Origin of the sequence: Celerinatantimonas yamalensis, assembly GCF_046054155.1 — a bacterium.
In the GTDB taxonomy this organism is placed as follows: domain Bacteria; phylum Pseudomonadota; class Gammaproteobacteria; order Enterobacterales; family Celerinatantimonadaceae; genus Celerinatantimonas; species Celerinatantimonas yamalensis.
Map to the genome: position 1 here is coordinate 692,057 of NZ_JBEQCT010000002.1, position 57,671 is coordinate 749,727.

General features: G+C 42.7%; 46 protein-coding genes and 3 pseudogenes (1 of these 49 cut by a window edge). 20 read left to right on the plus strand and 29 right to left on the minus strand.

Going from position 1 to position 57,671, the window contains the following annotated elements; all coding sequences use genetic code 11:
- Positions 1 to 50: 50 nt before the first annotated feature.
- The gene (locus ABUE30_RS07615) at positions 51 to 1,628 is read left to right on the plus strand and encodes a glucan biosynthesis protein G (RefSeq protein ID WP_408623206.1); all 1,578 of its coding nucleotides are present in this window, start codon (positions 51 to 53) and stop codon (positions 1,626 to 1,628) included.
- 63 nt (positions 1,629 to 1,691) lie between these two features.
- Here ABUE30_RS07615 and ABUE30_RS07620 read toward each other — a convergent pair whose 3' ends face one another.
- From ABUE30_RS07620 to ABUE30_RS07650, 7 genes are all read right to left on the minus strand, one after another.
- Positions 1,692 to 2,174 (minus strand): discoidin domain-containing protein, encoded by a 483-nt coding sequence (locus ABUE30_RS07620; protein ID WP_408623123.1) that lies wholly within the window; start codon positions 2,172 to 2,174, stop codon positions 1,692 to 1,694.
- A 54-nt stretch (positions 2,175 to 2,228) separates the two neighbouring features.
- On the minus strand, positions 2,229 to 3,857 hold the full coding sequence (locus ABUE30_RS07625) for a GDSL-type esterase/lipase family protein (protein WP_408623124.1): 1,629 nt from the start codon (positions 3,855 to 3,857) through the stop codon (positions 2,229 to 2,231).
- A gap of 27 nt (positions 3,858 to 3,884) precedes the next feature.
- Positions 3,885 to 5,000 carry a pectate lyase family protein gene (locus ABUE30_RS07630; RefSeq protein ID WP_408623125.1) on the minus strand — a complete coding sequence of 372 codons (1,116 nt, stop codon included), beginning with the start codon at positions 4,998 to 5,000 and terminating at the stop codon, positions 3,885 to 3,887.
- A 76-nt stretch (positions 5,001 to 5,076) separates the two neighbouring features.
- Positions 5,077 to 6,168, minus strand: a complete 1,092-nt coding sequence (locus ABUE30_RS07635) for a pectinesterase family protein (protein ID WP_408623126.1) — start codon at positions 6,166 to 6,168, stop codon at positions 5,077 to 5,079.
- 12 nt (positions 6,169 to 6,180) lie between these two features.
- Entirely contained in the window at positions 6,181 to 6,957 is a 777-nt protein-coding gene (locus ABUE30_RS07640; protein ID WP_408623127.1) for an oligogalacturonate-specific porin KdgM family protein, read from the minus strand.
- Positions 6,958 to 6,977: 20 nt separating this feature from the next.
- A complete protein-coding gene (locus ABUE30_RS07645) occupies positions 6,978 to 7,814 on the minus strand; it encodes a hypothetical protein (RefSeq protein ID WP_408623128.1) in 837 nt (278 codons plus the stop codon).
- A gap of 30 nt (positions 7,815 to 7,844) precedes the next feature.
- Positions 7,845 to 10,076: a right-handed parallel beta-helix repeat-containing protein gene (locus ABUE30_RS07650; protein WP_408623129.1), complete on the minus strand. Its 2,232-nt coding sequence runs from the start codon at positions 10,074 to 10,076 to the stop codon at positions 7,845 to 7,847.
- A gap of 280 nt (positions 10,077 to 10,356) precedes the next feature.
- Between ABUE30_RS07650 and ABUE30_RS07655 the strand changes: the two genes are divergently transcribed.
- Both ABUE30_RS07655 and ABUE30_RS07660 read left to right on the plus strand, forming a co-directional pair.
- Positions 10,357 to 12,219 carry a putative nucleotidyltransferase substrate binding domain-containing protein gene (locus tag ABUE30_RS07655; RefSeq protein ID WP_408623130.1) on the plus strand — a complete coding sequence of 621 codons (1,863 nt, stop codon included), beginning with the start codon at positions 10,357 to 10,359 and terminating at the stop codon, positions 12,217 to 12,219.
- Complete coding sequence (locus ABUE30_RS07660; protein ID WP_408623131.1) at positions 12,219 to 12,959, plus strand: 3'-5' exonuclease; 741 nt, start codon at positions 12,219 to 12,221, stop codon at positions 12,957 to 12,959. Before ABUE30_RS07655 ends, ABUE30_RS07660 begins: the two co-directional genes overlap by 1 nt.
- Before the next feature lie 242 nt (positions 12,960 to 13,201).
- Here ABUE30_RS07660 and ABUE30_RS07665 read toward each other — a convergent pair whose 3' ends face one another.
- Both ABUE30_RS07665 and ABUE30_RS07670 read right to left on the minus strand, forming a co-directional pair.
- Positions 13,202 to 14,365, minus strand: a complete 1,164-nt coding sequence (locus ABUE30_RS07665; RefSeq protein ID WP_408623132.1) for an oligogalacturonate lyase family protein — start codon at positions 14,363 to 14,365, stop codon at positions 13,202 to 13,204.
- Between the two features lie 82 nt (positions 14,366 to 14,447).
- Complete coding sequence (locus ABUE30_RS07670; protein ID WP_408623133.1) at positions 14,448 to 16,223, minus strand: sodium:solute symporter family protein; 1,776 nt, start codon at positions 16,221 to 16,223, stop codon at positions 14,448 to 14,450.
- Between the two features lie 492 nt (positions 16,224 to 16,715).
- Between ABUE30_RS07670 and ABUE30_RS07675 the strand changes: the two genes are divergently transcribed.
- Positions 16,716 to 17,417 (plus strand): dienelactone hydrolase family protein, encoded by a 702-nt coding sequence (locus ABUE30_RS07675; protein WP_408623134.1) that lies wholly within the window; start codon positions 16,716 to 16,718, stop codon positions 17,415 to 17,417.
- A gap of 32 nt (positions 17,418 to 17,449) precedes the next feature.
- Here ABUE30_RS07675 and ABUE30_RS07680 read toward each other — a convergent pair whose 3' ends face one another.
- Entirely contained in the window at positions 17,450 to 18,211 is a 762-nt protein-coding gene (locus tag ABUE30_RS07680; RefSeq protein ID WP_408623135.1) for a class I SAM-dependent methyltransferase, read from the minus strand.
- Positions 18,212 to 18,309: 98 nt separating this feature from the next.
- Between ABUE30_RS07680 and ABUE30_RS07685 the strand changes: the two genes are divergently transcribed.
- Together ABUE30_RS07685 and ABUE30_RS07690 are read left to right on the plus strand one after the other, a co-directional pair.
- Positions 18,310 to 19,098, plus strand: coding sequence for a helix-turn-helix transcriptional regulator (locus tag ABUE30_RS07685; RefSeq protein ID WP_408623136.1), 789 nt, complete (start codon positions 18,310 to 18,312; stop codon positions 19,096 to 19,098).
- Positions 19,099 to 19,304: 206 nt separating this feature from the next.
- Positions 19,305 to 20,480, plus strand: a complete 1,176-nt coding sequence (locus tag ABUE30_RS07690) for a 5-methyltetrahydropteroyltriglutamate--homocysteine S-methyltransferase (protein WP_408623137.1) — start codon at positions 19,305 to 19,307, stop codon at positions 20,478 to 20,480.
- 201 nt (positions 20,481 to 20,681) lie between these two features.
- Here ABUE30_RS07690 and yddG read toward each other — a convergent pair whose 3' ends face one another.
- From yddG to ABUE30_RS07715, 5 genes are all read right to left on the minus strand, one after another.
- Entirely contained in the window at positions 20,682 to 21,587 is a 906-nt protein-coding gene (gene yddG / locus ABUE30_RS07695; protein WP_408623138.1) for an aromatic amino acid DMT transporter YddG, read from the minus strand.
- Between the two features lie 62 nt (positions 21,588 to 21,649).
- Complete coding sequence (locus ABUE30_RS07700) at positions 21,650 to 22,078, minus strand: DoxX family protein (protein WP_408623139.1); 429 nt, start codon at positions 22,076 to 22,078, stop codon at positions 21,650 to 21,652.
- A 290-nt stretch (positions 22,079 to 22,368) separates the two neighbouring features.
- Positions 22,369 to 23,691, minus strand: a complete 1,323-nt coding sequence (locus tag ABUE30_RS07705) for a Na+/H+ antiporter family protein (RefSeq protein WP_408623140.1) — start codon at positions 23,689 to 23,691, stop codon at positions 22,369 to 22,371.
- Positions 23,692 to 23,891: 200 nt separating this feature from the next.
- Positions 23,892 to 24,689, minus strand: coding sequence for an SDR family NAD(P)-dependent oxidoreductase (locus tag ABUE30_RS07710; RefSeq protein ID WP_408623141.1), 798 nt, complete (start codon positions 24,687 to 24,689; stop codon positions 23,892 to 23,894).
- Between the two features lie 242 nt (positions 24,690 to 24,931).
- Positions 24,932 to 26,128 carry an MFS transporter gene (locus tag ABUE30_RS07715; protein ID WP_408623142.1) on the minus strand — a complete coding sequence of 399 codons (1,197 nt, stop codon included), beginning with the start codon at positions 26,126 to 26,128 and terminating at the stop codon, positions 24,932 to 24,934.
- A gap of 101 nt (positions 26,129 to 26,229) precedes the next feature.
- Here ABUE30_RS07715 and ABUE30_RS07720 point away from each other — a divergent pair, with 101 nt between their 5' ends.
- A complete protein-coding gene (locus ABUE30_RS07720) occupies positions 26,230 to 27,174 on the plus strand; it encodes a LysR family transcriptional regulator (protein WP_408623143.1) in 945 nt (314 codons plus the stop codon).
- Between the two features lie 13 nt (positions 27,175 to 27,187).
- Here ABUE30_RS07720 and ABUE30_RS07725 read toward each other — a convergent pair whose 3' ends face one another.
- The gene (locus ABUE30_RS07725; protein ID WP_408623144.1) at positions 27,188 to 27,664 is read right to left on the minus strand and encodes a YbaK/EbsC family protein; all 477 of its coding nucleotides are present in this window, start codon (positions 27,662 to 27,664) and stop codon (positions 27,188 to 27,190) included.
- A gap of 283 nt (positions 27,665 to 27,947) precedes the next feature.
- On the opposite strand from ABUE30_RS07725, the gene ABUE30_RS07730 reads away from it, so the two are divergent.
- A complete protein-coding gene (locus ABUE30_RS07730; RefSeq protein WP_408623145.1) occupies positions 27,948 to 29,636 on the plus strand; it encodes a putative bifunctional diguanylate cyclase/phosphodiesterase in 1,689 nt (562 codons plus the stop codon).
- Between the two features lie 350 nt (positions 29,637 to 29,986).
- On the opposite strand, the gene ABUE30_RS07735 is transcribed toward ABUE30_RS07730, so the two are convergent.
- Positions 29,987 to 31,225 (minus strand): putative acyl-CoA thioester hydrolase, encoded by a 1,239-nt coding sequence (locus ABUE30_RS07735; protein ID WP_408623146.1) that lies wholly within the window; start codon positions 31,223 to 31,225, stop codon positions 29,987 to 29,989.
- Between the two features lie 488 nt (positions 31,226 to 31,713).
- Here ABUE30_RS07735 and ABUE30_RS07740 point away from each other — a divergent pair.
- The 3 genes and pseudogenes from ABUE30_RS07740 to ABUE30_RS07750 form a co-directional block, all read left to right on the plus strand.
- Positions 31,714 to 32,589 (plus strand): annotated as a pseudogene (locus ABUE30_RS07740) (NAD(P)-dependent oxidoreductase); the annotation flags it as partial.
- Between the two features lie 283 nt (positions 32,590 to 32,872).
- Complete coding sequence (locus ABUE30_RS07745; protein ID WP_408623147.1) at positions 32,873 to 34,366, plus strand: ArnT family glycosyltransferase; 1,494 nt, start codon at positions 32,873 to 32,875, stop codon at positions 34,364 to 34,366.
- Entirely contained in the window at positions 34,350 to 35,069 is a 720-nt protein-coding gene (locus ABUE30_RS07750; RefSeq protein ID WP_408623148.1) for a phosphatase PAP2 family protein, read from the plus strand. The genes ABUE30_RS07745 and ABUE30_RS07750 overlap by 17 nt, the downstream gene beginning before the upstream one ends.
- Before the next feature lie 165 nt (positions 35,070 to 35,234).
- On the opposite strand, the gene ABUE30_RS07755 is transcribed toward ABUE30_RS07750, so the two are convergent.
- Positions 35,235 to 36,296, minus strand: a complete 1,062-nt coding sequence (locus tag ABUE30_RS07755; RefSeq protein WP_408623149.1) for an FAD:protein FMN transferase — start codon at positions 36,294 to 36,296, stop codon at positions 35,235 to 35,237.
- A 191-nt stretch (positions 36,297 to 36,487) separates the two neighbouring features.
- Positions 36,488 to 37,798: an MFS transporter gene (locus ABUE30_RS07760; RefSeq protein WP_408623207.1), complete on the minus strand. Its 1,311-nt coding sequence runs from the start codon at positions 37,796 to 37,798 to the stop codon at positions 36,488 to 36,490.
- A 742-nt stretch (positions 37,799 to 38,540) separates the two neighbouring features.
- Here ABUE30_RS07760 and ABUE30_RS07765 point away from each other — a divergent pair.
- On the plus strand, positions 38,541 to 38,768 hold the full coding sequence (locus ABUE30_RS07765; RefSeq protein WP_408623150.1) for a hypothetical protein: 228 nt from the start codon (positions 38,541 to 38,543) through the stop codon (positions 38,766 to 38,768).
- A gap of 3 nt (positions 38,769 to 38,771) precedes the next feature.
- Positions 38,772 to 39,497: an oxygen-insensitive NADPH nitroreductase gene (nfsA, locus tag ABUE30_RS07770; protein ID WP_408623151.1), complete on the plus strand. Its 726-nt coding sequence runs from the start codon at positions 38,772 to 38,774 to the stop codon at positions 39,495 to 39,497.
- A gap of 183 nt (positions 39,498 to 39,680) precedes the next feature.
- Here the strand turns inward: nfsA and ABUE30_RS07775 are convergent, their stop codons facing one another.
- The 4 genes from ABUE30_RS07775 to ABUE30_RS07790 are packed head-to-tail and all read right to left on the minus strand — an operon-like array spanning position 39,681 to position 43,392.
- Complete coding sequence (locus ABUE30_RS07775; RefSeq protein ID WP_408623152.1) at positions 39,681 to 40,904, minus strand: nucleotidyltransferase domain-containing protein; 1,224 nt, start codon at positions 40,902 to 40,904, stop codon at positions 39,681 to 39,683.
- Positions 40,901 to 42,637: an ABC transporter ATP-binding protein gene (locus ABUE30_RS07780; RefSeq protein WP_408623153.1), complete on the minus strand. Its 1,737-nt coding sequence runs from the start codon at positions 42,635 to 42,637 to the stop codon at positions 40,901 to 40,903. The genes ABUE30_RS07775 and ABUE30_RS07780 overlap by 4 nt, the downstream gene beginning before the upstream one ends.
- Before the next feature lie 4 nt (positions 42,638 to 42,641).
- Positions 42,642 to 43,109, minus strand: coding sequence for a lasso peptide biosynthesis B2 protein (locus tag ABUE30_RS07785; RefSeq protein ID WP_408623154.1), 468 nt, complete (start codon positions 43,107 to 43,109; stop codon positions 42,642 to 42,644).
- Positions 43,087 to 43,392, minus strand: a complete 306-nt coding sequence (locus ABUE30_RS07790; RefSeq protein WP_408623155.1) for a lasso peptide biosynthesis PqqD family chaperone — start codon at positions 43,390 to 43,392, stop codon at positions 43,087 to 43,089. The genes ABUE30_RS07785 and ABUE30_RS07790 overlap by 23 nt, the downstream gene beginning before the upstream one ends.
- Before the next feature lie 842 nt (positions 43,393 to 44,234).
- Between ABUE30_RS07790 and ABUE30_RS07795 the strand changes: the two genes are divergently transcribed.
- A complete protein-coding gene (locus ABUE30_RS07795) occupies positions 44,235 to 46,079 on the plus strand; it encodes an asparagine synthase-related protein (RefSeq protein ID WP_408623156.1) in 1,845 nt (614 codons plus the stop codon).
- A gap of 19 nt (positions 46,080 to 46,098) precedes the next feature.
- Here ABUE30_RS07795 and ABUE30_RS07800 read toward each other — a convergent pair whose 3' ends face one another.
- The 5 genes from ABUE30_RS07800 to ABUE30_RS07820 form a co-directional block, all read right to left on the minus strand.
- Positions 46,099 to 47,322, minus strand: a complete 1,224-nt coding sequence (locus ABUE30_RS07800) for a sugar-transfer associated ATP-grasp domain-containing protein (RefSeq protein WP_408623157.1) — start codon at positions 47,320 to 47,322, stop codon at positions 46,099 to 46,101.
- A gap of 7 nt (positions 47,323 to 47,329) precedes the next feature.
- The gene (locus tag ABUE30_RS07805; protein WP_408623158.1) at positions 47,330 to 48,769 is read right to left on the minus strand and encodes a GNAT family N-acetyltransferase; all 1,440 of its coding nucleotides are present in this window, start codon (positions 48,767 to 48,769) and stop codon (positions 47,330 to 47,332) included.
- Positions 48,766 to 49,668, minus strand: a complete 903-nt coding sequence (locus tag ABUE30_RS07810; protein WP_408623159.1) for a hypothetical protein — start codon at positions 49,666 to 49,668, stop codon at positions 48,766 to 48,768. The genes ABUE30_RS07805 and ABUE30_RS07810 overlap by 4 nt, the downstream gene beginning before the upstream one ends.
- Before the next feature lie 415 nt (positions 49,669 to 50,083).
- The gene (locus ABUE30_RS07815) at positions 50,084 to 50,812 is read right to left on the minus strand and encodes an AAA family ATPase (protein ID WP_408623160.1); all 729 of its coding nucleotides are present in this window, start codon (positions 50,810 to 50,812) and stop codon (positions 50,084 to 50,086) included.
- 202 nt (positions 50,813 to 51,014) lie between these two features.
- Positions 51,015 to 51,869: a GNAT family N-acetyltransferase gene (locus ABUE30_RS07820; RefSeq protein ID WP_408623161.1), complete on the minus strand. Its 855-nt coding sequence runs from the start codon at positions 51,867 to 51,869 to the stop codon at positions 51,015 to 51,017.
- A 494-nt stretch (positions 51,870 to 52,363) separates the two neighbouring features.
- Between ABUE30_RS07820 and ABUE30_RS07825 the strand changes: the two are divergent.
- Both ABUE30_RS07825 and ABUE30_RS07830 read left to right on the plus strand, forming a co-directional pair.
- Positions 52,364 to 52,642 (plus strand): annotated as a pseudogene (locus ABUE30_RS07825) (transposase); the annotation flags it as partial.
- 12 nt (positions 52,643 to 52,654) lie between these two features.
- Positions 52,655 to 52,843: pseudogene (locus ABUE30_RS07830) on the plus strand (IS3 family transposase); the annotation flags it as partial.
- Positions 52,844 to 53,408: 565 nt separating this feature from the next.
- Here the strand turns inward: ABUE30_RS07830 and ABUE30_RS07835 are convergent.
- Complete coding sequence (locus ABUE30_RS07835) at positions 53,409 to 53,945, minus strand: GNAT family N-acetyltransferase (RefSeq protein ID WP_408623162.1); 537 nt, start codon at positions 53,943 to 53,945, stop codon at positions 53,409 to 53,411.
- A gap of 735 nt (positions 53,946 to 54,680) precedes the next feature.
- On the opposite strand from ABUE30_RS07835, the gene ABUE30_RS07840 reads away from it, so the two are divergent.
- The 4 genes in view from ABUE30_RS07840 to ABUE30_RS07855 are tightly spaced (at most 34 nt apart) and all read left to right on the plus strand, a layout consistent with a single transcriptional unit that may run on beyond the window.
- A complete protein-coding gene (locus ABUE30_RS07840) occupies positions 54,681 to 56,189 on the plus strand; it encodes a BglG family transcription antiterminator (RefSeq protein ID WP_408623163.1) in 1,509 nt (502 codons plus the stop codon).
- A 34-nt stretch (positions 56,190 to 56,223) separates the two neighbouring features.
- Positions 56,224 to 56,685, plus strand: a complete 462-nt coding sequence (locus tag ABUE30_RS07845; RefSeq protein WP_408623164.1) for a PTS sugar transporter subunit IIA — start codon at positions 56,224 to 56,226, stop codon at positions 56,683 to 56,685.
- A gap of 4 nt (positions 56,686 to 56,689) precedes the next feature.
- Positions 56,690 to 57,007: a PTS fructose transporter subunit IIB gene (locus tag ABUE30_RS07850; RefSeq protein WP_408623165.1), complete on the plus strand. Its 318-nt coding sequence runs from the start codon at positions 56,690 to 56,692 to the stop codon at positions 57,005 to 57,007.
- 22 nt (positions 57,008 to 57,029) lie between these two features.
- Positions 57,030 to 57,671, plus strand: partial view of a PTS fructose transporter subunit IIC gene (locus ABUE30_RS07855; protein ID WP_408623166.1) — the 5' portion only. Its footprint extends 441 nt past the window's final position; only the first 642 of its 1,083 coding nucleotides appear in the window; the start codon lies at positions 57,030 to 57,032; its stop codon lies beyond the right edge, outside the window.

A 57,671-nucleotide genomic window follows, 5' to 3' on the forward strand; every position in this document is an offset into this window, starting at 1 on the left:
CTCGGATAATGGTGCAACCAGTAAAACTGACGATGAGGTTTATTGAATATATGTCTATCACATTTTTGCAATACCGACGTGGATGGATGACACTTGTATTACTCAGCTCACTCGCGCAACCGAGTTATGCATTTAATTTAAACGATGTAGACGCACAGGCCAAAGCCTTAGCGATGCATCCTTATCAACAACCTCAAAGTAATCTCTCGGCGACATTTAAGCAGTTACAATTTGCCCAATACCAACAGATCCACTTTAAAATCGACCACGCATATTGGCAAGATCAAGACTTGCCCTTCAAACTGGCTTTTTATCACCAAGGGATGCAGTTCGATACGCCCGTCAAAATCAATGAAATCACAGCAGACGGCGTACAACCAATTCGATATCATGCCGATGACTTCAGTTTTGGCAACATTCGTCATGACACCAAGGCCGTCAAAAATCTTGGATTTGCCGGTTTTAAGATTCTTTATCACCTTGATCCCCAACACAACTGGGACGATGAAGTAGCCAGTTTTTTAGGGGCAAGCTACTTTCGGGTGATTGGACCCCATCAAGTGTACGGGCTCTCTGCTCGAGGTTTAGCCATCAATACGGGAGAGGCGCAGCCCGAGGAATTTCCTCGCTTTAACACCTATTGGATTGAAAAACCCAAAAAAGGCGATACCTCGCTTAAGTTATATGCGTTACTCAACTCACCAAGTGCTTCTGGTGCCTATCAATTCACCATTACACCTAATGCGAACGGTGATGCACGAGTTGACGTAAAAAGCCGCATTTATTTGCGAAAGCCAGTTAAACGACTCGGCATTGCACCGCTGACCAGCATGTATCTCTATGGTGCTAACCAACCTTGGGCTAGCCACAGCTTTCGTCCAGCACTACATGACTCAAATGGATTAGCCATTCATACAGGCACAGGGGAATGGATTTGGCGACCACTGGAAAACCCGCTAAAAGATCCCCAATACATTTCATTTAGTTCATTTGCCATGACCAACCCAAAAGGGTTTGGTCTATTGCAACGAGGCCGTAACTTCAGCCAATATGAAGATCTAAAAGATCGCTATGATCGCCGCCCAAGCGGCTGGATTGTCCCTGATGGTGATTGGGGAAAAGGCCGCGTCGCATTAGTTGAGCTGGCAACCGATAATGAAACAAATGACAACATTGTGGCTTTTTGGGAACCCGATAAACTACCCAAACGAGGTCAGGCTTTACGCTTTGATTATCACATTGATTTTAGTACGCATGAACAGCGTTTACGCTCCAAAACACTCGGTTATGTCAAACAAACCATGCGTACCCCAGGCCAAACCTATCAGGATAATTTAATACGTAAAGCGGATGGAACCATCGAATATTTAATTGATTTTGCAGGCGGTGAGCTGAGTCAATTGCCAAAGGGGGATAGCGGTATAAAAAGCCAAATTAGTGTCGATAACAACGCGACATTAATAAGTCATCAACTACAATATAACCCGGTCACTGGCGGGCGGCGTTTAGCGCTACGTATAAAAGTCAATAATCCCAAAAAACCTGTAGAAATGCGGGCAAACTTGACTAAAGATGGTCATCCAATTACCGAAACATGGAGCTACCTACTCAACCGAACGGATAAGTAGTACCAGAGTGTAGAAATAAAAACGTCACCTGAAAAAAGGTGACGTTTATCACATCACTCGATCTTAGAGCGCATGATGTTTAACTTTAAGAATACTATTAAACTGAATTTCGTTAATCGCACTCCAATGGTTGACATCCGTACCATAAACGTTAAATTTTACATATTTCGCCTTAATGGAAGGAAAGGTAAAAATCTCTCCTTTTTTGGCATCTAAATCTGTTTGCTTTCTAACGTTAGTGAGCGATGTCCAAACTTTATTATCTTGTGAATAGTGTACTTCAAAACCAAGTTTACGTTGGTCGCCTTTAAACGGAATAATAAAGAAGTTATGTAGTTCAGAGGTTTTTTCTAACTCAAATTCAACCCATCCAGATGATGGAATGGCCCATCGTGTTTCTGATTTACCATCTGCAATTTGCGCCACAGTATGACCATTTCCCTGATCATAACCCGATGCACTAATATTCTTGATTTTGGCCGCAAATGCCGATGAAGTGCAAAGTACTAACGCTGCGACACTTATATTCAATAACTTATGCTTCATAACAACTCCCTTGATAAAGATGATTAGTTCACTCTTATTCTCTTCAAAATCTTATTACTGTGACTTCACCAGGTATTTCGCTAAATTGGCAAGTTTTGCATTGGCGGCAATATTAGATGCAACGATGTCTGCAACCATTTGGGCACCACGCTGCTGAAAATGGGTCGAATCTGGTTTATCAATCCGTCCTGTTTTATTCTTGTAGAATGGATAAACATTTGGATCGACAGCTAACCAGTATTTTTTCCAGTTTGCATTTCCGAGTTGGTTCGCTTTTACAATGGTTCCGGTTTCAACATCAAGTAACGCAACACCATTTTTACGCGCCGTATCTTTAATGGTTTGACTATAATTGCCCACAAATGCGTAGCCAGAATTACTGTTATTTTTAGTCAAGTGACCATAAGCAATTGGCGTTTGGGTACGGCCATGTGCATTTTTAAAGCGAGTTGTTGGGGTCAACAACACTGGCGTTACTTGATGGGCTTTAGCATAATCAATATAAAACTCTAAAGACTTCTCAAACGACATGTTGGGCTGATCTTTAGGATACTGCATTTTCCCATTAGCTGTGTTGGGATAGGTGCAAAGATTGGCTACATCAATTGGGCCTCGTGAGGCTTTGGCGCCATTACATTTCTCATCATTATGCCCCATTTGAATAAACAGATAATCACCGGGGCGCATCATGCTTGACAGATAACGAAACCATCCTTCATTACGATACAATCGCGAACTGCGCCCCGATTGTGCACCATCAATGACTTGAACATCACTCGGATTAAATTGCTGTTGAAAAACCTGTCCCCAGCCCATACGAGGATAACGAAAAGCAGGATAAATTGACGCAGTTGAATCGCCAACGATAAAGATACGATACTTAGCATCGTTCACCCGTTGCTGCTTTTTATAGCTCACAGACAAGTCAACAGGCAGCTGCTGACCATCACGATTTTTTACCCCTAACGGGCGAAAATAGTGATCACTCAAGACTGTTTCAGATGGAACACCCTTCGAGCTTTGATAACTGCGATTGACCCACATCATCGAATAAAATTTACTCGCCTGAGGCTGCCATTTTGCTGCAGAATCAATAGGATTAAACTGCTTTGGCAGATTAAATGCTACCAGCGCCTTCCCAAAGACCGCATGGATAGATGCGATCGCCTGTTGATAAGATGTTTTCGACAGCTTAGCCGATGTTTTTGCATCAACCAAAGCCTGCGGGCCAGCAAAGCCTGCAGTTTTTGCCACATGAGATGTAATCGCATCGCTCAGCGGATTCAAATTAACCCTCGCAGACTGGCTCATGTGACCTGATGATGGAAAATACAATGACGCTAAACAGATCCCCATCTGCTGACTTTCATCATGACACTGACGTCCCTGCTCTTTAGCTGAAATCACCAAAGGAGCAGTCATGCCTTGCACGTTAATTTGGTAATTTCCATGTAAATCAGTGCTAGTTGTAGCCATTTTCCCCTGCTTATCGACAACAGTCACAACGGCAGGGAACTGCATCAAGGCGGCAGAGACATTTCCTTCAATCAATAACCCCTGATGATTTTCAATAGCAATTTTGTGTGCAGCGTTAGCTGAACGTTTGGCTTGATTCATACCGCAGCCGCTCAATATTCCTAGCACACATAAGGCAACCGCGCTTTTCATATAAATATTCTTCATAGCGCATCTTCTGTTATAGGTGAAAAACTATCTCAATAAATGCCCACTACCCACTTCTTTGGAAAGAGAACCCAAAGAAGAAACAGCTTTTAACTGGTACTGATAGGGAACTTTCCACCCTACAGAAGAGTTAACATCACATTGAGAAAAATCCACAGGTTGGCCATTGACGACTGAGCCATGATCAATCACTGAGCCCGAATGGTCTTTACTGAACAGCTTTAATATATGGCATGGTGAATTCAAATTAGAAATAGTGAAGCTATTATTTTCAGAAATAATACTTCCCTCTGTACCCAACCCATACGAATACATATATTTATAGGTCTCATTATCACTGCGATCACCTATAAATAAATTGTTGTAGACATGAATTTTCCCAAACCGCACTCGTGGGGTTCGTTGAATAACATTTTTAAATATATTATCCATCAGTGTTATTCGCAGTTTTCCGCGATCTTGAGCACCATTATGGGAACTATGCCCTATAAGCATGGTTTTATTATGATTCTCAAATAAAGAATACGAGACAGTAACAAAATCACTGGCACGCTTAATATCTAATGCACCATCATGTTGGACATAAGGCCAGCCATCTTTTTGTTTATACATGGCATCCGTAAAATGGCCATCGGTGATGGTTACGTGGTCAACCCAAACATGCTCTGAGGTAATAATATTCATGCCATCCCACTCAGCATTCCAACCATCCCCTTTTTCAAAGTGTGGTGCAACATCAACTGGAGTCTCAATATGTAAATTACGAATAATAACGTTATGGACCTCTTTAACCACTAATGATCCATGAATAAATCCCGCATCAGCCGTAATACCAAACAGTGTCGTATTGCTCGGTATTTTAATTTGGGAACGATGTTTCTCATCATTAAAATTTTGATAAGGACGGCCATCGCTAAGATCAATCGTTCCTTTTACTTGAATGATCTTTGCCGCATCGCCTGCATCCTCTAAAGCACTCACCAACTCGAAGCGATTTGACACCGTTATAATATGCGCCGCATCGGCTTTTTGTCCGCCAGTCGTTCCGCCATTCACTCCCGCCCAACTTGCAGCAGGAGCCTGCTGCAAGATGAGTTGAGATGCTAAGTTAGTCGCAGAACATACTGCTGAAGTTAATCCCAAAGCGAGCCCTACAAGAGGTAATACCTTATACTTCAATGAGCGACTGCTATAACATCTGAACATTTGTACCTCTCTATTATTTATACCACTGACCGCCTAAGACATGAGCAATCGTAATCTGTTTTCCTTGATGGTCGGGCAATTTATGACCATCAGACATGTTCTTTGCACCTGGGCCATAGTTATGATAACCAAAGAAACGCGCATCTTTATCGGGATAGAACCATTGCACCTCATGATCCTTTGTCCAACCAGACATTTTGTCCCAACCAAATAAGTGATCACCGAGATAACAGTTCACATAGAGCGTTGCACCAATCGCTTCAGGATCGGCATAACGGCCATCTTTAAACGTGCGAGTTGGATGCCATGGACGACCTAAGCCATAACTATCTTTCGGAACACCGGCTTCTTTTTCTATTCGGCTATTAATAAATACTAATCCATAGGGCGTATGAACATCGGTGCTAGGTGCTGTGATATACCCCATTGGGATATATCCAGCAGCTCGGTTACGGGCAATCACATTGCAGTGATCAAATACCGCAGTCCCACCACCAAAGATAAAGTCAACATTGCCTTTGACGACACAATCTTTGAAATAGGTCGTGCTACCAGCTTTGACAAGCACTGTATCTTGGTAACCGTCCATGACCACCTGTTCCACTTTGACATGGTTAGCATTCTTATTCACTTCTAATGCAACAGCCTGTGAAGAACGTATTTTAGTCGGATCAGATTGCGGCTTCGCATCGTTAGCTGGGTAATTAAAGCTATTGCGAACCGTTAAATTTTTAAGCGTGACATTATCAGCACTGACTCGCAGTACATAACTACCCGAAGTACCCCATTTTTTGCCATCCGGCCGTTTCATACCAGAGGCTGAATTATATTCAATAATAGTCTTATCGCGATCTTGACCAATTAATTGAACACCAGGGACTTTAATCTCAAATTTCTCATTATATACACCATCTTTAACATAAATGGTGTAATGCTCACGACCCGCTGCTTGAGCGGCCGCAATGGCTTGAGTAATTTTAGAGTAATGATGAGCACTTTCGTCCTGACTAGAAAAAGCTGGACTAACTATCGCATCATAATTTTCTGCATAAGCGAACGAGCAGAATAAACTAAGCAAAAGTGCACTAGATATATTCGTTTTCATCTGTATCTCTTCTTAAAAGTAATAGCTAAATCCACCAGTTATTTCAGCTTCTCTAGTTCCTTTCTCTACAGAAGCGGCTTTATCTGCTAATTTTAAGTAAGGTTTCCAATCTCTATTTAATCGATATGAAACCTCTAATAGATGTTCATAGTCGTGTTTTTTGTTATCGGACATAACATAATCACCATTTTTGTAGGTGTACACATATTTAAGCTCAAGTTGATTATTTGGATTATAATCAACACCTACATTAAATACGTGACGATGGCGATCATCACCTCGCGTTTTCCCTTCACGATGGCTGAACTTACGAAGTTCATATTGATACCCTGCTAAAACAGACAAATTCTTAGCAACTTTATAATTAAATGCTAGGCCTGGAATATATCGGGCACCAATGCTGCCAGGGTCACTAACATCACCAGCGCTTTCTGGGTCGCCAGTCGTACTGTTATAGTCAAAATTATAACTACCGCCCACATAGTACTTAAGCCTGAGTGATGGGGTAATAGTCAGTTTGTCATTAAATTGATAGTTATATTTTGATTCGAAAAATTCGCTATAGTCAACAAGGTCGTCAAAAGTATCATTATTTTTATTAACTAAATTAATACCTATGCCAAAGTAAAGCCCACTTGAAAATTGATAATCAAGAAAAACATTATCAGTATTGAATCGATTATGAGTTGAATAGTTATGCTCATAAGATATTGTACTTGTATCAGCAAAACTGCTAGCAGAAAACAGTCCTAAAATGACTGCTGCTGAAATTAATTTATATGTTTTCATATTCATCCCTGCCCCTATTATTAGAAATACCAGTTAAATCCAGCTTCAACAACTGCTTGATGTTTCTTAGATGTCGATGAAGCACTTTTTTGGTCAACTTCAAAATAAGGTATGAATTTTTTATATCCATAATACTGAACTTTTAATTCGTTATATAAATAACCATGTTTATTATCATAGATATAATAGTGTTTTCCTGTACATGTATAGCTACTACATGACTTAGGACTATTTATATATTTGGCATAATCATATAGGAGGATATATGTAAAACGCCAGTTTCTAATCCCACTATAGTCAATCCCTGTCTCAAAACGATGGGTACCAATGTCACCACTAGATAGATAAGTAACAGATTCTACACCCTGGTTAGGGTCACCATTAATATACATATTTCTAGTTGAATATTTGTCAGAACGGCTAATACGTCTGTATTGGTACCGATACCGAACATATCCGCCCCAATTTTTGGTCAGTTTCCGATAAACACTCGCCCCAGCCAAATATTGTACACCATTATTTGTTAAATCGATTTCAAGTGAGGGTGAGAAATATGTTTTTCTATCAAGATATTTTGTATACTGAAGAACAAACCCTGCACTTCCGCCATACTCATTACTAACATATTGATCAGACTTACCTGAGTAGGTGCCAAATTTCGCTTCATAATGCCAATTGTTTTTTGTTTGATGTACAATTTTAATTGAATCAGTATGTCGTCTAGATGTAGTCAAATAATCATGTTCGTACTGCATATATGTACGCCCTTTGACTGTATCATTAAACTGTTCTGAAGCATATGAAGAGCATGAGATTAACAGTAACATCCCTACGGCCCCAAAGCATTCCTTTTTCATATCAACCACCAATTATAAAATTAATAAACGTTAGTTTTTATTTAAAATCCGTTTTAACTCTTGTATTTGTTTACTAGCTTGTTTTTCATTTACAACAACTTCATTAACTACTTTTTCTATTTCACTTTTTACTTTAGCATTTAAATCAACAGTATTTTTACCATTGATATAAAATTCATTACTCGAGCTTATATCACCATGCACGGCATCATCATAGTGTTTACCTTTATCCAAATGCATAGATATATTCTGAGACAAATAATTACGACGTAGAATTTTTCCGTATGGATTATTACGAAGAATATAGTTGAACCGTTGATTATTTATAGCTATGTTATCCATGATTGTCAGCGGGCCAGGGTTGAAATTATCTGTAATCCCATCCATATGGTTATTAAATGATAAACTATGAACAAGTGTATGCGCGACAGGTAAACCTTCTCCACCGAGTTTAAAGCCATTGCCTCGATGTCCCCCTTTCATATTTTTCATATGAAAAGTCTGGCCATTATTAAATGCAATAGAGTTAATAATTTTAACGGCACCATCTGGACCATCTTCAACTTTATTGAATAAGTCAAATCCATCATCAACATTATGGTGTGATACACAATTGACTAATGTGTTGCCATCACCGACACGCATTTTAACGGCAAAACCATCGGCATTGATTTGGGATTTATCCATGTTGTTATAACTTTCACTATTAGTAATGAGGTTATAACTCGCCCAAAGTGCTCGGCCAATACCACGTTTTGATGTCACTTGAATGCCTGTATCAGGCGCTTCATGAACGACCACATGGTCAATCCAGTTATGACTGCCATTAATAATGAGTCGTTCACCAACCACTTCAAAATTCAATAGCTGCCAGTTATCTGCTTTGACATGAACCATTCCGGTAAAGCTCACATCACCTTCACCAACTAGCCGTTTAGGTTGAGTTGGTGTACCTGATAACGACTTATCAAGTGTAATACCTGGATATTTGCCACTGGTAAGATGAATTTCACCACCTTGAGGCAACAATTTGATCGCAGTTTCAATATCTAACGGTGATTTACGACTACCTGCGTTGGTCGCTTTACCATCGGGTGAAACATAAATGTCGTAGGGGTCAGCTAATCCAGACTGGTACGTCACTTGCCACTGACGTTGAGTACTTACTTGAGTTTGCCCAGCTCGAGTAAACATCAATTTAAAATCACTTTTAGCTTCAACTTGAGCAGGAACAGATAATAATTCACCTGCTTTAACAGCTACGGCATTCCCTAGTGGATGACCATCTTGTATGACTTGATATTCACCATCGTAGTTGGCAACAGCTTGAACGACGTAATCATGGACAGTCGTTATAGCTGGTGATGCAACTTCGACCAACATCTGTATCGCGGGTGCTTGGTAAGCAGGCGTTTGCAGCGTGTGCGCCTGAGATGTTAGCAATGTGACGTTTTGAATTTTGACTTTGGCATTACGGGCGGCGAAAAAGCCCACATATTGATGTGTTTTGTCTTGAATGCTAACCAAGTTCGCGGGTGCATTTTTGATGGTATATTTAACTTCAGTTTGACCCGGTTGCTGAATACCCACCACAAAATCTTTATCGGTGCGCTGCAATGTCATGTGATAGGTGTGGTTAGTGTCATGCACTAGCCCTTCGACATAATCATGGCGTTTTAACAGATTATGGGGACTTCCCCAAGGCGCACGGACCCCACGCCGGAATGAAGCATTTGCATTCGCTTGATTATCATTACTACGGCTATGTGAACGGAGTAAGTTCATCACCATATTCGAAGACGATGGGAATTCTTCATGGCCCAATGGCTGAGGATTAGCACGAGCTGGGCCAATAATATCGCGAACAATAAGACCCGCACCTTCTTGACGGTTAGGGGTCGCACCCGTTTCTGGCCCAAGCTGTTCTAAGGTGACATCAGCCGACAGCGTGAAATTCTCAGATGTTGGTAACACAGTATAATAAAACGTTCCCCCTTCGTGAGAATTCGCTAATTTTCCACCTCGACTTTCGATCGTAAAGTGGTCCAACAAAGGGCCTGCTTGCGTCACTTGTTTCCCATCATGAGTAACTTGATTAGTACCAATCTTATTCGGCAGAATCGTTGATCCAAAATTCAAATCGGTCGATTGACCAAAAGTAATCGGAACCCATTCCCTTGATTGCGCGACCGAATTAGCGGAGTACATCAGCAGCAAGGCTGATGCACAAGCATTCAATACTAAACCATAATTTTTTTTCATTATTTCACACCCGAAATGTCACAAAACGTCAAAATAAATTGATCATTCATTCACATAAAAAACAAAATAGAAACATTGTTTCGTTTTTTTATTATTGATGTTTTACTATTAAGGGATTAATGTTTCAAACAAAACAAATGGAGAGTGTGACTAACAGCTATAATTACTTACAAAAACGCTTTATTTTTGTGATTACGTTCACTTTTATATTTATTGTTCTATAGGCATTTAAGTAGGACTAACGTAAGATAACTTATGCTTTAGTTGTGTAGGAGCTCACTTGAATAATACCTTGATCCCAAATATTACTGATTTTCTTGCTCAGATCGATCCGTTTGACAAGCTCCCTTTAGAGCTTCTTGAGGCCATCGCTCATGAGGTGCAAATCCAATATTTACAGCACGGTGATACACTCGAATTTCGGAGTGATGATTCTGAACATTATCTGTATATCATTCGTACTGGGGTGATTGAACAACGCTTAGAAAATGGTGATTTACGAGCTCGTTTAGGGGCAGAGGATCAATTCGGATTTACTTTTTTCCAACATCAGAAAAGCGATGAGCAATATCAAGCTAAAGTACTTGAAGATGCGCTGCTTTATTTAGTCCCTCGCAGTGGTTTGCAGAAAGTTCTTGAAGATTATCCGCTGTATCAAGAAGACTTTGATGCGCATGCTTTGGTTCGCCTTAATTCAGCATTAAAGGTGAATTGGTCCAGCGAAAAAGCGCTATTTATTCGTAAAGTTTTTGAGCTTGCCAGTGATAAAATAGCCATTGTCGACAGTCACATGTCGATCAGTGATGTGGCCCATCAAATGAGTCAAATCACCCGCAGTCCACTAGCCGTAGTCAAACATCAAGAAACCATTGTCGGCATCATTACGGATCGCGATATTACCCGAAAAGTAGTCGCTAAACGTATCGATTACGATACCCCTGTAACACAAATAATGACTCCGAATCCAATTACTATCGATGAAAATGAACTGATTATGCACGCGGCTGCATTGATGATGCAGTATAATGTACGTAGTCTACCCGTTACGCGCCAAGGGCAGGTTTGCGGGCTGTTGACGACGTCTCATTTAATTCAACACCACCGAATGCAAGCGCTCTTTTTGATTGAAAAAATCAAATATGCTGAGACTATTGATGAACTAGCGACACTGTCAACTGAAAAACAGGCCGTATTTGAAGCACTGATCGATGGCAAAGTCAGTGCTAAAGCGACTGGGCATGTTATGACTCTCATTATGGACGCTTATACTCGACGCTTAATCGATCTGGCCATTGAAAACCTCGGTGAAGCGCCATGTACCTTTAGTTGGGTGGTCGCAGGCTCTCATGCCCGCAGTGAAGTACATCTATTATCAGATCAAGATAGCGCCATTATTGTGCCCGGTAATAATTTAGCAGAACCTGATAAAACTTATTTACAACACTTGGCGCTGTATGTGTGTAACGGTTTAGCGCGATGTGGCTATCCATTATGTAGTGGTCGCTATATGGCAGCAAATCCATCGTGGTGTCAGCCTTTAAGCAAATGGGAAAGCTATTATAAAAAATGGGTTGGTAATCCAGAATATGAAAAGCTATTACATGCCACCGTATTTTTAGAAGTGCGTACATTGTATGGCGACCCAACACTTTCAGAACAATTACAACACAGCTTATATGAGCTCATTCAAAAAAATTATCAGTTTTTGAGTTCACTCACCGAGTCAGCCATTTTGAATAGCCCACCGCTAGGTATATTTAAAAGTTTCGTGCTAGAAAAATCAGGTGAAAATTCTAATGAACTTAATGTAAAAAAATATGCCATTAATTTAATTGTAGATTTAGCTCGAATTTATGGATTATCTGTTGGCTGTGAAGCAACCGGAACGGAAGAGAGATTTAAAGCAGCCTATGATGCAGGAAAAATAAAAAAAGACGCGTATCAAAATATTATCGGGGCTTATCAATTTTTAATGAAAATTCGATTAGATCATCAGTTAAAAGCCCTTAAAGCAGGTGAAAAACCAGATAACCATATTTCTCCTGAACAATTCAGTAGTTTTGAGAGAAAACATTTAAAAGAAGCATTTAAAATTATTTCTGATACGCAAAGCTTTGCCAAACTTCACTTTGGAAGGCACTAATGGGGTATTATCTTAATCGACTTTTAGAGCCACTGGCCACCTACAATCGTGCAAAAATAGCCAATCGATTTCCTCAGTTATTAACGGAGCCGGGAATTGGTGAATGGTTACGAGCTCTCGAACCTGATCCAAATATTATTCTGTCACAACAAAATTATCTGGTAGTCGATATTGAAACAAGTGGGTTTAATCCAGCCACTGATGCCATTTTAAGCATCGGTTTTGTACCCATTGATCAAGGCCGAATTAATATTGCCAAAGCAGAACATTATTATATCAGTGACGCGTTAAAGATCTCTGCCGATAGTGCTGTTGTTAATCATATTACACCGCAGTTACTCGCCGAAGGCGAACCTCTTGAACAGGCTTTATCTGCTTTTTTCCGTGCACTCGGCTCTCGGGTCCCTATCGCTCATGGTTGTTGGATGGAACAACAGTTTATCGAGTATCAAACACGTGCCATTTGGGGGTTAAAAAAACTCCCTTTGCACTGGTTAGATACCCTAAAAATTGAAAAAGCCAGAATGGCTAATGGCTGTGTCCCACATCACCACGATGTTCGTTTAGCCAATGTCAGAAAGCGTTATCATCTTCCTAATTATCAAGCTCACAATGCATTGTTCGACGCGATTGCAACCGCCGAATTATTCCTCGCATTAACTCGGGCCATTTATAGTCAAACCCCTCCCACTCTGCAAGAGTTCTATCGCTACCAATTAAAGGCCAAAAGCGCCCTATAGGAATTATTTGGTCGCTGATATAAGTGAAATTTTTCGATATAGCATACTCAAACGTATCAGCAAATCTTCGCTGGAATATCATGTACCCTATGCAGTCATGCTCGATGTATTACACAACATCCCTTGGAGCCCCATATCGTCAACTCTCAAGAAAATATGTGCGCATGCGCGCGGCATAAAAAAGCCACCTCATATGAGATGGCTAAACGAGTCAATAATAAGGATATATAACAGGTAAAATTTTACTTAAACTCTTCTGGCACATCGGCTAGGTAAATCGCAGGAACTCCTTCAAAATCACTGGTGTAAAGAACCCAACGATTATCTGGGCTAAATGATGGATGAGGGTGAGTGATCTGACGATCGCCATCAAGTACTTGCCAAGAACTAGAATGTTTAACCAATGGGTGTGCTTGTTGCGTGCGGCAGTTCAACACATAGAGGAACGGGTCGTTTTTAATCTGGTAATTTTCACTGTCGGCCACATCAACTGGCGCATCACAGCCATCACCCACCATCAACGAGCCATCAGTGTTACTCATCAAGTGAGAACATTGTGGCATTTCCATCACTTGCTCGTTGGTTAATGTCTGAGGATCAGCCTTATGAATAACTCGCTCTGTTTTACCTTTAAAATATGAGACATAAGCCAATGCGCTGCCATCTGGGATCCAGAATTCATGGGTACAAGACTCCCCATCAGCCTGCTCGTGAACTTTACGCATATCAGAACCATCACGATTAATCAGCCACATCCGTTCAACCAGATCATGGGGCCCTTCGTGACAAAATGCGATGGTATTATTATCAAATGGTCGATAAATAGGGTGACCCAACCAGCGGTCTTCTTGTAACACCACATCTCGTTCGCCGGTTTGAATATCAACATTGATTAAACGACAGGTTGGATTTGTAAAATAGTAATCTCGGAAAATCTTCCAATCAGTCAGCGGCTGCCAACATGATTTAGCAATCTCAATCCCAACTAATTGAGTACAATCGCTATTGGCCACCCATGTGCCATAGCCAACCCAATCTTGCGGCACTTGATAAACTAATCGCTCTTCGAGTGATGTTAAGTCCACCTGTAACAGGTCAGCACCATTTTTGACATAAAATAACGATTGTTCATCATGACTTAAAAAACCGCCAAAGGTGTTATCGCCTTGCCCTTCCGTGAGCTGACGCGCCTGTTGAGTGTTTAAGTCCAACAGATAGTAGTTGCGATTACCTTGGTCAAAATCCCCAGCAAACAGGAGTTTACTCGCATCATTGGTAAAGCATTTTTGATAAAAATAGTTGCGATGACAGGTGACATCCGTTGGCGTTAAGCGGGTATAACGAATATTCGTATCATCATCGGTGTACTCTTGAAATGAAAGAGAAACAATAGAACCTTTAGACATACTATACAACTCCGTAATTATTAGAGCAGCGATGGCCGAAGCCAAAGCTGCTTTTCAATTCGCTCACTATGCAATTACGTAACTAGCGGTGCAAATGTGGCGCAACCTCAAGGAGGCTCTCATTCCCTTTAGTGGCGCTTCGCATCAGCATATATCCAACGAACAGTATTGCTAGCGCACAGCACAAGAACAGGAGTCGACCCCACATGGGGTTTGGAATAAGTACCATTAAGACTAATCCACAACCCATGACGCTAACCAACATCCCCAGTTTTTTACGTTGTTGACGGTCAAATTCATCTTGGCCTTCACTTGCAACGACTTCCGTATTTACGTCTTTAAAGAACTCAATGGTATTTTCTTTATATGGGTCTGTTTCAGGGTTGTAAAATAGTGAAGTCAAGCAGAAGAAGCCCAAGGTAAAGATAAGGTGAGCGGCAATGGTGTCAACTAACCGCAGCGCAGAGAACTCACGACCGGTCAGATGATGAACACCAAACCAACTAGCAACCACATTAGGAGTTACAATTTCAAAGATCATGTAACTGACGAACATCCCGAAGATGACAGTCACCCATGGTGCCCATTTAGGTGTTTTGCGAATAAAGATACCGGCGAACAATGGCACCAAAATAGGTGATTGTAGCAGCGTCGCAACAGTCATCATCAAGTCAAACAAACTCATATGTTTGAGAGAGTTAAAGAACTGTGCCATGAAGATAACTAAAATGCCGTTAACAACACAGACGATTTGACCGGCCGCTAAGTTCTCTTTATCGCTCGATTTACCTTTACGCAAAACCGTTGCATAAAAGCTGCGAACAAAGATCCCTGAGTTACGGTTGAGTGCTGAATCCATGGATGACATAGTTGCTGCAAATAGACCTGCCATCAATAACCCAACGGTTCCGGTTGGCATCGCATTATGCGCAAAGACCAGATAAACCGCGTCAGTTGCTTTCGCGCCCAACTCCGGATAAGAGGCCGCAGCATTCGGATACAAAATAGCACTCGCCCATGGGGGAATAAACCAAATAATCGCACCACAAACCATCAACCCCATTGCCAGCAGTGCTGCTTTGGTCGCATTTTTAGAGTCTTTAGCATTCAAGAACCGATATGATTCCTGCATGTTGTTGATACTCTGCAACTGTTTAACAACGAAGAAGAAGAACGTACCGACCATTAGCATTGGGAAATGCATGTCTGGTCCCATGATGAATCCCGATGGAAATTTAGTAATAATTTCCCCAGGTCCACCAACAACCACCAACGCCACAATCGCGCACGCAACCGAAATCACCGCTACCACCAAGGTTTGGATGAAATCTGAAGCAACAACCCCCCAAGCCCCACCGATCAAAGAGATCAATAACACAACGATGCCAGTGACATAAATCGTGGTGGTGATATCGGCTTTAAACACAGCGGAAGCAAACACCGCTAAACCGTTTAGCCAAACCCCAGCATTAATGACACTCAGTGGAATAATCACCCAAGTAAAGAACTGTTCATTCACTGAGCCAAACCGGCGACCCACACCTTCGGTCGGTGTATCAACGCGCATCTGACGAAACCGTCGCGCAAAATAAAAATACGCAGCGACATACGCCAAGATGTTACCAATAAACACACCTAAAATAGTGAAACCATCGCTATACGCTTTCCCAGCAGCTCCAGTAAATGTCCACGCTGAAAACTGTGTCATGAACGCTGTAGCCCCCACCATCCACCAGAGCATTCGTCCGCCCCCTCGAAAGTAGTCACTACTACTATTTGAGGCCATTTTTTTAAAGATCACGCCAATGACGACCATCAGCAAAAAATAGCCCCCAATGACTAGGTAATCGTAGTTCATATTCCATTCCTTGAAACGTTGTTTTGATTTAATCAAATAGTAATTTTGAATTGAGATTGACGCCGTGATGTAAATCGAAACTTCGGTTCATTTTTTTTATTTATGCCAAAAATGTGATGAAGATCTCTTTAATATGAGAGGTGCTATCGTAATACAATGGCTGAAAGGAGATGCTATGAACACAATAGCATCGTTATTGTTGATACTGAATGACTATATGACTTTAGATAATTTTTTATTTTTAACAAATATGTCAATTGATTCAATCTATTATGCTCTATCGACACAACTGCATTTTTTCACGAATCAAAGCAGAGAAATAACTCGCAGTTATATGATGAACTATGCCAAATCGAAAACATTGGATTATGCACAATACCTCCAATGTTGATCGTATATCATGTGCAATGACACATAAGCCCATCAAGACCTATAGCAACCAACATTTTCATATCTGCTTAGATATGACATCACCTACATATAGAGGTACATATGACACAGTCGTGGAATAACATTCTTAGTGATCAACCGTTTACCGGATACCTCAGCTTACCGCCAACAGGACAAGGCCCTGCTTTGGTATTACTCCAAGAAATCTGGGGAGTGAATCAACATATTCGCGATGTCGCTGATAGTTATGCCCAAGCAGGATTTGTAGTACTTGCCCCAGATGTATTTTGGCGACTCACTGCGCGACTTGATTTAAACTATGATGAGGTAGGTAATCAAAAAGCCTTTGAGTGTTATCAAGCACTCGACACCGATCTCGCTGTTCATGATATTGTAACCGCCATTAATTGGCTTAAGCTGCGTCCTGAAGTCACTGGGAAAATAGGTATTATTGGTTATTGCTTAGGTGGTCAATTGGCCTATCGCAGCGCTGTCGCTAGCGAGCATATTGACGCGGCTGTTTGTTATTATGGCGGTGGTATTGTCAATCATCTGGATATCGCCGAGCAGCTTACTCAACCAGTGATATTTCATCACGGCGAACGTGATGAACACATTTCCACCGATGATATTATCAAAGTTAAGGCAGCGTTCGCGGGAAGAGAGAATGCCCAATTCTACGACTATCCGCAGGCTGGGCATGGCTTTAACTGTTGGGGTCGGCCACTTATGTACCATCAACCATCAGCTGCTTTAGCGCAAGGCCGCTCACTGGTGTTCCTAGCCCAACAGTTATGCCATTAAATGAACCCATACTCAGATCAATAGCAGCGCGGCTAACTCGCCACAATCAATGCCGACTGTAAGGTAAAGCTATCCTTGGCATTGATCTCATAAAAATCACGTACTGAATTTGGCGCTTTTTGAATGAGTGAGCGAATCGTGGCCACATGCTCAGCAGGTGGCTGCATTCGCTCAATCCAGCTTTGAAACTCTAGAAATAGCGGAAATTGCTGGCATGATTGTAACTTGAATCCTTGTTGAGTCAGCGCCTGTAACCATTGCGACAACGTAAAGTCGCGCACATGCGATGGATCACGAATCGTCTCAATGGTTTGTAGCCAACTATCAAGCAGTGGCTCGTCGGATGAAATGACATCAATGATCATCACTTGGCCCGATGGTTTTAACACCCGACGCATTTCGCTCAGCGCCGTTGACCACTGCGTCCAATGATGCGCACTATAGCGCGTGATCACCACATCGAAGTGATCATCTGCAAATGGTAAAGAAGCAACATTCCCCTGGCAGGTTTGCAAATTGGTTAGACAGCGTTTTTGTGCTTCTGTGCGAACCACTTGCAACATCGCATTAGATAGATCAAAAGCGACAATCTCTTTCACCTGCTCCGCCAACTGAAAACTAACATGGCCACCACCGCAGCCCATATCTAAGACTCGGGCCTGTGGTTGCTCGCCAACTAATTGTCTAACCAATTGTAAATCATCACCTTTAGCGTGAACTTCGCTATGTAAATAGGCATTGGCTTGGGGCGAAAACTGCGCTTGCAGCAATTGTTCATGGGTGGTTTGATTCAAAATTTACTCCTTAATCGGGATGACATAAACTATCGATTATCGTGAAAGCGAAGTCGTCGACCAACAAGTCCAGTTGATATAGGGGGATAAAAACAACCATGCTAGAAACTGATAATTTATTGGGACAATTTATTCGCGTTCATCGCCAGCAATTAACACCACCCGAGCAAACCCATGGCCGTCGCCGCACACCAGGCTATCGTCGTGAAGAGCTCGCGCAGGCGGCCGGATTAAGCACCACATGGTTAACTCGTCTAGAGCAAGGTCGCAGCCTAAGCGCATCCGTCACGGTGTTAGCGCGCTTGTCACAGGCATTGCAGCTTAATCCAGCCGAAAGAGCGACGTTATTTGAGCTAGCTGGTAAATTTGACCCCTACAGCAATACGCCCGCGCTCGCTCAAAAAAGATTAATCAAGCCACTCCAAGATCTTCCTGATCAATTTCATGGGCCGTGTTACTTGCTGGATTCATCTTGGAATGCTTTATGTTGGAATCATCAGGCCGCCCAGCTATTTATCGGCTGGTTAGATATTCCCAATCATGACCGAAATTTACTTCGTTATACCTTTTTAAATCAGCAAGCCCGACAATTAATTCCAAACTGGGCTGAGCGCGCACAGCGATTGGTTGCCGAATTTCGTCTCGATTACACTCATCAAAGCGAGGACCCTCAAATCATCGAGTTAATCGATGAGTTAACGGCACAAAGCACTGAATTTGCAGCGCTCTGGCAGAACCAACAGGTGCGCTATCGTGATGGAGGGAGCCGCTATTTTGCCCATCCACAGTGGGGAGAGTGCCAATTCCAGCAAGTCACCTTGCAAGTCAGTGCAATCCCTGAGCTCAAGCTGGTTTGCCTACTCGAAAAAGCGATCAAAGATGAATAAAATTCATTATTTTATCGTAAGTCATTCCGCTATTAACGTTGGAAGTGATAAAACAACCAGAGTTAGTTTAAAAACAGGCTCAAAATCTTTGGGTTACTTTTCAATAAAATAATCAATATGAATATTTTTCACCTAGCCATCTAAATGGCCATGTTAGTCTGAATGGGTTCACATAAACATACCCCTCATCTAAGGAGTTCAGACTCATGTTGCAAACACCAATCACCGCACCATTTCGCGCAGATGTCGTCGGCAGTTATCTACGCCCAGAATATTTGCATCAAGCCCGTCGCCAGTTTGAACAAGGTGATATTGATGCAAACGCGTTAAAGGCCATCGAAGATAAAGCCATTAGTGAACTTGTCGAAAAACAAAAAGCGGCAGGGCTGAAGGTCATCACTGATGGAGAGTTTCGGCGCAGTTGGTGGCACCTTGATTTTATGTGGGGCCTCAATGGGGTAGAAAAAACAACCATTGATCGGGGCTACGTTTTTGCTGAGGTTGAAACGCGGGCAGAAAGTGTCCAGCTAACTGGAAAAATCAGCGGTAAAAATCATCCCTTTATTGACCACTTTAAGTTTTTAAATCAATTTTCCGAAGCCGCTATTTTGCCGCGTCTGACTATTCCGGCACCCGCACAATTTCTTGCTGAACTCTTACGTGGCAAAAACAAAGCAGTGACTGAGTCGGTCTATGCCAATATCGACGAGTTGATTGAAGATATTGCCAAGGCTTATCATAGTGTAATGCTTGATCTGAGCGCTGCTGGGTGTCGCAATTTACAGTTAGACGATTGCACTTGGGGGATGTTGACCGATCAACGTCTGACCTCTGGTGCCGTTGAAGCGCAAAAAGAACATGCGGCATGTGATTGTGGTCTGTCCCATGAGCCCATCAGTCACACGCAAAAAATTGCCGATATCGCTGAACGCTATCTCACCGTCAATAACGCCGCTATTGCCAATGCACCGAAAGAACTTACGTTGACCACTCATGTCTGCCGCGGCAATTATCGCTCGACATGGGCTGCAAGCGGAGGTTATGCCCCTATTGCTGACTATCTCTTTAGTCGAGAAAATGTTGATGCCTATTATCTTGAATTCGATACTCACCGTGCCGGCGATTTTTCGCCTTTAGCGAAAGTATCAGGCAACAAAAAAGTTGTATTAGGTTTGATCTCATCAAAAAATCCTGAGCTTGAGGATGCCGAAGCGATTGTCTCGCGCATTCAAGAAGCGGCTCAATATATTCCGTTAGATCGCCTATACCTAAGCACCCAGTGCGGATTTGCCTCAACCGAAGAGGGCAATAACCTCACTGAAGTACAGCAGTGGGAAAAAATAGCACTCGTGCAAAAGGTCGCGCAGCACGTCTGGGGATAAACAAGACGCCAACGCAATATAATCTCAGATGACAAGCCCGTGGGGATGAAACGCTCCAGCTTTATCCCAAACGGGCAAATTCGGTCATGGGTAATTGAATAAAACAACTCCGGTATAGATAAAAAGCGCCAACAGACAACCATGTTGAGGCTAACCGACGCTCATTCGTCGCTTAAACATCATCGAGCCAACCGAGCGACGTTAGTCAGCGCCTTGTTGCGGGGCTCGCGTCACCCACCAACACAATAGCGATCCTAGACTAATCAGCAAACAACCTTGCCAAAATGGCCAACTGAGGGAAACCTGTAGCTGCCAAGCGGCTATCAGCGCCGAAAAAATGGGGATAAAATAAGATAAAATCGCCAGCAACGTGACATTGGCGTTTAAGAGTGCTTTATTCCATGCGGCATATCCCACGCCCATTGCAACTGCAGCACTTGCTAGCACGTATCCTACTTTGGTCGAAAACATCGAGAGATTCAAAGCCGGCTCATCACTCACTGCATACTGTCCCCAAAGAACGAGCGCCACCAACACAAAGAAGAACACAATACCATCTTTGCCTTGCGCCAGAGATCGCGTCAGGATGCAATAGAACGCCCATAAAAATGCGCCACTGGTCGCTAGTAGATAGCTCAAAGGATTACTGGCAAGGTTTGTACTCATTTGCAACAGCGAAACATCACCACGCCCCACCACCAGTAACGCCCCAAATAGACATAAACCGATGCCAATATACAAACCAATATGACCCAGACGACGCTCACTTAAGACCGCAAGCCACACGGTTAATGCGGGCCACAAATAATTGAGCATACTCACTTCGATCGCCTGTTCGTTGCTCTGGGCAAATCCAATCGACAATGACATACAGAGCTCATAACTAACGAATAACCCCGCACCAAGCCATAAATAAGTTCGAGGAAACGTCGAGAGCTTCGGCCATCCGCCTAACAAAAGCTGCAGCAAGGCCCCAAACGAATAGATCAGCGCTAATGCACCAAGCGCGGGAAGTTCGCTACTAAGAATGCGTAGCGTCGCGGTTAATGAAGCCCACAGGCCAATGGCAATGACACCAAGGCCTGTAGCTTTTGCGGGGGTTAACAAGCGCTCATTCCTGAATACATGAAAACGGCCAGTGTCCCGCATGCTCATTTATCTGACAAGTATTAACGCCATTTTTCACTCACAAGTGAATAACGGCCGCCGCCAATAAACAAGATAACTAATGACATAAGAAAATAAGACATCAAGCTTTCAATTCCCCAAGCTCCAACCTGATTAACGGTAAATGTTGCAGGAACATCGACCAATAGCCAAGCAACTAACATCGTCCCGATGATCGCCAGCGCACAAGGGCGACACAATATCCCCAACATAATTAAAATAGGCGCGGCCACCTCGCCAAAATAGACACCATAGGAGACAAATTCAGGGACGCCATGCGCCACCAGCATTGAACCAATTCCGCCAACACCGGCTTCAAGTTTATGGATCCCATGAAAGAGCAGCATCCCGATGCTCAGACGTAAAATAAGTTTTCCCAGATCAGGGTGGTAACATTTTTCATTAAGAGTATTGAGCAGTGCACTAACCATGGCTATTTTCCTATTCCGATACAGGTGAGAATCATTTCGATTCACTCTTGCATAAACTAGCGTAATCGGTATAGGACAGCTTGACGTAAATCAACAAAATTTTAGTTAACAAGTACTCAGAATACATAATAAACATACAAATAGAATAACGGATGAACGCGCTTATACTAACTCATAATATTACAATGAATATTGGCAATACATTTGGGTTCAATTTGAAGATGACTCAAGCGCAGATAAGGGGCTAGATTCAAATAAATGGCTAACCCCATCGCCTAAATAAGTCGATATTAAAGCACCATCGCGGCAATCCAACCCGTCGCCAGTAAAGGCAGATTGTAGTGGATAAAGGTTGGGATCACGCTATCACGAATATGGTCGTGCTGGCCATCCGCATTGAGCCCCGATGTAGGGCCTAACGTCGAATCGGAAGCAGGAGAACCTGCATCCCCCAATGCCGCCGCCGTTCCTACGAGTGCCACGGTCGCCGTATGGTCAAAGCCTAACTGCAGACACAACGGCACATAAATCGTCGCAATAATCGGAATAGTGCTAAACGAAGAACCGATCCCCATGGTCACCACAAGCCCAACCACCAGCATGCTAGCAGCCGCGATCCCCTGGCTGGTGCCAAGCCATCCACTTAAGGTATGAACCAAAGATTCGACATCCCCAGTCGCACGGATCACAGCAGCAAACCCAGCGGCGCTAATCATAATAAAGCCAATCATCGCCATCAATTCCACACCGCCAGAAAATACATGTTGTGATTGCTTCCAGCTTAACTGCCCCGAGATAAAAAACACCGCCAACCCGCAAAGCGCACCGAAAATCATTGAATCGGTATACAGTTGCACGACTAAGGCCGCAACTACAGCCAGCAGCGCAATCGCTATAGCGATAGGCTTAGGCAACTGGATGGGAGGTAACTCCTCCAACATCGGGCAATCCACATAATGACGTGGTTTGCGATAACTAATAAAGACAGCGATCAACAACCCAAACAACATCCCCGTCGCTGGGATCCACATCGCTGGAGCGACTTTGGCCGGATCGATCATAAGACCATTGACGGCTAAATTACCCGCTAACAGTTTGTTTAAAAACACCCCACCAAAGCCAACTGGCAGCACCATATAAGGTGTAATCAAACCAAACGTCAGCACACAAGCGATAAGACGTCGATCAAGGCGAAGATGGTTCATCACATGCAATAAGGGAGGCACTAAGATAGGAATAAAAGCAATATGCACTGGGATCAAGTTTTGACTAAAAATTGCCATCATCAATAGCACTGCACACACCATCGAGCGCATCAGCTTCAAGTGACTCTCTGAGGGCGAACTTCCCAATCGGTTAATAATCTGATGAGCAAGCCAATCGGTTAGCCCCGAACGCGAAATAGCGACAGCAAAGGCGCCAAGCATTACATAACTAAGCGCAATTTCTGCGCCTTGGCCCAACCCTTGCTCAAATACTTGGGTAATTTGGGTGAGTGGCATCCCACCAACGAGTCCGCCGACAATGGCACTGACACACAAAGCAATCACCACATTAAGGCGCAGCACACTTAAAATCAACATCAGGGCGACCCCAATGACTACTGCATTCATACTTGTTCCTATTATAACGTTTGACGTCAAATATAACTGGGGGGCGTTGGTATAGCGTTTTTTGCTTGCGCTGCCAAGTGCAGGGAGCTGAAACTGCGCAATTTATGTAACATATGGCTATCGTTTGATGAATTTTTAATCAATTTAAAGTAACAAAGCGACGGTTAGGTCGCTTTGTTATCAATAACGACTCGTCGTTATTAGGGTGCAATCGAGTCCACTACCCCACCGTCAACACGCAGCGCTGCCCCACTAGTGGCAGAAGCTTGCATCGAGCAGGCATAAACAATCATATTGGCGACCTCCTCGGTGGTTGCCATCCGCTGAATCACGGACGAGGGACGATGAGCTTTAACAAATTCGGTGCCAACCTGTTCGAGACTCAATCCAGATTGCACAGACTGCTCTTGGAGCATCTGGGCGACCCCTTCACTCATCGTCGGCCCTGGCAATACAGAGTTCACCGTTACCCCCGTGCCTGCCATCCGTTTGGCCAAACCGCGGGCAATACTGGTACAAGCGGTTTTTGACATACCATAGTGGATCATATCGGCGGGAATATTAAACGCCGATTCAGAGGATAAAAAGATCACCCGCCCCCACTGCGCTTTGGCCATGGCTGGCAGATAATGCCGCGCAAGGCGAACCCCAGACATGACATTGACATCAAAATACTGCTGCCAAATCGCATCATCCGTTTCAAAAAAATCAAGTGGACCAAAGATCCCAGCATTATTGACTAAAATATCGCAGTGCGCGACAGCTTGAGTCAGCGCTTCGCATCCGCGGGCATCACTTAAATCGGCAACAACGCCTTGTACATCCGCTTGTGGTTGCTGTTTTTTGAGCACGGCAATGGCCGCATCAACCGCTTCAGCCGTGCGACCGTTAATCACAACTGCCGCGCCAGCTTCAAGCAGCCCTTTAGCAGTGGCAAATCCAATCCCTTTGGTTGAGCCGGTGACAACAGCGATCTTACCCGTTAAATTGATCTGCATAGCTTCCTCTGTGTTTCTATCTGATTGAAAAAAGACTGATAAAGCGTCGATTAAAGGTCTCACCGATAACATGACTCCGCTGACTAACCATGACTATAGTAACAACTGTGTGGCATCGCTCAAGTGACAGTCATATCAACTTGTCAACTTGAATCAATCATCGAGCACTAAACTCCGCCCTTTCGGTCAGTTCTCAAGGCTACATTTGCAAGTACCACACTATATAAAGATGTAAATGAAAACTAACGTCCTCGACTGCGGACAATCAGTGCCAACAGTGCACAGCTAATGGCAACAAAGCATACGCCCATCCATCCCCAGCCCGCATAAGCATATCCACCAAGAGCTGAGCCACTCGCCATCCCGATAAACACGCCTGTGAATAATAGCGCATTCAATCGTCCACGAGCCTGCGGCTCTAAACTATAAATAATACTTTGATGTGCAATCAGTGATGACTGCAACCCTAAGTCAAAAACAATCGCCCCAAACGCAAGTACCGCTAATTGCATCGATGCTGGCCATACAAACACTGTCGCAATTAAAACAAAGGCCAGTGTAACTAATGCGGAGCCGCCTTGTGCCACATGCACAGCGCTCAGCCGGTCAGTCAAGCGTCCCGCAATTGGTGCGCCGAGAGCACCCGCGGCCCCAGCTAAACCAAAGGCACCCGCGATACCACTGCCTAAGTGATAGTATTGTTCAAGAAAGATAGATAGCATCGACCAAAAAGCACTGAAGGAGATTGATAATAACCCTTGGCTCAGCGCCGCAGTTCGCAACTGAGGATAAGTCTGCCAAAGCTTCACTAGCGATTTAATCAGTGCGCCATAACCGAGAGTTAAGCTCGCAGGCATCGCAGGGAGTACCCGCCACAGTACGCCAGCCACTATCACCATCAAAATAGCCGCAATCTGAAAGACACTCTGCCAGCCGAAATACTGTGCCATCACACCACTGAATACACGAGAGAGCAAAATACCGAGTAATAGCCCGGTCATCACCGTGCCCACTATTTTACCGCGCTGCTGGGCAGGAGCTAACGTAGCCGTGGCAGGAATAATATCTTGCGCCACCGAAGCCATCACCCCGACCAGCAAGCTGATGAGTAACAAACTATAAAAACCACTGGCAAAACTGCACAATAAGAGTGCGATGGCTAACAATAAACTTTTCACTAAAATCAACACGCGCCGATCGAACATATCGCCCAAAGGAACCAGCAATAATATCCCCAATGCATAACCAACCTGTGTTCCCGTTGCCACCCAACCGATATGCACAACTTGTATATGCAACTGTGTGCCCAATAGACTTAAGATCGGTTGGTTATAATAAATCGATGCGACACTCAACCCAGCGCCAACTGCCAAACTAAAAATCAGATAATACGGCAGGTTAAGCACGGCTTGTGGGCGGCTTTTTTGCAAGACTGACATAACAAATTCCAATGATGGTGAACAATGAATAGGAGTATTTTGGCGATGACGAGCGTTTTTGGGTAGACAGTTAAATCGAAAAACTGTTATACATAATACGTATGAACAAGAATCTTATAAATCAAGCTGACCGAATCGCATTGTTACAGACATGGGTTCGTATTGTCGAAGCAGGCAGTCTATCCGCAGCGGCCCGCCAGATGGACACATCTCAACCAACGATCAGTCGCCGACTCAAGGCGCTGGAACAGCGCCTCAACTGCAAATTATTACTCAGAACCACCCATCAGATAAAACTGACCGAGGATGGCGAGAACTGCTATCAGCAAGCCAAAATCTTACTCGAGCAATGGCAATCTATTGAGGATCGTCTTAATCAAACTGATACCCAACTAACCGGACATTTGCGTGTACGTGCTCCGCATGCCTTTGGCAAAGAACAGCTTTTAGAGCCACTGCTAAGTTATCTTGCACACCATCCGAATATGCGAATTGATTGGCAATTACACGATAAAACACCCAACTTTATCGCTGATAATATCGATTGTGCTATTCACCTCGGGCCGGTAACCGAACCTAATGTCGTCGCCGAATTAGTCGCCCACGTCCCCCGCATTATTGTGGCCGCGCCAACGCTGGTGAAAACCCCTCCGATACAGATTGAATCCCTACAAGATTATCCTTGGATTGCCTTTAGCAATTTTTATCGCCATGAGCTGACCTTAACCGAACAAACAACGCATACGCGCTGCTCATTAACGCTCAATCCCACACTGGCAACTGACAATATTGATGTTGCCGCACGCGCAGCCATCGCAGGTGTTGGTCTGGCAATGCTTTCAGCATGGCTGGTTGAACCGATGCTGGCCCGCGGAGAACTGATCCAATTGATGCCGCAATGGCAAGCCACATCGCTGCCGCTGTATCTCGTTTACCCTTACGCGAACTATTACCCGGCGAGGTTACGACAATTTCTTGAGGCGATGCGCCATGGGATCAAACATATGTCAGGGATTGAACCCAAAACTAGACGGAGTGACCGATGACAACCGTGCTTGTTTAAGCTTCAACTAACACAGCAAATTTCGCTTGCACGAGCGCGGCCAACTGGCGGCGGTCGATTAGCATCGCCCGGCCAATCTCCCCGGCAGACACACAGATTGTCGTTTGTGTTTGTGCCTGTGCATCAATAAAAATAGGAAATTGCTTCGCACGCCAGATCCCGATCGGATTATTCGCCCCATGCACATAGCCTGTTGTAGCAACTAGTCGCTCCTCTGGCACCATTCCTACACTGCGGTTTCCCGTCAGTTGCGCAAGCTTTTTATATGATAAACGAGCGTGTACTGGCACAACGGCGATGACAGGCCCCGTACGTTTTCCCGTCAACGCGAGCGTTTTATAGATACACGACCAAGCCACCATAGGCTTAGGATATGGCGTTAATGCATCACCATCGCGAATAAAATTAACCGCTTGATAAGCGATACTCTGTTCATCAAGATAAACTTGAATCGCTGTTTTTTCCATTGTCATATAGACCTTCATCTAACGGCATTATTAGATTTCAACTGCATGACCATCTATATATGTTTGGCGACTAGCAGTTGCATACGCGCTCAAGTGGATACGCGGCGGCTTGTTCCAATAAACCAAACGACCTTGTGATCGCGGCTTGCATAGCCCTGGCAATCCATTTGAACAGGCAAAAATGTCGTTGATTACTGACGACGACACCACTTTAGGTAACAATCTTTGTTCAACGGCCCGTAGGCTAGCTATACTGGTAGGTAACAGTACTCTGGCGAGGAGCACGTGGATGAATATACTGTTAATCGACGATGACGCAGTAGATCGGTTACTCATCGTGCGTTCTTTGTCTCATCAACCTGAACACCAGATTACAGAAGTAGCTGATAGTACACAGGCTTTTGCGATCATCAAACAGTTTCACTTTGATGCCATTTTGCTTGATTACCAGATGCCAAGCATGAATGGTCTCAAAATGTTAGCCCAGCTGAAAAACCTCCCAGAAGTTAAACACACTGCGCTTATCATGCTCAGCCATAACCATGATGAACAATTATTACTGGAATCAATCACCGCTGGTGCTCAAGATTTTTTGATCAAAAGTGATATCACTCCGAGGCAGCTTTCTCGCACATTACTCCAAGCCAAAAAACGCTTCGAGCTAGAATCTAAACTCAATGAAAGTTATGAGCAACTCAAACAACTTGCCGAATCTGATCCACTCACTGGTATTGCGAACCGCTATCGCTTTGATAAGGCCCTTGAGCAAACGATTCAACAGAATCAACGAAGTAATCAATATGTTGCGTTGTTTATTCTCGATCTCGATCGCTTTAAGCATATTAACGATAACTTTGGTCATCAAGTTGGCGATAAGCTGATTCAAGGTGTTGCACAACGTCTGCAGGAAAAACTGCGCAGTAGTGAATTAATCGCTCGCCTTGGCGGCGATGAATTTGCCTTGATCTTTAATCGTCTTTCCAGCATCAACCAGGTCAATGCCATTGCCAGACGTGTCAGCCAGCTGTTTAACGAACCATTTTACATCGATCAACACGTCATCCACTGTCAATGTAGCATTGGCATTGCGCTTCATCCGTTAAACAGCGTTTATAGCGAAGAATTGAAAAAGTTTGCTGACATCGCCATGTATCGGGCTAAGCACTCTGAAAACAGCCACTCTTATCTATTTGAAGATAATATGCAAAAGGAGTTTTCCCGGTGTTATCAAGTAGAAACAGAGCTACGCCAAGCTCTCAGCGATCAGGATTTTGCGCTCGCTTTTCAGCCTATTATTACGACTCACACCCGTCAAATCATCGGTTTTGAAGCACTGATTCGCTGGCCCCACGCCAAAACTTGCAATCAGCCAAATGAGTTTATTCCAATAGCCGAAGAAGCTCACTTAATTGCAGCACTCGGTCAATGGGTCGTCGAGCAAGCGATTAGCCAATTTCAAACTATTCGCCCCAAATACTCTTTCGAGCTTTGTCTTGCCATTAACCTCTCATTACACCAACTGCATGACAATATATTATTCGAGCGGCTCCAATCAGCCTTCCAACATAACGAGCTGACTCCTCAGCAACTGGTCTTTGAGATATCAGGCAGTACACTTGACAATGCTGACATACTCCCAGCTTTAAACAAACTGCGTCAATTAGGTTGTCGTATCGCTTTGGACAATTTTGGACGTAACAGCACAGCCATCCAACATATAATGAAATATCCCATCGATATTATTAAGTTAGATCAAGAATTGATCGCAGGCGCCGTCACCAACAAAAGATATGCCGCGATTATGGCGAACCTATGTACGATGTTCAAACAAATCGATATTTTAATCATTGCTGAAGGTGTCGAAACGCAAGCGCAATACCAATTGTGTCAGCGCTATGATGTCGATGCCATCCAAGGGTTTTTATTGGCTCGGCCACAACCTATCAGCACATTATCTAAGGAGTTGACCTCCGAGTAAGTTCTGTAAGTGGCATAAACCGCTATAGGCCTCATTCCCGTTAAACCGATCGATGTACCGATTCCCTTGAACTATTTGATGCACTGAAACGCATTAATAACATACCCAGTAATGTGCTCAATATGCATCTCAATATCGATGCCATACCATGCAAACCTAAGCAAAACGGGCATGCTCTATCACAACCAGCGACACCAGTCGCAATGCAGCCGAGCGAGATTATTGATAGTCCCACCTAAATGGGCCTATCAATATAAGTTTAGCGTGGTAACGGCTCATCACTAGCAACAGGGCGACACCAGCTAAAGCGATCACGCCCTAATAAACCAGTAAAAAATTACAACACTAGGCTATTTTTTGGTACTCACCAGCTGATTATCGTAAAGCCACAAGCGATTATAATTTAGATCATTTAAGTCACGCCCAGCGCTGGCATTACCGCGAAACGGACGATTCGTCGTGGCAGCCGATCCCCAAGGCTGTTGCAAATCGTAGCAACGGTCAATGTGGCTTCGCATAATCAGCAATTGACCATTGGCTGTGTGCCCAGGTCTGTAGCCAGTATGACTAGCGCCTTGATCCCATGCTCGACCTAGTTTAGGTTGAAAACCTTTGGTAGCTTGATTACAACTAAAGTGGCTATTGATGACCAAAAATCCATAACGCCAATGCGACATTGTATTTGGTGCAAACACATACGCAGATGATGCGCCGCGACTGGAAACAGACTGAAATTCCACTTGATCAAATACTGCGTGCGCTCGGCCAAAAACATAATCCACATCACCTGCAATAAAACTGTCTTTGATATAAACGCGGCTCTGGCGCTGAGTATTATAGCGATTATCAACGTCTGCATTATTAACAAAAAACGTATCTTGACGACCGATCAAACGCACCTGATTAAGCCGTACTTTATCCCCATCGGTGCGCAGAGCAACACCTTGATGGGTGCCAGGGCCAGTGCTATCAAGCAGTGAATTTTCAACTGTTAAATTGGCTAACGCAAAGCGATCACTTTGACTCCAAAGCACCGCCGAGCAGGTTGTCGCAATATTTTTATGCGTTAAAGAGGCGCAGACATGATACATGCCCCAAGCAGGATCGCCGGCCTGATAACGCCCCGATTGATTAACCAACTGACGGTACTGAGCGGGGCTTATCATCGAGTCAATCGCTAGTGATAACACTACGTCCTGAGGTTTGTTACCGGCGCCATAAATAGTCAGCGGCGGTGCACTCTGGGGGATATAAATTGTCCCAACATAACGACCGGGGAGTACTTTAATCGCAATTGGCTGTTGGGTATCAGCAGCAAGGGCTGCATTCACCGCGCTTTGCACACTCTGATATGGCGCATTTGAAGCGCCTACTACATAAGGTGTTGCTGCCCGCATAATAGGTTGTGGTTGCCAGCTATCACGCCCTGCAATCGTAAAATAATTGGCTACATCAAAGCGCTGGCTCTCTGAATGAGTTAACACGGGGTGTTTGGGGCTATTGGAGATAACATCAGCCGAATTTGGCAAACTGCTACATCCTGTCATTATTAGCGCAGGTAGAAATAGCGCACTCATCACCTTGAGCATAAACAAAGTCCTTATCTATTTATTTTCATCCAACCATTAGCCTACCGTTCATATTGGGATAAAACTGACGACTGCATCAAATATTTTCAAACCCGCGTTTCATTTTTAAACAATAGATAAATTTAGACCCCCCTACTCATCCATAATCGTTTCATGAATGGGTATCTTGCCAGCCATATATTGACAATATGAAGAAGGGTTAAGTACGCTGAACCATACACACCATAGACAAAACCTGATAATCATTGTCGAGCCGTACGTAAACCGTCATATTTTTGCATGAAGCAAAAAATGCCACCAGAGCCTCACACAACTGATTCAACGCATTGAAAGGAGCTAAGCTCACTATAATTGCTCATCAATACTCTTTAAATAGAGTCACAAGAGTTCCGCTTTGATGTAGCATAGATGTTACAATGGTTCATTTATGTCCGTACAGATTACTAATATCTTTACTATATTGAACTAAAACAGATCGCGAGGAGCTTCACATGTACAAAGTTGGAATTATTGGCCTAGGTTCAATGGGAACGGGTTTTGCCAAAACTTTGGCCAAAATAGGCTATCAAGTGATCGCATGGAATCGCAGTGAGCCGGAAACAGCGCTGTTGTCGGCTGCTGGAATCAAACTCGTATCCACCCCACATGCCGTTTTTGCCGCAGATGTCGTGTTATCGATGCTCTCTGATGACCAAGCCTATCAAGAACTATTTATTAATAGCGGCCTGTTAGATCATATCTCCTATGGGAAAGTACATGTGGTGATGGCAACCCTGTCACCCGCGTTTGTCGAGCGCTTTGCTAAATTACACAATGACAGAGAACTACACTACGTATCTGCCCCAGTGCTTGGCAATAGCAAAGTCGCAGAAGCAGGACAGGTTCATGTCATTAGCAGTGGTGAAGCAGAAGCGGTCAATAATGCCGAGCCCATGCTTAGAGCCCTTGGAGGGTCATTTCGTTACCTAGGTGAGTTGCCTCAAACCGCCAATATCTTCAAGCTTGCGGTAAATTTATTGCTTAATAACGCCGTTCAATCTTTGGCTGAATCACTCGCTTTTATCAATCAAGCTGGGCTTGAAAGTGAACCCTTTATTGACTTAATCACCAACACCATGTTTTCATCGTCTGTATACAAAAACTATGGTGATGCCATGCTCAATCAACGTTATTCACCTGCCTCTTTTGCATTGGCATTGGGTGCAAAAGATGTGAATTTAGCATTGGACATGGCACATTCGCAGCAACTGCAGTTGCCGTTAACCGAAAAGGTACAAGAGTGTCTGAATGCGGCGATACAAAAAGGCTTAGGCAATGACGACTTAAGCGCGCTATACCAACCATTTCATTCTCAAAAAAGCTAACATAATGTTAAATCTGTAGGTCGACCATCGCCTGTCGGCCTACAGAACAGACAGCCTTCAACCCGATCCACATTCCCCCTGCGCCAAACACATCTTGCCAAGTGTCATGAAGCTATCATATAAAGTCTGAAAAATAGCTGTAAAGCAGCTTAAAACGAGTCCAACGTATACCTACTATTTTTTCACCTACACTTAAATGAACTCATTGCTCTAATAATGAACATTGAGCGCCTTCATTTGAGTTTTTAAGATCGGCTTCATTATTAAGGAATTTTTAATCCACATGAAATCTGACATGTCGACTTTTGCATTAAAACAGCCTAATGATCAACCAAATAAATGGTTGATCGCCTTATTAGTTGCCCTGTTTATTTGCCGACTCTGGACGCTTGGTCCTCTGCATTTAGCGCTGTTTTATGATGAAGCCTATTATCACTTTTGGGCGACCCATCTTGACTTTGGCTATTATTCTAAACCGCCATTAGTGGCTTGGTTGATCGCCTTAAGCACAGGGATCTTTGGTCATAGTCACGAGTGGGCGGTTCGGCTAACCTCGCCATTATTGTATGCGGGTGCAGCTTTTTTTGTCTATCGTTTAGGCAAAACGCTTTATAACTCGCAGGTTGGGCTATGGGCAGCACTGATTTTTTATAGTTCACCATTAGTGACATTTAACAGCATTTTTATCACTACTGATGCGCCACTATTATTTTTTTGGGCATTAACGAGTTGGTTATTTGTCTGTGCACTGCGCACGCAAAAACTATCTTGGTGGACACTCTGCGGGTTATCTGCGGGGTTGGGGTTACTGTCAAAATACACCATGGCAGTATTAATCTTGGGATTAGCCGTCTATTTTATTTTGCAAAAAGCCTATCCACGCGCAGGCAAAGGCCCTTGGATTGCCTTACTGCTTGCTCTCGCGGTGTTTTCGCCCAATCTTTGGTGGAACGCCCAATATGGGTTTATTAGTTTTGTCCATACCGCTCAGATCTCTAAGCTTGAAGAGCAATTATTCCATTTCAATAAATTTTTCGAGTTTCTAGGGAGTCAGTTTTTAGTCTTTGGACCAATCGCAATGGCTCTACTATTTGCCTATAGCCTGCGACTGAAACGTGAAAAAGATGGCTTACTATTGTTTGCCATCAGTTGGCCACTGTTACTGGTCATGTTTGTGCAAGCGTTCTTGTCACATGCTAATGCCAACTGGGCCGCGCCCGTTTATCTGGGAGCAAGTTTAATTGTTGCTGCCGGTTTAGTCCGCCATCAGGCCAATAAACTGATAGGTACTTTAGTTGGGATTAATATCGCACTGGCAGTGTTGTTGTTTAGCTATCCAAGTATTCAAAGGGCATTGTCAATCCAACCTAGCTCGCACAATACACCCTATCGGCGCGTATTAGGTTGGCGAGAATTAATGACCAACATTAAAGAAAAATACCCACAAGCCAGTCAGATGAACTGGATCAGCGGCTCACGGATGTTGCTATCTTATGCCAATTATTACCTGAGCGACTGGCCACATCATCAAGCCGTTAAAGTATTTAGTTTTAACCCGAGCCGGCAAATCGACGATCAATTTGAGCTGCGCTATGACGTCGCCAATTCACATCAAACTAATTTTGTATTTATTACCCAAATACCCCGTCAACTACAAGGGTGTTTTAAAACAAGTAAATTGCTAGGCAAGGTTGGACAAACAACTTATCCATTACTGAAACGAACGGTCTATTTGTACCAAGTTACAGGATTCCAAGGCTATGAACACTGCCACTAAAATTTACCTGAAAAAGCTGACTCGACGACGTGATATATGGCTATCTGTGCTCACGACACTCCCTTTTGTGCTCTTTCCACAATTGGATATATGGACAAGCCAACAGTTTTTCCATAATGAGCATTTCTTCTTAGCCAATGACTTTTGGGTAGAAGTGATGTACAAAATTTTTGCCAACATTCAGTTTGTACTGATACCGCTGCTGCTGCTGCCCTTAATTTGGATCAGCGTAAAAAAGTCAAATAGCGCCACACTTTTGTGCTGGCGCAAAAAACTACTGTTTCTGGCACTTTGCCTTGCCTTAGGGCCAGGCATTTTAGTCAATGTGGTACTAAAAGATAACTCGGTCGGTCGACCTCGACCCATTCAGGTACATCAATTTGGTGGGCAGTCAGATTTTGCTCCTGTACTCAGATACTCAGGAGAGTGTCGCCGTAACTGTTCATTTGTCAGTGGCCATGCCGCTATTGCTTTTTATTTCATTGTCTTAGCTTGGGCTTTTCGTAACCGCAATCTGTTTATAGTGGGGGTATTGCTGGGATGTTTGGTTGGATTTGTTCGGATTGTGCAAGGCGGTCACTTTTTAAGTGATGTGATCTTTGCCTTCTGGGCCGATTATTGGACATTTGTCTCAATTGCACTGTTATTTCGCTACCCTTTACCAAAAAAGTGCCCTAGCCAATGCCCTCATCAGTTTAACTGATAATGAGCATTGGCAACAAAGGCCATATCACGCAAGAAAATAACCAATATTGACATGATAAGTTCATGAGCGGAAATATTGTCACGTTCAGCCAATAATACGAGACATTGCCTCAATACCACACTAATAGCCTTGACGCTTTATACCAAGGCTTATTGCGTTCGGTTAAGGCTTATTGAAACTTAAGCCTTTAAAGCGGCTCAGCGCCACACTTTTCGATGGTGTGAGTTTATTTTTATCGGCTTGAATAAAGAATACTTTTAGACCTTCTTGCTGCGCGACCGACTGTCCAACCTTTGGTCCTAAACACAGCATAGCCGTCGCCCAAGCGTCACTGACACGCGGATCAGTGCCAAATACCGAAGCCGATACCAAATCGTGTGTCACAGGAGCTCCACTTCGCGGATCAAGAATGTGTGAATATTCTTTGCCATTTTTATCAAATGAATGATGATAAGTTCCAGAGGTATCAAGCGTGACACCACTTTCATCATTAATAGTCACAATCCGATAAGGGACTAATCCATCTTTGGCGGGGATGGGCCGCTCAATCGCAATGCGCCATTTTTCACCTTCAGGTTTATGCCCCTTGATCTTCATATCTCCGCCAAATTCCACCAGATAGTTATGCACCCCATCGGTCTCAAGAATGTGGCTTAACTTACCGATGGTATATCCTTCTCCCATCGATGAAAAATCAAGCTGCACACCGGGCAGTGTTTTACGAATACGCCCCCCAGCAGCATCGACCTCAACATTAGCGATACCAATATCCGCTTTAACCGCCGCGATTTGCTGCGCGCTAGGGACATGTAAAACATCGCTCTGGAACCCCCATAAGTCAAACAGCGGACCAATAGTTGGGTCATAGCACCCATCGGTCTGTTGATTGATCTGCTTGGCGATTTGAATCAATGCAATAAAATCTTTCGACGCTTTTTGCCAGGCAGTTGATGGATTGTGATTAAACTCAGAGATATATGAATCTTTGCGATAGGTCGACAACTCTTTATCGATACTCGCAAGTTCCTGATTAAACTGTTGACGAACCTTATCCACCGATAGCGAATTTTTTGACCACCAGCTAATATGATAAGTCGTGCCTTCAGCATAGCCGGAGACTTTCTCAATTTTGGGCGGCTGACCACACCCCGATAAAACCGCTGCAGTACCCAGCGTAATGAGGCTTAAGCGACATAGGTGAAATATATTTTTAGGCTTTAGCATGAACAGATCCTGCCCATCATAACAGTGTAGGCAAAGTCTAACAGCCCCTTTTCAGGGATGCTATAGAGAGACTATTTTTCTTACGCAGCACTTCAAACCTATTACTAATCATAGTGACTCGATTGCAATAATAAGCATCAAAAATGGCGGTTTAAATCACCGCCATTGACCTGCTGATAAACGAACAGTTTCTAAATAGGTGAAGCGGCAAGTTCTAATCTTGGGCGAAAACGAATCACCGCGAAGCTTGCCAATACCCCAACCACACACACCGCGGATACATAATAACTGGGTGCCAACACATCTTCGCGGATCAAGGCACTGACCAGCATCGGGGTGGTACCACCAAAGATGGCATACGCAACATTATACGAAAATGACAGCCCAGAGAAACGAATCGCTGCGGGAAAACTCTTCACCGCAATAGCCGGGACCACCCCAGATACACCGACAAAGAACCCCACGACCGCATACATCGGGAATAATAACGAGGTATCATGTAACATCGTGCGATAAAAGATCGAGTAGCTCACCGCCAGTCCAATGCTAAAAATGGCCATAATGGGTCCATTACCAAATTTGTCGGCCAGCGCCCCCGCCACCACACAGCCCACTAACAGACAAATAATCGCGACGCTATTCGCTTCTAATGATGTTTGTGGGTCTAAATGAGCAACTTTTTGCAACAAAGATGGCGTCATCAAAATGGTCACCACAATCGCCGCAGTGAGTACCCACGTAACGGCCATAGATACCAATACCGACGGTGTATACTCTTTAAGTACGGTTTTAATTGGCAACTCTTCACTTAATTCTTGGCTCTGTTGCATGGCTTTAAAAATCGGCGTTTCATGCAGCCAGCGACGCAAATACATCGTAATGAAGCCAAACACACCGCCCAGCAAAAATGGCAAGCGCCAGCCGTATTGGTGGATCTGTTCAGCACTTAGAACCGAATGCACGCCCGTTGCCACCAGTGAACCGATCAAGATCCCAGCCACAAGACCTGCTGACAAAGTCCCACACGCTAAACCAGTATGACGTTTTGAAACATGTTCTGTGACAAAAACCCAAGCACCAGGTGCTTCGCCACCGATTGCGGCCCCTTGCAACACTCGGCACATTAACAATAACAGTGGAGCCCAAATACCAATTGACGCATATGTTGGCATTAATCCAATTAAGGTTGTGGGAACCGCCATTAAAAAGATACTCAACATGAACATCCGCTTACGGCCTAACAGATCGCCAAAATGCGCCATGATAATACCGCCTAGAGGACGAGCAAGGTAACCGGCGGCAAAAATCCCGTATGTTTGTACTTGGCGCAACCATTCTGGCATATCCGTTGGGAAAAACAGGCTTCCCACCACATTGGCAAAGTAGACAAAAATAACAAAATCATAAAATTCTAACGCACCACCTAAAGCAGACAAGCTTAGTGTTTTACCGTCACTCCAACTAAGCCGATGAGAATGCAGGACCTCTTCAGTTGATGCCATCGTGTGTTTGTCACTTGCTTCCATTTTTCAATCATCCATTAATTGCTAAAATTATGATTTTATTAAAAATAAATACCAAAAAATAAGCCATTAACTTAATAAGTATTTTAAATAAACAGCTTAAATGGAAATTTATTACCACATTCAATTATAATACGTTCAACTGTTGCCAAAATAAAGTAAATCATAGTTAATTCTTATGCCAAATTGGCATGTAGCGTCAAATATCACCCCAATTGTGTTTATTTTCGGTCATATTTATCAGCTTCCAAAAACAAGTGCTCACCAAACAGACACAGCCACTCGTAAACATACATCTTCTCGCAACTGTTAAACTAACGATCTAGCCACACTCAAAAACTAACCATCAATTGATTACTGGCAGAGTTTGGCATCGATCTACTGCTTTAAAGGCTGCTTTTCGGTTCTGTAAAATCGAACAGACCCACGCCACAACATACTACAACCGTGCGCAAAGACACTTTCATAAGTGAAAAATGCAACCGAATCAACGCGCAAAATCATTTCGAATGACAGCAACGAGTATGCGTTATTCACCAATATGTCAGCCAATTTTGCGCAATGCGCAGGCGTTTGAATCATCGGAATCGATGACTAACAAGCGCCAAACAAAAGCGGCGCTATCCCTAATATTAAGCTCTGCAAATGACATCGATGAGCTAACTGAAGTGAACGGCGATACCACATTACAGATAAACGCCCCTCTGACAAAAGGATGTAGATGTATACGGGGATGAAGACAATGCCAAAGCGCAAAGCCATTGACGATGTACGCGAGTCTTTCGCGAGAATAGATGAAATAAGGCGATTTAATTTATATGAAAAGCAACGAACAATCATCAGCCTTGCCCATAATGGCAGCAGCCCAAAAGCTAACGAATGCTGCGGCCAAATTAGCCACTATGCTACAATCACAATCGTCTCTCGTTTTAACAAGGTTGAAGGTTGAATGATGAATCAAACCATTGAGTTACTCTGTCGCCACACATCCATTCGAAAATTCACAGACAAGCCAATTGAAACGGAGCAGCTCAACGCTATTTTAGTGGCTGCTCAAGCCGCCTCGACATCAAGCTTTCTGCAAGCCAGTAGCATCATTCGCATAACCGACTCAAACAAGCGGGCCGAATTAGTCAAGCTGAGTGGCAACCAACCGTGGGTCGGAGAAGCCGCTGAATTTTTTGTCTGGTGTGCTGATTTTCACCGCCATCAGCAAATTGCGCCTGATGCTAAATTAGGGTTTACCGAGCAGCTGTTGATTGGTGCAGTCGACACCGCATTGATGGCACAAAATGCGCTGACTGCCGCGGAATCACTGGGATTAGGTGGTGTATTTATTGGCGGCCTACGTAATAGCCCAAATGAAGTGGTCGAGTTGTTGAATCTTCCCCAACAGGTGCTCCCACTATTTGGCATGTGTTTAGGCCATCCAGCGCAGCAACCTAGCATTCGTCCGCGCTTACCACAATCGCTAGTCGTTCATGAAAATAGTTACGCAGAAGAGCTCGATGGCGATCAATTGGCTCAATATGATGCCAAAGTCCGTGATTATTACACCCATCGCGCTGGCGCTGATAAGATCATGAGCTGGAGTGATCAGATCACCGCTATTTTAGCTAAAGAGTCACGCCCATATATGCAATCCTTCGTTCAATCACAAGGTTTTGCCACTAAATAAGATGACACCCAGCCACGCTGAAGTCACTGTAGCTGGGTAAACATCAACACACCCAAGAGGATAGCTAGGCGACAGCCCTATTAATAATGCACCATCTCTTATAAAGAATTCATCAATAGGGGCGGTCTCATATTATCAAAACCGATTCATATTGACTCTGTGACTAAGTAAAGCGAATCACGATCACTCCTTCTCATCAAACCATTGTAATAGAACCGCTAATTTTTTGGCCTGATGATTAAGCTCTTGCTGTTGATTCGATTTAAATACAGCGGGTAATCGCTGTAATATATACAACCATCGAAGTGGATAGTAGCAATAAACAAAAGGTGAATGGCGGCTCACGGGAAACTGAAGGCTAATATTGGTTTTGCTTGGAAAGATCTTGCGCGTTAGTATCCAGATCTTGTGCCACCAGCCATCACGCATCAAGTTGCTGAGCAGGATCTGATCGCCTCTAGCGTGGTAGTCTTGTAAAGTCAGCTCATAAAAGTACTTGGCATCTTGGGCTAATGCTTGACCACCACGACCAACGGTTTGTAACCCTTGAATATCGACACGCTCATCATAAAGCTTGAGCATATACAAAACCAGTGAGCAGCCATCACATCCCCCGCCCTCCTCAGCCTTTTGCCAAAACAGTGCCCAGTCGATCGGTTCTTTTTGAATTAAAAAAGCAATGTCTGATAGGATTAATGGGCCATTATTGAACTTATGATCATAGCTGGCATGGATAATTAAATGCAGCAGTAAATCAGTCGCCGACATAAAGTGAATGGTACGACCTGCCATATCAACGTCCCGACAGCGCGCCCAAAAATGGGGATCAGTGGTTAAATCTTCTCCAGGCCAATCATCAGGGTTTAATACTTTATTATGCAGTTCCACCACCACTTGACTAGGGGATTGCAGCGGCATGAGGTGCTTAAGCATTGCTTGAGCGCTTTGGACGTCCCCTTGATATTTAGGTGGATGCACATACCCTTGCGCCAATAAAAGTTGATAAGCCGCCATGAGCTGCTCATCAGGGATCAATAAATCAATATCTCGCATCGGTCTTAACGCGGGATTAGGATAGACAAAGTAAGACAAATAACTGCCCTTTAATGCGATATGAGCAATCCCCGCTTGCTCTAACAGTTGGTGTAACTTCAACAGCTCTGCTTGCATCGTTAAGCCGCGTATCACGGCGCGTTGATAGTATTCTTTGAGTGTTTGCCAAAGTACCGCCGGCAACTGTAATTTCTTTTCTTTCAATCGCCAATAAAGAAGCGGTGCAATCCGATGCTCTCGGGCCATATGAATCAGCTGTTGCCAATGTGCATCAGTTAAAACCGCCAGTTGACTCGCCGTTATGCTGTCCTTCGGCGAAATCAATTCAAGTAAAATGGCTTTCATATCACTCATTCGCAGCTACTCTGTGGTTGTCTTAAGCTCTGCCAGCTGCCTTGAGCAATTACTTGCCCGTTAGCCAACTTGATCACTTGGTCGGCATGTTCAAGAGTGGGAAGTCGATGGCCAATCACCACCAGAGTTAAATGACCATGAAGATTCTCAATCGCTTCTCTGATCCGAGATTCATTTTCCATATCAAGTGCACTGGTCGCTTCATCCAGAATTAATAACGCCGGACGTTTCAATAATGCTCTTGCTAAAACAATACGTTGTCGTTCACCACCGGAAAGCCTGACACCCCCATCCCCAACTTGAGTATCCAACTGAGCGGGTAGCTGAACGACAAATTCTGCGGCGGCTAACTTTAACGCATCCAATAAATCGTCTTCGCTGGCAGATGGATTGCCCCACAACAAATTATTACGAATGGTATCATTAAATAGAAAAATATCCTGAGGGACATAGGCCACCGAGCGGCGCCAGCTATGACGAAAATTTCCTGTAAGTTCAGTATCATCAACACGAATCAGACCGTTACTACTTTCCAGTAATCCCATCAACAAGTCTGCTAAGGTGCTTTTACCCGCACCTGAGTGACCGATAATCGCAGTGGTAGTGCGCGCACGCAGTGTGATCGAAATATGTTTAAGCGCATCTTGATTTTCTTCATCATAACGAAATGAGACATTCTCAAAGGTAATCGCGCGGTGCAAAGACACCATCGCACTATCTCGTGGGGCTGTTGGTTCACCGTAGCGTTGATAAAGTGCTTGTAAGTGCTGCGCTTGAGTAAATGCTGGCAGTGCATGTAAACAATGATGGAGCTGCTGCTGCGCGGACATAAACAGGGGGATCATCCGACTAAAAATAATCACCAGAGTCAATAATTGCGCAATATGCAAATGCCATAGTTCTAACCCAACAAACAGATAAATAATCAGCAACATCGCCCCGCCAATCTGAAATAAACCCTTGGCAAGACTCGTATCGATTTGAAAATTTAATTGCTGCTGACGTAATGTGCCCATAATGGTTTTAAATCGCTCAACAAACGCATGTTCTCGACCAAGAATTTTAGCCAATTTAATACCAGCTAGACTTTGTTGAACATTACTTTGCATCGCTTGATTGGCTTCACCAAGCTGATGCCCGAGCGATAACGCGCGTTTACGTTGGCCACTTAACACCCATAACATCGCGCCACCGCTGATGAAAGCCAATAATGTGATAGGCCAAGATAGGCTAAAAGCGACCACCAAATAAGCGACCATTGTCACCATTGAAGCAAGTAGTCCAAGGGTGAAATGAAAGCCCATTCCCACTCGGTTAATATCGGTTAATAGGCTATTCGCTTGTTCTGCTTGGCTTTGCATAGCAAGCCATTTCCACTCAGTGTTTAGCAATAATGAAAAATTCTTTAAACGCATCGTATCAACAAGTTGATACTGCATTGTTGCACTCATTTGTTCTCGAAAATATTGCAGTATCACTCGAACCACTATCAAAAATAAGACCGTTCCCATTAATGTGGTTAATGAAAAATGTAAGCCAAAATTTGCTAATTTTTCAATTAGTTGAGGCTGTTCACTCACTTCATTGGTTTGTAGTGATTGTAATAATGGGACTAACAACAAGACCCCGAATCCTTCCGTGATACCGGTCAGTACCATTAGCATTAATAGTAAGCCAACACGCCGATATGACACCATTTGCAGTAATGCCCGTATTACCTTCAACAATTGCATCAAATTAAGTCCTTGATTGACGCTCAAATAAAAAGGCATTCATGACAGTAAACTGATTAAAGCTATAACCCCCGCTGACACGAATTTGCCCTGCAACGACCCATGCGTGGGCACTCAATTCATGCTGATGATCTTTAGCTAAGCCAAAAAAAAGTGTGCCGGGGATACCATAAAGCCCGAGTAATACTCGAGCGGTAATCGCTTGCGGAAAACAGTTGGAATTCCAAGGCGTATATACAGCCATACCTTGCACCACGCGACTAATTTGCTGGGCTCGTCTTTGCTGCGTATCGCTCAACAGCGGCACCCAATACTGATTGCCCTGTGGCGTACCTAATCGACTAGCCAATAGCCGAAAAGGCAGAGTAAAGATCATCAACTTCGTCAGACCGAGTAGCACCCAGACTGGCGCAGCCCAAAGCTTCACAAAGTAAGTTTGCCGAGCAAATTTATGAAACGCTTGGATCAGCACTTTTTATTACCAAGTTGTTGTTAATAAGCGATTGGCAAAACGCAATGACATCATGTTGGCACTGTGCATGTGCAATCTCGTATTCATCACAAAGCTTGACTACAAGCCCTCTTATGCGGATAGGTTCTGCTAATAATTGCCAAATTTGGTTACCCGCACCACCGATACCATAGTAGTTGCCACTTTCAAGATCCATCATCACGGTTTCACCATCCATCTTGGTAAAAATCTGTTCAGGATTACGCTGTAAGCAAGTATCAAGGGTTAAATCTGTCATCGCCATGCTCATTCCTATTGATTGTCGCTTATCCAAAAGACTACACATGAAATTAAACTCTATGAACTTTTAACATCTATTGACAAAAAAATCATCATTCAAACTTAAAAAAGTACTTATTTAAGGTATTCATCCGGTTCAATTCAAATTAACCTCATTCTACATATAGCTTGTATATGAGCATCTAACAAATGGAGAATATGAGTAACACAGCATTCGTGATATACATGCCCCATACAATTAATATTCGTAAGTGTTTATATCAATACAGATAATGGGTATATCTGTCTATGAGCCAAAAGGTAAAAGGTAAAAGTGTATCCAGTTCGACCGAAACGGCATTAACAGGGTTATTGGTTACATCAACCTATTAAATTTATTATATATTTTTATTTACAGTCTTTTATATGATTTCGGATACTTACAAGATCAATGATAAATCGGTGATCATCCACACGTTTAAGGGTGAATGTGCATCCATGGTTATGGCGACGTTCACACCCATGCGGTATTAGATTACGGTTAACCTCGTTTATTTCTATATGTGTCCACATAAGTCCTGTTCCATATTGGATGAGCCATGTTGGACTGACGATGACATGAACAAACTTAACGCCGAGGACTCGATGAATACAGTGCTCTCGATAACTAATCATTTTTTAGCAATGAACTCGGGCACGATACAATGATTGGAATATCCATTGAGCGCAAATTTTTGATCAGTGACTCGACCCATTGACGGATAGAGCATCTAAAACTGCAATTAAATTTCCACCATTCAGATTGTTAAATAATTTCATTACCACTTATGATTAAACTATTATCTAATATCAAAGGTATTTCATTTAATGTTTGCTGGCGTTTTTTCTCAAAAATCGATACTTGCGCAGATGGAAGCCACGGTTATTTACCATGCTTTGTCCCCTTATAAAAAACCAGATCGTTTTGGTTTTAGATCAAGTCAGAAAAGCTGGCTCTATGAACAGCGCCACTATTGTGGTTTCTTTGATAGGGATGCGCAACTACCGCTTATCTGCTCAAAAACAGGTGTCGCTTTGGCATTTTGGGGACGGTTAGATAATCGTAGCGCACTAGCTCAAACATTGGCCCTTGATGAAAAAAATCCAAATCTTACTGATGCTCAATTGGTATTGGCTGCGTGGCATTATTATCAACAACAACTGCCGGAACATTTACTCGGTGACTTTGCCTTGGCGGTGATCGATGAATCGCGCCAGCGGGTTTTCTTAGCACGCGATCCACTGGGCGTTAAGCCACTTTATTACCATTTTGATCAAGGGCAATTAACTTTCGCTTCATCAGTCGCTGGGTTAAAGTGTACTAATTTGCCGCTTAGCCGTAATACGCAATGGATGATAAACTATCTTTGGGGAATATCAGGTCATAAACAGACAACGGCCTATGATGATGTATATAAGCTTTTGCCAGGTCATTGCTTAACCCTTGACCAAGACGGTTTACAGCTACGCAAATGGCACTTCTGGCACGATAATGCCCCAATGGCTACGCGGCGAGAGCCGCGTTGGGTCGAGGTATACAGAGAAGTATTAGAAGAGGCCATTCGGGCTCGCATGGGCAGCCCCTATCCATACGGTTGTGAAAATAGTGGCGGTATTGATTCAGCAACAATTGCCGCTTATTTAGCCAAATTTCTAGGCACCCCAGGGGAGCAACTTCACAGTTTTGGATTTGCGTTGTGTGAATTGGAACCCGAATATATTCTAGCAACCAGCCAAGCTTGCCATATTACCCATAATTACCTGATTAGTACTCATATCGATAATGAAATGGAGCGCATTGAACGGGGCATCAAAGTTCTAGGATTCCCGGAAGAGCATGGCAATGCCTCGTTGCATCTCCCCTTTTATCAGCAATGTGAACAGCGTAACATCAAAGTGCTCTATTCTGGTTTTGGTGGCGATGAGGTCGTCAGCAACCCCGGCTATATGTTGCGTTATGAACTATTGGATCAAGGCAAATACGCGAATCTCTATGATATATTGCCAGGCAACCTACTGACGCGGAATCTACGGCTACTTAAGAGTGCTGTAAAACGACATTCTCCTGAATACAACCCTGCGTTTTTAAATGCATGGCAGCAGCGTTGGCCCTATTGTCCGCTCAGCAAAGAAGTTATCCAACTTTATGATATTTATAATCATTATATGGAGACAGCTCGTTATGACGCCCCTTTTCGGCGTATCAACGATTTTATCCTCAATTACCATCTAAACAAACTACAAGTGAGTGCTAGACTGGATAATTGCACCCTAATGGCGGCTTCTTATGGTATTGATTATCGCTGGCCATTGTGGGACGTACGACTGGTGCAACAATACCTCTCTACCCCATCCATCGAAAAATTTGGCCCCAAAGGAATCGGACGCTATCTGCACCGCCGCGCAATTACTGGCATCGTTCCGCAGAAAGTAGCATGGAAACCCAGCAAAGATATGGGCTACAACGCATTGAACCAGACGCATGTAACGCGATCACTGCAAATCCCAGAAGATCATAATTTAGCCCCTGAACTCGCAGCTCTGCTTGATACCCAGAAATTAGAACAATGGCGCCGACATGGCAATTCACTCACGGATCAGAATGCCCGATTCGTGATTCATCGTAACATCGATCGCATCAAGTGGCTGAATGCATGGCTCAAAGACAATTAAACGGATGTGCAAGTCAATCTTATGATGGGGACTTTAATAACGGTCCATTGATCATTTGTGGCGTTAAGGTCCCCCAACCACTGTTGCCTTCCAGCATAATTGGGCCGGTTGGAGTGAGCACCCAATCCCAGGCAATAGCTTTGATATCGGAGAACTGTTGATGAGCAAGATGGCTTTGAGAAACCAGTAACGACCAAAATGGTAATTGAGGATTTTTCGCCGCCTGTTGCCATAACTTATCGGCTCTTTCTCGGCGGCTATACAAATATTCGTTCGGAAAGGGAAATAACACGCCTGAGGGCGAGATCCCCAGCAGCGCATATTCAATCAAATTGTCACCTTGAAATGGCACCTCCAGAGAGGCGCTCAAACAATGTACTGCGCCATCGCGCCACTGACTGATATAGCGCAAGGTTATCACCTCTTGAGCACGACACAGATGGGCAAGCGAGGGATGATTTTGTAACAACGGCTGAATTAGTACATCATCGTTTTGTAAAAGCTGTTGCCACGCCAATTCAACCTCGGCGGTGGTTGTAAGCACTTTTCCAGTGAAGGTTTTACCAGTGAGCTGATCCGCTTGAGGAAAAACAGCAAAAGCGCCTCGCCCCTGATTTCCCGATCGACTTTTGATAAAACAAGGCGTTGTTTGGCAGAGCAGAGCAGCCAGCGATTGTTGGCTATATCGAGGGAGCAGTGCCTGAGTCGCTACCACATGAAAACCCTGCGCTGACAACATGTCGGCAAGCGCTTGTTTATCCTGCAGTTGGACTAAAGACGCGGGACGCAGCCCCAATGGCATACTTTGTCGATTATGATAGCTCGGTAACTCGTGGTCAAACACATAATCGAGTAACTGTTGGGGATGAAGATGCAAGCCAAAGCAATACACAGTATTCGGCGGCACACACCAGCAGAGCGCTAAATGCTGCACGCGCCAATATTGCTCCCATAGCGATAACCCCGTACATTGTTTAACCGAAGCGCCATGACGTTTAAGACTCCGATAGCTAGCACGCCAACTCCCCCAACAGAGCCACCGTAACCAGAGCCACATTTGCAACAAACACCACAAAGGTCGTGGCCAAGCACCTCGATTGTGCCACCAAAAATCGCGGTGTAGCTTGAGTCTCCTATCATTTGTCGTAAACAGATAACGCCAGCTCATCAACCCGTGGGGCAGCGAACGTCTTACCCAATCGCGGATAAGCGCATGGACCACTTTATTGATGAGTCGGCTCATCAGCACATCATTTCCGGTGCTGCCAGTTTTGGCGATGTAAGATGTAGTGGTTCAGCCTCATTGGCTCACCAGTAGATATATTTTTACCCTCGTTTTGCCTGTACTCAAGCTCAAAACCCAATCGAGTCATCATGGCATTTAAGCGGTGATGGGTAGCGATAACCTGCCCATAAAAGCGCTCTATATTGCCATCGGCAAAAAAATGATCAAAGAGTACGGGTAACACATCATCAGGAACCCCCTTACCCCACAGACTTTTATCGCCAATAACGAGGGTGAATTCGGCGCTTGCAGTCGATAAACGTTGAACAGTGACAAAACCGACTAAGATGCCAGATTTGCGAAAAATTCCCAGATGAAATGAGTCTTTATAATTAAATTGGCGTAAATGACGCAAAGTCTGCTCGCGTTGCCAGCCTCGAGGGACATGATTGAGACCTTGCTGAATTGCGGCATCATTAAACCAACTGATGTAATCATCATTCACATCTACATCGCATATTGGACGCAATAAAAAGTGCTGGGTTTCAAGCAAAATAGAGCGTTTGTCATCATTGTTCAGCAACAATGACTCTGCAACCGGCTGCGGAGTAACCAACGCATGCCCATGCTCATCCAAATATCCGAGGCGGCGCATCATGGGGCCATGATCGGCAATAATTTGTACAATCTGCTCAGCACTGAGTTTATTTTGCCAATCACCGCTTTGTCCTTGGCGAAAAAATAGCGATGCTTTTGCTGGTCGCTCTTTAAAGCCTTTTTCCTGTTCTTGACGAGACAGCTCTTTAAAATCACTAAATGCGATCGCCTGTTTAATCCGCACCGGATCAGTCGGTAGTTCTAAGAATTGACAAGCTTGAGTAAAGGTTGCCAGCGGATTAGCATGCATATCTTCATAGCGGATCACGAGGCGTTTTAAGTTGGCCGCATCCAGCCAACTGGCGACATGATCTGACCAGCTCAGTAGGTGTTGACGCACTTGAAGCTTCAGTCGATTAGGATGATTCAATAACGAAAACTTAGAATCCCCCATGTAGGCAATTGCTTGGTCAAGACTACACTGAAAATGATTCGCACATGAGGGCGCCACATCCAACGGATTACGCACAATATAAAGCGCCCCCTTAGTGCCGTGTACACCCACTAGCGGTTCGCCAGCTACGGGAAAAGTATAAGCATCGTGGATCTTATGATATCCCAGTTCGACGGTATCTTTGTCCCAGTCATACACCGCCGGACGTAAGCGATCAATTTCATCTGCGCTTAAATCGGCACTATCAAATCCTAAACAGTCATCTAACCAGCTACGAGCACTCGCAATACTGCCAGTCTTCAGGGCGTTGATATCAACAGGTTTATCGCCATTTTCTAACAAATTTTGCAAAAAACTGCGAAACCACGTATTACCAGATTTAGGATACGAGGCCAACCAATAGAGACTGCTCATGCACGGGCCTCAATATCGAGTAAGATCGTATCAATCAGCTTATCAAGCTTAAAACCTTGGTTTGGACGCGTCAAACGGGCCAGATGGATCTGCCCAGCCAATTGGCCGCACAATTGAAAATGTTGTGGCTTAAGATCCATCGCCGCTAAAAACTTAGGCCGATAGGTGTTGGTTTTCAGTGCCTGAAATTTTTCCATCCCAGTCATAGGCTCAACCGTTATCTCATTGATGTTTTCATTATTGAGAATATATACCCAGCGCACTGGCAGTTTTTGTTGCAGCCCCAGATCATTGACTGGAAGATTGAATTTTTCCATATCAGGTCGAATCCGGCGCAATTCACTCGTCTTGATGTTGAATTGATCGGCCACGTCTTGCCACAACTTGATACGAGGGAAACCGGGCAAAGCATCCCCAGAGGACGTAATCGGGACAACATCGTCAGCCAGCACTTGATAACCACGGCGCATAAACCCGGCAGCAAGTGTTGATTTACCCGCCCCAGAAGGCCCCACACAGATCAAACAGTGATCGCCGATACGGATTGCATTGCCGTGGAGCACAAGCAGCTCACGCTGAAACAATAACGCACCAAATATCGAACCCAGCAAAAAGACTCGAATACTATCCTCATCAATATCAGGAGCAGGATCGATCAGAATTTCTTGCCCGTTTATCACCAAAAATCGCGCGACACCTGGGATCTTTAGCCAAAGCTTATCCTTAGCCACCCATAGAAAAGGACCCATTTTCTGACCATCATCAAGCCCATGATCAGGGACGTTCTCATACCGGATCTGCACATCGATAGATTGACTCTGATCAGCGAGGTTAAACAGTTCGGGCAATTCAATCTCACTGGCAATAGTGAGATGGTAGGCTGAATACATCAAAGTCATCGCGATGTCCTGAAACTTGAGGCGTTTATATATAAAAATAGCATTTAATATAACTAATTATAAAAAATTATAACATGCTCTAATTAGCTCAATGACCTCGCTATGTTGCCCTGAACGTAAGCACATAAGCAAGGATATCAAAAAAAACCAAGCCCTTCGAATCCATATAGCCACACCTAGGAATCCACTGATTAGAACGGTTTCTCTAGGCCATATTGCGTTTTAAGGAGGATTGTTGCCATGGAGATCGACCTTATATGTCAATGGGATAAATCCATGCATAACTAATATATGATTGAATATAACGATCTTAAGATGAATCGGCTATAATGTGAAGTGTAGACTAAGTCTATTTTTATCATTGAACCTTGTTGATCAATAACAAGAATATGACCCAAAATTAGACTAATGAGCGTTAAAGAAGTGTATTCAGAAAACGATCCGGGTTATTGATAAAACACTTCATAATGACAAAATTATCTGTCTCGGAATAATTCACCTGGTTAATCCCATCAGCAGAAAACTCTAATATGATAGCATTGGGAAAAGTGATAAGTATGGGTGAGTGCGTCGCAATAATAAATTGACACCCCAAACTAACAAGTTCAGCCATTTTACTCAAAAAGGCGAGCTGGTGCTGTGCAGACAGTGACGATTCGGGTTCATCAAAAATATAAAGACCATTTTTACCAAACCGGTGAACGATAAGATCGAGGAGTGATTCGCCATGTGAGCGGGTATGTAAATCCCTTCCACCATAGGAATCTTTGATAAGTGGCCTCAAGCATGGCTCTTCATCTAGCTGATTCATATTCGTAATGACATTATAAAAACTTTCAGAGCGGTAGAAATAACCATTTTTTGGCCGTAAAGCTGACCGAGAAAGCCGAAGGGCCTTCGCAAGAACCGGTGTATTCTCACCCGTTGAGAAATTAAAATTTCGACTCCCACCCTCGTGATTAAAACCCGCCGCTACAGCAATCGACTCGATTAATGTTGATTTACCTGAGCCATTTTCACCGACAAAAAACGTAACGGCAGGATGCAGTTCAAGCAAATCTAAATGCTTTAGTGATGGTAAGTTAAAGGGAAAGGCATCTACCTTTTTGTCCTTTTTTATTTCTATATGCTTTATATACGGCATTTCACTTCCCCTTATCCACACGACTAAATGAATATATTAAATAAAATAAATAAATTCATTCATTAGCATTAAATTTTTATGAAAAGCCAATAATAGAACCTACAATAGTTCACTTATTATCTAAATTCACGAATATCTTTGCACTTTCTTATCACTATTTTCCTTGATTACATAATCACACAATTAACCTGGGAAGCGATTGTTATGTAACATTAATTTTGTATTCCATTTCTAACTGATTGATTGTGTTTTTGAATCCAATGTCTAATATTAGTTTTTCCATAATACTATTTTCTTCAACATTCAGATATTTCAGCACATTGCTTTGAGTGTTTACATATAGTTCATCTACTATTCTTTCAATATTTTCAATCGTACGCCAACCTGGATCCATTCCTAATTGTAAGATAGAACCATTAGCTCGATGTACAATACCATACCCAATCAATCTATTATCTTCTATTATTCTAGCAACATAATAGTTATTTTTGGCATTTAAATATGAAACCATGGAGTTTTGCCATGACGGCACGAATGTACAATATTCACTGACAGGTAAATTATTTAATTGAATATCAATGCTAGCAATCTTTGCCTTGCTTATATTGTCACTCTTTCTATTTTCGCTAATATATTCATAACATTTAAATTTTCTACTTATTCTAAATCCATATTTCATATATAAATTTTGAGCTGGAACATTATGTTCAAGAACTTCAAGTACGAATTTATCTATTTCATTTTCAACCATTAAATCTTTTATTTCACAGATTAGTTTATCTGCAATTTTCCGTCCTTGATATTTTTTCCGTACACCTGTTGCTAAGTCATAAAAAACTGATAGATTTCCAATCTTTCGATATCCAATAAGAAGAAATCCAATCAAGTTTTCTTCTTCGAAATATCCAATAGATTTTCCTTTGCTAAGACTTCTCGCAGAAAACATTTCCATCAATTTATCTTTTGGCATATCCATCTTTACTTCATATTCCGAAAATGCGTCAACGAAAGCGTCATGAATCATATCGAATGATGTATTTTTAAGAGATGCTATCATAGCTTTATTCTCCATGCGCCGAAGGCGTTTACAATCGAGGTAGAGCGCCCATTACTGAGACAACTCCGCACGAGCGGAATGACCGCATCCGGCTCTTCAGTTATAGAGTCACTCGTATCAATACACGTGCCGGATACCAGTCGACATGAATAAATCGTTGACTCACTTGGGGTCGCTCCAATCCATAATACGTTAACATCTTCTTGAAATTATTCCAGAGATAGCTCTTTCTGCCACTTCGACAATTCAGCCATTTAAATAGACTGTGGATCACTTGATGGTAGACGTTCGCACATGCTCAACAGTTGTCGGGCAAGCCGAAGTCATTGTGCTTTTGCATCTGAGTTCTAGCTAATCAGTGGCGATTCATATGCAGACAATTAACACGACCAAATAGAGTCTGAACAGATGACTTTTCTTCAAAATTTTCATCCCAGCTTAGGAACATAACGAGCCTGTAGAATTACTCGTCTTTTAATTTATTTTTATTGATGGAATCATCGTTTGCAACATTATGTGGCGTTAATCCAATTCCAGCTTCATCGGGTAAAACTACCCGTCATAGATTGAATCGTGGAGGCTGTCGCAGTGCGAACAACGCTCTCTGGACCGTAGCTATGGTAAGAATGCGAAGTGACCCCAGAACAAAAGACTATGTCGCTCGAAGAACAGCGAAAGGGTTATCAACTAAGGAAATAACTCGCACCCTAAAGCGTTATATAGCGAGAGAGCTATTCCCGCTAATACTGAAAGATCTAGCGAACCTGGCTTGACATAGGCGCGTAAATGCTTGTGTTGAGAGCTTATTCTATTCAATGAACGTTGAAGCGATCCAATATGAGCCGATCATGACAAGAGATGAGATGCGCCAAACGCTCTTCGAGTACATAGAGGTTGATTATAATCGGACGAGAAGGCACAGTGCTCATGGGTATCTAAGCCCAATTAACTTTGAAAAGCAAAATGTCGCTTAGTGAAGTGTCCAGTCTGACTGGAGCAGATCATAACTTATACCATTGAATTTAAGTTCCCATGTAATAGCAGCATCTTTAGCTTCGTAATTTCTAATTTTAATCATAACTTCCAGTGATTAGCTAACGCTGCCTAGACCTCCCAGACTGAGCATCCACTTCAAGGCCGGATCAACGACGACGTAGATCTTTAAGAAACGGGTGGCACAGAACGATGAACACCCTCAATATCTTTCTTGAAACGTTGTAATAAGAACTCAATACAAGCAACAAAATCGTTTACACCTTAAATGAGCCTGAAACTAACTGTGCATACAGCACCTGAACTTGAGTAGTGCCATCTTAGGGTTAACCGATAAATGTCTAGTGCCCCTGTTATTTCAATGGAATAAAAAACGACAGGCTGCGGTAAGACCGCAATAAGAGAGCCTCTATATATGTTTGCTGTAAACGATGATTAACAGCCATATGACAGACGAAGTAAATGCATGTGTTGATTGATTTGAATCTGACTAAAAAAGCCAGATTAGTTAAATTCGTCTATTGACAGGCCGAAGGCTCATATGTGTTATGTTTTTGAATTATGTAGACCATAAATGGCATGATTCAGAATACGCTCTCCGATTTTTTCCCTATTTGTGATTACCCCCTCAAGAGTCATGCCCAGTCTTTCGCACACTGATCGACTAGATATGTTTTCTTCGGCGGCTGAAATTTGTATTTTATGCATACCTAACTGAGTAAAGGCGTAATCAATAAGGTACTGACAAGCACGAGTTATTATTCCATGCCCCTGATATTGTTCACCAAGCCAATAACCTATTTCTACGACCTTCAAATCATGGTTAATTGTATTAAAACCACAATTACCTACAATGTCGCCTCTATATTCAATAGAGCAATTCATGCTTTTACCATCTGCATACTTGTGCAATGACCCTTTTACGAATTTTTTAAAGTCATCTTCTGTCTTACAGAATAATGGCCATGCCATCCACTGAGAAATGTACTCATGACTCTCTTTGGTTAATTCCACATATTTTGACACAAATGCTTCGTGGACTAAATGAAGAGTGATTTCGTTATCAACGACTACTTTAAACATTAAACCTTCCTTTTAATTTTAGTAAATGATGCATGCATAGATAGAAACAATCGTGGTAGCGCGATCTGTTACCAGACCGACCCCGCACAGATCCGGACGTGCGGAATGACCGCATCCGGCTCTTCAGTTATATAGTCACTCGTGTTAAACACGTGCCTGATATCAGTCGACATGAATAAATCGCTTACTCACTCGGGGTCGCTCTAATCCATAATACGTTAACATCTTCTTGAAATCACTCCAATTATAACTCTTTCTGCCACTTCGACAATTCAGCCATTTAAATAGACTGTGGATCACTTGATGGTAGACGTTCGCACATGCTCGACTGTTGTCGGGCAATACGTCACTTTAGCCCCTTGGTATTGGTCAATAATGGCTTGAAAGTGTTCTTTGAAGTGGTCAATGTGCATAGTAGTCTCCCGAAAAAGGGGTATATGATCACAGCTAAATGTGATCGTCAAATTGATCGTGATTTTAGCTAAAAAACGTTCACGATCTCACCCTGACAACTTTATGGATAAATTTTCAATATTTACTAATAGTAGTCATGGAACACAAAAACCAAAGCATAATTAGGATAAATTATTTAATTTAATTTTTTATAAAAAACATTAAATAAGATCTAGATCAAATTTTTAGCTTTAATCCTGTCCATTAAAAATGGACAGATTATGTTATTCATTATATGTGATTTATATTGCTATTATAGAAACATTGCAGGAAGGGGGTAATATGATTTTATCTAGAAGACAAAAAAATATTCTTGATCATCTAGTTCAAGAGGATAACTTCATTACTGCTAAAGAACTCTCTACAAAATTAAATGTATCTGAGAAAACGATATATCGTGAAATAAAAAATATTAAAGAAAGTCAATCTAAGTACATGGACATCATCATTAACCATATAGGTAAAGGATTTAAAATAAATTATGAAGAATATATTAACAAATTCTCTAATTCAAATAATAGTGCCTATAAAAAGCATGCAATATCTACGAGTGAGCGAAGAGAAAAAATCCTTATTTACTTATTGTTGAGTTCTCCAGAAAAAACATCAATTTCCAGGCTATCAGAATTATATATGATCAGTGCATCTTCTATTGCTCATGATCTTGATCACATAAAAGAAATATTAAACGATACCAACGTTAAACTCATAAAAACAAGTCAGGGCACTTTTATTAATGGTGACGAGGAAAAAATAAGAGAATTACTAAAGAATTTCATTATTAACATAATCACCAATAATGACTACAGTTATGATCTTATTTTACTTCAAGATTATTTTTTATATGAAGAAATTGTTTTTACTAAAAATATTTTAAAATATATTATGTCGAAAAATATATCATTAGAAGAACCCTACTATATAAATATATTAATTTACATAACTGTAACTATAAAAAGAATTAAAACAGGACAATATTTAGGTAGAATAGTTTATCCTAACAAAGAAAAAACAAAAAACTTAGCAATCAAAAAAATAGCAAGTGAACTCACAAAAAAAATATCATCATATACCATGAGAATATTAAATGATTATGAAAAAGAAAATTTATATTACCTTATTTATTCATCAAGATTTTCTGAAAGCTGTGACAGAAATAAATTTGACAGTTCCAATGAAGAAGTTGAGTGTGTGAATTTTACTAATTTTCTTATCGTCAATATGGTTGATGAATGTTCGGCTAAATTTTTTGATAACAATGAACTACGCAGAAACCTTATGCCGCATGTAAGATTGTTAATCTTGAGGTTAAAACATCACATCAATATCCATAATCCACTGTTGGATGAGATTAGAAGCGAGTGTGATCTTTTATTTAATTCTTTAACAAAAATAATTAAAAATTCAACAATATTTAATAAATATAAAAACATCAGTTATGATGAAATAGGTTACCTCACCTTGTATTTTCAATATTACTATGAGCAACACCTGCAATCTTTGAACATTGTCATAGTTTGTTCCACAGGCATTGGGACATCACATCTTTTAAAGGGACGGGTGTTAAAATCTTTCCCAAAATGGAAAGTTGTCGACATTATTCCGTTTTCAAAGATAAAAAAAATACAGGATATAGAAAGTGTGGACTTAATATTAACGACCATTAATATAGATAGCTTTGACTATAAGGTGCCTTACGTTCACGTCAGTGCTTTTATTAATGAAAAAGATATTGATAATATATTAAAAATAACTAAAACACTAGAAGTGGACGAGCGCCATAGATTATAAGTGGATTTTTAATCAATTAGAATGGTAAGCCAAGATGAATATCAGAAATGTATTAAATGAAAAACTAATCAATTTAAACCTTCAGGCAAAAACAAAAGATGAAGTCTTAAGTGAATTGTGTCAAATGCTTTACGACAATGGTTGTATTTCAGATATAAATACCTTTTTAAAAGATGTTTATTTAAGAGAGGATGAAGGTGAAACTGGATTGGGATCTTATATTGCGATTCCACATGGAAAATCAAATTCAGTGATTAAAACATCGATTGCTATTGGGAAAACACATCACGATGTCGCATGGGAATCTTTAGATGTTCTTCCCGTTCGCTTCATTATTTTATTTGCCGTCAGAATGATAGATAAGTCTACAGTACACATAAAATTATTGGCTCATGTATCTGAGCTGTTAGCAGATGATGATCTACTAGATCAGCTTTTAAATGTAAATTCAAAAAAAGAACTATTTAATTTGTTTGAAAACATAGAAGAGGATTAAAACGATGAACATAGTTGCTATTACAGCCTGTACCTCTGGAATCGCCCACACTTATATCGCTAAAGAGAAGCTGATAAAAGCTGCAAAATCTTTAGGGCATAGTGTTTACGTTGAAACTCAGGGAACCATCGGTGTAGAAAATGAATTAACGAAAGAAAACATTGCTAAAGCAGATATCGTTATTATTGCCGCCGATATAAAAGTTTCAGGAAAAGAAAGATTTGCGGGGAAACGTATCGTTGAAGTACCAACGCAATTATTGATTAAATCACCTAAGGCGTTAATAACTAAATTACAGGAAGACATGATTCCTAAAGTATAACTTTATTATAGCGAGTTAAACAATGAGACTTGAACTAAAAAAACATGCATTAACTGCCATATCCTACATGTTGCCTTTGGTTGTCACTGCCGGTTTATTGATTGCAATAGGCAATTTAACCGGAGGTAACGTCATTCATGACTATAAAGCTGCCTATAATATTCCAGATGCACTGGTCTCTCTGGGGGTCCTAGGTATGGGATTACTGGCCCCTGTGATCTCTGCGGCGATTGCCTATTCGATTGCTGATCGGCCGGGGATTGCGCCCGGATTGATGATGGGGCTGATTGCCAATTCAATTGGCGCCGGATTCCTCGGCGGGATGTTGGGCGGCTATGTGGTTGGGTTCTTTATCTTATTCTTAAAAGACAGAATCAAAGTCCCGATCTGGGCTCAAGGCTTGATGCCGATGATGATCATCCCGTTGGTATCAACCGTTTGTATCGGCATCCTGATGTATTTTGTCATCGGTGTTCCCATTGTCTGGGCAACTAATGTGTTGACCACTTTCCTGATGAGCATGCAGGGCGGAACTCGGTTTGTCTTTGGTATGATTATGGGTGGAATGGCGGCCTTTGATTTTGGCGGGCCAGTCAATAAAGTGGCTTCTCTGTTTGCCGACGGATTATTACTAGAGGGGATTAAAGAGCCGGAAGCGATCAAA

Coding starts and splice junctions, on each gene's coding strand:
- ABUE30_RS07615 (WP_408623206.1), top strand. CDS start 51: ATGTCTATCACATTTTTGCAATACCGACGTGGATGGATGACACTTGTA.
- ABUE30_RS07620 (WP_408623123.1), bottom strand. CDS start 2,174: ATGAAGCATAAGTTATTGAATATAAGTGTCGCAGCGTTAGTACTTTGC.
- ABUE30_RS07625 (WP_408623124.1), bottom strand. CDS start 3,857: ATGAAGAATATTTATATGAAAAGCGCGGTTGCCTTATGTGTGCTAGGA.
- ABUE30_RS07635 (WP_408623126.1), bottom strand. CDS start 6,168: ATGAAAACGAATATATCTAGTGCACTTTTGCTTAGTTTATTCTGCTCG.
- ABUE30_RS07640 (WP_408623127.1), bottom strand. CDS start 6,957: ATGAAAACATATAAATTAATTTCAGCAGCAGTCATTTTAGGACTGTTT.
- ABUE30_RS07645 (WP_408623128.1), bottom strand. CDS start 7,814: ATGAAAAAGGAATGCTTTGGGGCCGTAGGGATGTTACTGTTAATCTCA.
- ABUE30_RS07650 (WP_408623129.1), bottom strand. CDS start 10,076: ATGAAAAAAAATTATGGTTTAGTATTGAATGCTTGTGCATCAGCCTTG.
- ABUE30_RS07660 (WP_408623131.1), top strand. CDS start 12,219: ATGGGGTATTATCTTAATCGACTTTTAGAGCCACTGGCCACCTACAAT.
- ABUE30_RS07665 (WP_408623132.1), bottom strand. CDS start 14,365: ATGTCTAAAGGTTCTATTGTTTCTCTTTCATTTCAAGAGTACACCGAT.
- ABUE30_RS07670 (WP_408623133.1), bottom strand. CDS start 16,223: ATGAACTACGATTACCTAGTCATTGGGGGCTATTTTTTGCTGATGGTC.
- ABUE30_RS07675 (WP_408623134.1), top strand. CDS start 16,716: ATGACACAGTCGTGGAATAACATTCTTAGTGATCAACCGTTTACCGGA.
- ABUE30_RS07685 (WP_408623136.1), top strand. CDS start 18,310: ATGCTAGAAACTGATAATTTATTGGGACAATTTATTCGCGTTCATCGC.
- ABUE30_RS07690 (WP_408623137.1), top strand. CDS start 19,305: ATGTTGCAAACACCAATCACCGCACCATTTCGCGCAGATGTCGTCGGC.
- ABUE30_RS07700 (WP_408623139.1), bottom strand. CDS start 22,078: ATGGTTAGTGCACTGCTCAATACTCTTAATGAAAAATGTTACCACCCT.
- ABUE30_RS07705 (WP_408623140.1), bottom strand. CDS start 23,691: ATGAATGCAGTAGTCATTGGGGTCGCCCTGATGTTGATTTTAAGTGTG.
- ABUE30_RS07710 (WP_408623141.1), bottom strand. CDS start 24,689: ATGCAGATCAATTTAACGGGTAAGATCGCTGTTGTCACCGGCTCAACC.
- ABUE30_RS07715 (WP_408623142.1), bottom strand. CDS start 26,128: ATGTCAGTCTTGCAAAAAAGCCGCCCACAAGCCGTGCTTAACCTGCCG.
- ABUE30_RS07720 (WP_408623143.1), top strand. CDS start 26,230: ATGAACAAGAATCTTATAAATCAAGCTGACCGAATCGCATTGTTACAG.
- ABUE30_RS07725 (WP_408623144.1), bottom strand. CDS start 27,664: ATGACAATGGAAAAAACAGCGATTCAAGTTTATCTTGATGAACAGAGT.
- ABUE30_RS07730 (WP_408623145.1), top strand. CDS start 27,948: ATGAATATACTGTTAATCGACGATGACGCAGTAGATCGGTTACTCATC.
- ABUE30_RS07735 (WP_408623146.1), bottom strand. CDS start 31,225: ATGCTCAAGGTGATGAGTGCGCTATTTCTACCTGCGCTAATAATGACA.
- ABUE30_RS07745 (WP_408623147.1), top strand. CDS start 32,873: ATGAAATCTGACATGTCGACTTTTGCATTAAAACAGCCTAATGATCAA.
- ABUE30_RS07750 (WP_408623148.1), top strand. CDS start 34,350: ATGAACACTGCCACTAAAATTTACCTGAAAAAGCTGACTCGACGACGT.
- ABUE30_RS07755 (WP_408623149.1), bottom strand. CDS start 36,296: ATGCTAAAGCCTAAAAATATATTTCACCTATGTCGCTTAAGCCTCATT.
- ABUE30_RS07760 (WP_408623207.1), bottom strand. CDS start 37,798: ATGGCATCAACTGAAGAGGTCCTGCATTCTCATCGGCTTAGTTGGAGT.
- ABUE30_RS07765 (WP_408623150.1), top strand. CDS start 38,541: ATGTATACGGGGATGAAGACAATGCCAAAGCGCAAAGCCATTGACGAT.
- nfsA (WP_408623151.1), top strand. CDS start 38,772: ATGAATCAAACCATTGAGTTACTCTGTCGCCACACATCCATTCGAAAA.
- ABUE30_RS07775 (WP_408623152.1), bottom strand. CDS start 40,904: ATGAGTGATATGAAAGCCATTTTACTTGAATTGATTTCGCCGAAGGAC.
- ABUE30_RS07780 (WP_408623153.1), bottom strand. CDS start 42,637: ATGCAATTGTTGAAGGTAATACGGGCATTACTGCAAATGGTGTCATAT.
- ABUE30_RS07790 (WP_408623155.1), bottom strand. CDS start 43,392: ATGGCGATGACAGATTTAACCCTTGATACTTGCTTACAGCGTAATCCT.
- ABUE30_RS07795 (WP_408623156.1), top strand. CDS start 44,235: ATGTTTGCTGGCGTTTTTTCTCAAAAATCGATACTTGCGCAGATGGAA.
- ABUE30_RS07800 (WP_408623157.1), bottom strand. CDS start 47,322: ATGAGCCGACTCATCAATAAAGTGGTCCATGCGCTTATCCGCGATTGG.
- ABUE30_RS07805 (WP_408623158.1), bottom strand. CDS start 48,769: ATGAGCAGTCTCTATTGGTTGGCCTCGTATCCTAAATCTGGTAATACG.
- ABUE30_RS07810 (WP_408623159.1), bottom strand. CDS start 49,668: ATGACTTTGATGTATTCAGCCTACCATCTCACTATTGCCAGTGAGATT.
- ABUE30_RS07815 (WP_408623160.1), bottom strand. CDS start 50,812: ATGCCGTATATAAAGCATATAGAAATAAAAAAGGACAAAAAGGTAGAT.
- ABUE30_RS07820 (WP_408623161.1), bottom strand. CDS start 51,869: ATGATAGCATCTCTTAAAAATACATCATTCGATATGATTCATGACGCT.
- ABUE30_RS07835 (WP_408623162.1), bottom strand. CDS start 53,945: ATGTTTAAAGTAGTCGTTGATAACGAAATCACTCTTCATTTAGTCCAC.
- ABUE30_RS07840 (WP_408623163.1), top strand. CDS start 54,681: ATGATTTTATCTAGAAGACAAAAAAATATTCTTGATCATCTAGTTCAA.
- ABUE30_RS07845 (WP_408623164.1), top strand. CDS start 56,224: ATGAATATCAGAAATGTATTAAATGAAAAACTAATCAATTTAAACCTT.
- ABUE30_RS07850 (WP_408623165.1), top strand. CDS start 56,690: ATGAACATAGTTGCTATTACAGCCTGTACCTCTGGAATCGCCCACACT.